Source organism: Nocardioides lentus (assembly GCF_039529515.1).
GTDB lineage: Bacteria > Actinomycetota > Actinomycetes > Propionibacteriales > Nocardioidaceae > Nocardioides > Nocardioides lentus.
The window spans coordinates 103,961-149,262 of record NZ_BAAAMY010000006.1; the positions used below are offsets into that span (position 1 = coordinate 103,961).

Annotated in this window: 47 protein-coding genes and 2 tRNA genes (1 of these 49 cut by a window edge); 30 read left to right on the forward strand and 19 right to left on the reverse strand. The window is 75.3% G+C overall.

What is annotated here, in order from left to right:
* Positions 1-865 carry the 3' portion of an iron uptake system protein EfeO gene (gene efeO / locus ABD158_RS13820; protein ID WP_344008108.1) on the forward strand. 344 nt of this gene lie to the left of the window's left edge, so 865 of the gene's 1,209 nt are visible here — the last part of the coding sequence; its start codon lies beyond the left edge, outside the window; its stop codon occupies positions 863-865.
* Positions 866-884: 19 nt separating this feature from the next.
* A complete protein-coding gene (gene efeB, locus ABD158_RS13825; RefSeq protein ID WP_344008109.1) occupies positions 885-2,180 on the forward strand; it encodes an iron uptake transporter deferrochelatase/peroxidase subunit in 1,296 nt (431 codons plus the stop codon).
* A gap of 143 nt (positions 2,181-2,323) precedes the next feature.
* Here efeB and ABD158_RS13830 read toward each other — a convergent pair whose 3' ends face one another.
* Positions 2,324-2,893: an O-methyltransferase gene (locus tag ABD158_RS13830; protein ID WP_344008110.1), complete on the reverse strand. Its 570-nt coding sequence runs from the start codon at positions 2,891-2,893 to the stop codon at positions 2,324-2,326.
* A 427-nt stretch (positions 2,894-3,320) separates the two neighbouring features.
* On the opposite strand from ABD158_RS13830, the gene ABD158_RS13835 reads away from it, so the two are divergent.
* From ABD158_RS13835 to cimA, 8 genes are all read left to right on the forward strand, one after another.
* Complete coding sequence (locus ABD158_RS13835; protein ID WP_344008111.1) at positions 3,321-3,446, forward strand: hypothetical protein; 126 nt, start codon at positions 3,321-3,323, stop codon at positions 3,444-3,446.
* A 22-nt stretch (positions 3,447-3,468) separates the two neighbouring features.
* The gene (locus tag ABD158_RS13840; protein ID WP_344008112.1) at positions 3,469-4,554 is read left to right on the forward strand and encodes a 3-isopropylmalate dehydrogenase; all 1,086 of its coding nucleotides are present in this window, start codon (positions 3,469-3,471) and stop codon (positions 4,552-4,554) included.
* 56 nt (positions 4,555-4,610) lie between these two features.
* The gene (locus ABD158_RS13845; RefSeq protein WP_344008113.1) at positions 4,611-5,687 is read left to right on the forward strand and encodes a branched-chain amino acid aminotransferase; all 1,077 of its coding nucleotides are present in this window, start codon (positions 4,611-4,613) and stop codon (positions 5,685-5,687) included.
* Between the two features lie 60 nt (positions 5,688-5,747).
* Positions 5,748-6,395 (forward strand): DUF1684 domain-containing protein, encoded by a 648-nt coding sequence (locus tag ABD158_RS13850; protein ID WP_344008114.1) that lies wholly within the window; start codon positions 5,748-5,750, stop codon positions 6,393-6,395.
* Positions 6,395-7,423 carry a hypothetical protein gene (locus ABD158_RS13855; RefSeq protein ID WP_344008115.1) on the forward strand — a complete coding sequence of 343 codons (1,029 nt, stop codon included), beginning with the start codon at positions 6,395-6,397 and terminating at the stop codon, positions 7,421-7,423. Before ABD158_RS13850 ends, ABD158_RS13855 begins: the two co-directional genes overlap by 1 nt.
* Before the next feature lie 61 nt (positions 7,424-7,484).
* Positions 7,485-7,883 carry an MmcQ/YjbR family DNA-binding protein gene (locus tag ABD158_RS13860; RefSeq protein WP_344008116.1) on the forward strand — a complete coding sequence of 133 codons (399 nt, stop codon included), beginning with the start codon at positions 7,485-7,487 and terminating at the stop codon, positions 7,881-7,883.
* Between the two features lie 107 nt (positions 7,884-7,990).
* Positions 7,991-9,853 carry a serine/threonine-protein kinase gene (locus tag ABD158_RS13865; protein ID WP_344008117.1) on the forward strand — a complete coding sequence of 621 codons (1,863 nt, stop codon included), beginning with the start codon at positions 7,991-7,993 and terminating at the stop codon, positions 9,851-9,853.
* A 195-nt stretch (positions 9,854-10,048) separates the two neighbouring features.
* Positions 10,049-11,671 (forward strand): citramalate synthase, encoded by a 1,623-nt coding sequence (gene cimA, locus ABD158_RS13870; RefSeq protein WP_344008118.1) that lies wholly within the window; start codon positions 10,049-10,051, stop codon positions 11,669-11,671.
* Positions 11,672-11,677: 6 nt separating this feature from the next.
* Here cimA and ABD158_RS13875 read toward each other — a convergent pair whose 3' ends face one another.
* Positions 11,678-12,268 carry a TetR/AcrR family transcriptional regulator gene (locus tag ABD158_RS13875; RefSeq protein WP_344008119.1) on the reverse strand — a complete coding sequence of 197 codons (591 nt, stop codon included), beginning with the start codon at positions 12,266-12,268 and terminating at the stop codon, positions 11,678-11,680.
* A 110-nt stretch (positions 12,269-12,378) separates the two neighbouring features.
* On the opposite strand from ABD158_RS13875, the gene ABD158_RS13880 reads away from it, so the two are divergent.
* The 3 genes from ABD158_RS13880 (at position 12,379) to ABD158_RS13890 (ending at position 14,142) form a co-directional block, all read left to right on the forward strand.
* Positions 12,379-12,969, forward strand: a complete 591-nt coding sequence (locus ABD158_RS13880; RefSeq protein ID WP_344008120.1) for an NAD(P)H-dependent oxidoreductase — start codon at positions 12,379-12,381, stop codon at positions 12,967-12,969.
* Between the two features lie 63 nt (positions 12,970-13,032).
* Positions 13,033-13,581: an NUDIX hydrolase family protein gene (locus ABD158_RS13885; RefSeq protein WP_344008121.1), complete on the forward strand. Its 549-nt coding sequence runs from the start codon at positions 13,033-13,035 to the stop codon at positions 13,579-13,581.
* Positions 13,582-13,584: 3 nt separating this feature from the next.
* On the forward strand, positions 13,585-14,142 hold the full coding sequence (locus ABD158_RS13890; protein ID WP_344008122.1) for a GNAT family N-acetyltransferase: 558 nt from the start codon (positions 13,585-13,587) through the stop codon (positions 14,140-14,142).
* Between the two features lie 27 nt (positions 14,143-14,169).
* Here ABD158_RS13890 and ABD158_RS13895 read toward each other — a convergent pair whose 3' ends face one another.
* The 5 genes from ABD158_RS13895 to ABD158_RS13915 are packed head-to-tail and all read right to left on the reverse strand — an operon-like array spanning position 14,170 to position 17,669.
* Positions 14,170-15,147: a hypothetical protein gene (locus ABD158_RS13895; RefSeq protein ID WP_344008123.1), complete on the reverse strand. Its 978-nt coding sequence runs from the start codon at positions 15,145-15,147 to the stop codon at positions 14,170-14,172.
* Positions 15,144-15,698, reverse strand: coding sequence for an RNA polymerase sigma factor (locus ABD158_RS13900; RefSeq protein ID WP_344008124.1), 555 nt, complete (start codon positions 15,696-15,698; stop codon positions 15,144-15,146). The genes ABD158_RS13895 and ABD158_RS13900 overlap by 4 nt, the downstream gene beginning before the upstream one ends.
* Positions 15,699-15,728: 30 nt before the next feature.
* Entirely contained in the window at positions 15,729-16,349 is a 621-nt protein-coding gene (locus tag ABD158_RS13905; RefSeq protein WP_344008125.1) for an energy-coupling factor transporter transmembrane component T, read from the reverse strand.
* 7 nt (positions 16,350-16,356) lie between these two features.
* Positions 16,357-17,046, reverse strand: coding sequence for an energy-coupling factor ABC transporter ATP-binding protein (locus tag ABD158_RS13910; RefSeq protein ID WP_344008126.1), 690 nt, complete (start codon positions 17,044-17,046; stop codon positions 16,357-16,359).
* Entirely contained in the window at positions 17,043-17,669 is a 627-nt protein-coding gene (locus tag ABD158_RS13915) for a biotin transporter BioY (RefSeq protein ID WP_344008127.1), read from the reverse strand. Before ABD158_RS13915 ends, ABD158_RS13910 begins: the two co-directional genes overlap by 4 nt.
* Before the next feature lie 90 nt (positions 17,670-17,759).
* Here ABD158_RS13915 and ABD158_RS13920 point away from each other — a divergent pair, with 90 nt between their 5' ends.
* The gene (locus ABD158_RS13920; RefSeq protein WP_344008128.1) at positions 17,760-18,344 is read left to right on the forward strand and encodes a TetR/AcrR family transcriptional regulator C-terminal domain-containing protein; all 585 of its coding nucleotides are present in this window, start codon (positions 17,760-17,762) and stop codon (positions 18,342-18,344) included.
* A gap of 476 nt (positions 18,345-18,820) precedes the next feature.
* Here the strand turns inward: ABD158_RS13920 and ABD158_RS13925 are convergent, their stop codons facing one another.
* The 5 genes from ABD158_RS13925 to ABD158_RS13945 form a co-directional block, all read right to left on the reverse strand.
* Positions 18,821-20,584 (reverse strand): IucA/IucC family protein, encoded by a 1,764-nt coding sequence (locus tag ABD158_RS13925; protein ID WP_344008129.1) that lies wholly within the window; start codon positions 20,582-20,584, stop codon positions 18,821-18,823.
* Complete coding sequence (locus ABD158_RS13930) at positions 20,581-21,150, reverse strand: GNAT family N-acetyltransferase (protein ID WP_344008130.1); 570 nt, start codon at positions 21,148-21,150, stop codon at positions 20,581-20,583. Before ABD158_RS13930 ends, ABD158_RS13925 begins: the two co-directional genes overlap by 4 nt.
* A complete protein-coding gene (locus tag ABD158_RS13935; RefSeq protein ID WP_344008131.1) occupies positions 21,147-22,490 on the reverse strand; it encodes a lysine N(6)-hydroxylase/L-ornithine N(5)-oxygenase family protein in 1,344 nt (447 codons plus the stop codon). The genes ABD158_RS13930 and ABD158_RS13935 overlap by 4 nt, the downstream gene beginning before the upstream one ends.
* Positions 22,487-23,944, reverse strand: coding sequence for a pyridoxal phosphate-dependent decarboxylase family protein (locus ABD158_RS13940; RefSeq protein WP_344008132.1), 1,458 nt, complete (start codon positions 23,942-23,944; stop codon positions 22,487-22,489). The genes ABD158_RS13935 and ABD158_RS13940 overlap by 4 nt, the downstream gene beginning before the upstream one ends.
* Before the next feature lie 109 nt (positions 23,945-24,053).
* Positions 24,054-24,962, reverse strand: coding sequence for a 3-methyladenine DNA glycosylase (locus ABD158_RS13945; protein WP_344008133.1), 909 nt, complete (start codon positions 24,960-24,962; stop codon positions 24,054-24,056).
* A 73-nt stretch (positions 24,963-25,035) separates the two neighbouring features.
* On the opposite strand from ABD158_RS13945, the gene ABD158_RS13950 reads away from it, so the two are divergent.
* From ABD158_RS13950 to ABD158_RS13980, 7 genes are all read left to right on the forward strand, one after another.
* On the forward strand, positions 25,036-25,848 hold the full coding sequence (locus ABD158_RS13950) for a fumarylacetoacetate hydrolase family protein (RefSeq protein ID WP_344008134.1): 813 nt from the start codon (positions 25,036-25,038) through the stop codon (positions 25,846-25,848).
* Between the two features lie 29 nt (positions 25,849-25,877).
* Positions 25,878-27,347, forward strand: a complete 1,470-nt coding sequence (gltX, locus tag ABD158_RS13955) for a glutamate--tRNA ligase (protein ID WP_344008135.1) — start codon at positions 25,878-25,880, stop codon at positions 27,345-27,347.
* Positions 27,348-27,360: 13 nt separating this feature from the next.
* The gene (locus ABD158_RS13960) at positions 27,361-28,446 is read left to right on the forward strand and encodes a CPBP family intramembrane glutamic endopeptidase (RefSeq protein WP_344008136.1); all 1,086 of its coding nucleotides are present in this window, start codon (positions 27,361-27,363) and stop codon (positions 28,444-28,446) included.
* 44 nt (positions 28,447-28,490) lie between these two features.
* Positions 28,491-28,562, forward strand: a tRNA-Gln gene (locus ABD158_RS13965).
* A gap of 80 nt (positions 28,563-28,642) precedes the next feature.
* Positions 28,643-28,715 (forward strand) — tRNA-Glu (locus ABD158_RS13970).
* A gap of 131 nt (positions 28,716-28,846) precedes the next feature.
* Positions 28,847-30,457, forward strand: a complete 1,611-nt coding sequence (locus tag ABD158_RS13975; RefSeq protein ID WP_344008137.1) for a DNA-3-methyladenine glycosylase 2 family protein — start codon at positions 28,847-28,849, stop codon at positions 30,455-30,457.
* The gene (locus ABD158_RS13980; RefSeq protein ID WP_344008138.1) at positions 30,445-30,936 is read left to right on the forward strand and encodes a methylated-DNA--[protein]-cysteine S-methyltransferase; all 492 of its coding nucleotides are present in this window, start codon (positions 30,445-30,447) and stop codon (positions 30,934-30,936) included. Before ABD158_RS13975 ends, ABD158_RS13980 begins: the two co-directional genes overlap by 13 nt.
* A gap of 198 nt (positions 30,937-31,134) precedes the next feature.
* On the opposite strand, the gene ABD158_RS13985 is transcribed toward ABD158_RS13980, so the two are convergent.
* Positions 31,135-31,854 (reverse strand): IclR family transcriptional regulator, encoded by a 720-nt coding sequence (locus ABD158_RS13985; protein ID WP_344008139.1) that lies wholly within the window; start codon positions 31,852-31,854, stop codon positions 31,135-31,137.
* A 110-nt stretch (positions 31,855-31,964) separates the two neighbouring features.
* Between ABD158_RS13985 and leuC the strand changes: the two genes are divergently transcribed.
* From leuC to ABD158_RS14000, 3 genes are all read left to right on the forward strand, one after another.
* Positions 31,965-33,377, forward strand: coding sequence for a 3-isopropylmalate dehydratase large subunit (gene leuC / locus ABD158_RS13990; protein WP_344008141.1), 1,413 nt, complete (start codon positions 31,965-31,967; stop codon positions 33,375-33,377).
* Positions 33,378-33,389: 12 nt separating this feature from the next.
* A complete protein-coding gene (gene leuD, locus ABD158_RS13995; protein ID WP_344008142.1) occupies positions 33,390-33,989 on the forward strand; it encodes a 3-isopropylmalate dehydratase small subunit in 600 nt (199 codons plus the stop codon).
* A 115-nt stretch (positions 33,990-34,104) separates the two neighbouring features.
* A complete protein-coding gene (locus tag ABD158_RS14000; protein ID WP_344008143.1) occupies positions 34,105-34,923 on the forward strand; it encodes an alpha/beta fold hydrolase in 819 nt (272 codons plus the stop codon).
* Between the two features lie 32 nt (positions 34,924-34,955).
* Here ABD158_RS14000 and cofC read toward each other — a convergent pair whose 3' ends face one another.
* Complete coding sequence (cofC, locus tag ABD158_RS14005) at positions 34,956-35,603, reverse strand: 2-phospho-L-lactate guanylyltransferase (RefSeq protein WP_344008144.1); 648 nt, start codon at positions 35,601-35,603, stop codon at positions 34,956-34,958.
* A 76-nt stretch (positions 35,604-35,679) separates the two neighbouring features.
* Between cofC and ABD158_RS14010 the strand changes: the two genes are divergently transcribed.
* On the forward strand, positions 35,680-36,567 hold the full coding sequence (locus ABD158_RS14010) for a lysophospholipid acyltransferase family protein (RefSeq protein WP_344008145.1): 888 nt from the start codon (positions 35,680-35,682) through the stop codon (positions 36,565-36,567).
* On the forward strand, positions 36,564-37,565 hold the full coding sequence (locus ABD158_RS14015; RefSeq protein ID WP_344008146.1) for an NAD(P)H-dependent glycerol-3-phosphate dehydrogenase: 1,002 nt from the start codon (positions 36,564-36,566) through the stop codon (positions 37,563-37,565). Before ABD158_RS14010 ends, ABD158_RS14015 begins: the two co-directional genes overlap by 4 nt.
* Before the next feature lie 31 nt (positions 37,566-37,596).
* On the opposite strand, the gene ABD158_RS14020 is transcribed toward ABD158_RS14015, so the two are convergent.
* Positions 37,597-38,661 (reverse strand): trans-sulfuration enzyme family protein, encoded by a 1,065-nt coding sequence (locus tag ABD158_RS14020; RefSeq protein ID WP_344008148.1) that lies wholly within the window; start codon positions 38,659-38,661, stop codon positions 37,597-37,599.
* A 38-nt stretch (positions 38,662-38,699) separates the two neighbouring features.
* Between ABD158_RS14020 and ABD158_RS14025 the strand changes: the two genes are divergently transcribed.
* On the forward strand, positions 38,700-39,827 hold the full coding sequence (locus ABD158_RS14025) for a D-alanine--D-alanine ligase family protein (protein WP_344008149.1): 1,128 nt from the start codon (positions 38,700-38,702) through the stop codon (positions 39,825-39,827).
* 21 nt (positions 39,828-39,848) lie between these two features.
* Here ABD158_RS14025 and ABD158_RS14030 read toward each other — a convergent pair whose 3' ends face one another.
* Both ABD158_RS14030 and ABD158_RS14035 read right to left on the reverse strand, forming a co-directional pair.
* Entirely contained in the window at positions 39,849-40,364 is a 516-nt protein-coding gene (locus ABD158_RS14030; RefSeq protein ID WP_344008150.1) for a DUF3515 family protein, read from the reverse strand.
* A 14-nt stretch (positions 40,365-40,378) separates the two neighbouring features.
* The gene (locus tag ABD158_RS14035) at positions 40,379-40,615 is read right to left on the reverse strand and encodes an Lrp/AsnC family transcriptional regulator (RefSeq protein ID WP_344008151.1); all 237 of its coding nucleotides are present in this window, start codon (positions 40,613-40,615) and stop codon (positions 40,379-40,381) included.
* 120 nt (positions 40,616-40,735) lie between these two features.
* Here ABD158_RS14035 and ABD158_RS14040 point away from each other — a divergent pair, with 120 nt between their 5' ends.
* Entirely contained in the window at positions 40,736-41,719 is a 984-nt protein-coding gene (locus tag ABD158_RS14040; RefSeq protein ID WP_344008152.1) for a thiamine-phosphate kinase, read from the forward strand.
* 77 nt (positions 41,720-41,796) lie between these two features.
* On the opposite strand, the gene ABD158_RS14045 is transcribed toward ABD158_RS14040, so the two are convergent.
* On the reverse strand, positions 41,797-42,762 hold the full coding sequence (locus ABD158_RS14045) for an EamA family transporter (protein WP_344008153.1): 966 nt from the start codon (positions 42,760-42,762) through the stop codon (positions 41,797-41,799).
* A 72-nt stretch (positions 42,763-42,834) separates the two neighbouring features.
* Between ABD158_RS14045 and ABD158_RS14050 the strand changes: the two genes are divergently transcribed.
* Positions 42,835-43,803 carry a LysR family transcriptional regulator gene (locus ABD158_RS14050; protein WP_344008154.1) on the forward strand — a complete coding sequence of 323 codons (969 nt, stop codon included), beginning with the start codon at positions 42,835-42,837 and terminating at the stop codon, positions 43,801-43,803.
* A gap of 65 nt (positions 43,804-43,868) precedes the next feature.
* Here the strand turns inward: ABD158_RS14050 and rpmB are convergent, their stop codons facing one another.
* Complete coding sequence (gene rpmB, locus ABD158_RS14055) at positions 43,869-44,054, reverse strand: 50S ribosomal protein L28 (RefSeq protein ID WP_344008155.1); 186 nt, start codon at positions 44,052-44,054, stop codon at positions 43,869-43,871.
* Positions 44,055-44,204: 150 nt separating this feature from the next.
* On the opposite strand from rpmB, the gene ABD158_RS14060 reads away from it, so the two are divergent.
* Complete coding sequence (locus ABD158_RS14060) at positions 44,205-45,278, forward strand: DAK2 domain-containing protein (RefSeq protein WP_344008156.1); 1,074 nt, start codon at positions 44,205-44,207, stop codon at positions 45,276-45,278.
* Positions 45,279-45,302 lie beyond the last annotated feature (24 nt).

Sequence of the window (45,302 nt, forward strand, 5' to 3'; positions counted from 1 at the left end):
GCCCGCGGGGGAGTACGTCACCGCCTGCAAGCCCGGCATGGTCGGCGAGGGCATCCGGTCGTCGTTCACCGTCACGCCCTCCGACGAGGAGGTGGAGGTGCCGGCCGACGAGCAGGAGCTGGTCGATCGCGCCGAGGCCGGCTACCAGACCTACGTGCAGGACCAGTCCGACCAGCTGCTGGTGAAGACCCGGCAGTTCGCCGAGGCCTACACCACCGGGGACGACGACGCCGCCCGCGAGCTCTACCCCCGCGCCCGCACCCACTGGGAGCGCATCGAGACCGTCGCGGAGTCGTTCGGCGACCTCGACCCGCGCATGGACGCCCGCGAGGCCGACCTGGAGCCCGGCCAGCGCTGGACCGGCTGGCACCGCATGGAGAAGGACCTCTGGCCCGAGCGCGCCGGCGACTACACCCCGCTGAGCGACGCCCGACGCCAGACGTTCGCCGACGCCCTCGTCGCCGACACCGAGGAGCTCGACGGGCGCATCGGCGACCTGGAGTTCAGCGTCGACCAGATCGCCAACGGCTCTCGCGGCCTGCTCGAGGAGGTCGCCACGGGCAAGGTCACCGGCGAGGAGGAGTACTGGTCGCGCACCGACCTGTGGGACTTCCAGGCCAACGTCGACGGCGCCAGGGTCGGCTACGACGGCGTCGCGCCGATCGTGACCTCCAAGGACGCCGAGCTCGCCTCCCAGCTCGAGCTGCGCTTCGCCGACCTGCAGGAGCTGCTCGACGCCCAGCGCGTCGGCGACGGGTTCACGTCGTACGACGACCTGACCCGGCGCGAGGTCCGCGACCTCGCCGACGCGGTCAACGCCCTGTCCGAGCCGCTCTCGCGCCTCACCGCGACGGTGCTCGCGTGAGCGCCGACGCGGACCGGTCGTGACCGCCCGGCTGAGCCGCCGCGGACTGCTCGGCGGCGGGGTCGCCGCCGCCGGGCTCGCCGGCGCCGGCGTGGCGGGCGCCTACGCCGCCGGGGGGCTCTCCGGCGTCACCGGCGGACCTGACGGACCGACGGGCAGCGGTGCGGTCGCGGAGCGCTACCCCTTCCGCGGGGCCCACCAGTCGGGGATCGTGACCCCCGCCCAGGACCGGCTGCACTTCGCGGCGTTCGACGTCACCACCGACGACCGGGACGCACTCGTCGCGCTGCTGACCACGTGGACCGCCGCCGCCGAGCGGATGACCGCCGGCGGACCGGCCGGGCCGGTCGGGCCCGTCGAGGGCGCCGCCGACCTCCCGCCCGACGACACCGGCGAGGCCATCGGCCTCCCCGCCGGCGGGCTGACGCTGACGTTCGGCTTCGGGCCCTCGTTGTTCCGCGACGCCGACGGCCGGGACCGGTTCGGTCTCGCCGAGCGTCGGCCGGCGTCCCTGCGCGACCTGCCCCCCTTCCCGGGCGACGAGCTCGTCGCCGCCCGCAGCGGCGGAGACCTCTGCGTGCAGGCCTGCGCCCAGGACCCGCAGGTCGCGGTCCACGCGATCCGCAACCTGGCCCGCGCCGGCTTCGGCACGGTCGCCGTGCGCTGGTCCCAGCTCGGCTTCGGGCGGACCTCCAGCACCACCGCCGGCCAGGACACGCCCCGCAACCTGTTCGGCTTCAAGGACGGCACCGCCAACGTGCTCGCCGAGGAGACCCGGGCGGTCGACGACCACGTGTGGGTCGGCGCCGACGACGACCCGGCGGCGGGCTGGCTGGCCGGCGGGTCCTACCTCGTCGCCCGCCGGATCGCGATGAACATCGAGACCTGGGACCGCCAGACCCTTGCCGAGCAGGAGGCCGTCGTCGGGCGCAGCAAGGGCACCGGCGCCCCGCTCTCCGGCGGCGACGAGCACACGCCGATCGACTTCGCGATGCCCGGCAGCGACGATCAGCCGATCGTCGCCAGGGACGCCCACGTGCGCGTCGTCCACCCCGACCACCACGGGGGCGCCCGGATGCTGCGACGCGGCTACAACTTCGTCGACGGCACGACCGACCTCGGCGCGCTGGACGCGGGCCTGTTCTTCCTCGCCTTCGTGCGCGACCCGCTCACCGACTTCGTGCCCGTGCAGCGGGCGATGTCGCGCAGCGACGCGATGATGGAGTACCTCCAGGTCACGGGCTCCGCGCTCTTCGCGGTGCCGCCCGGCGTCGCCGAGGGCGAGCAGCACGTGGGTCAGGCCCTCTTCGCCTGACCGCCGGCCCGACCCGCCGAGTCGTCACGAGATCCCCGTCGGTGGCGGGATGTCGCGCCGGCTCGGCCGTCGTACGGCGGGATGTCGCGCCGGCGCGGCCGTCGTACGGCGGGACGTCGCGCCGGCTCGGCGTGGGGCGGGGCTCAGCGCCGGGTGGCGATGACCGCGGAGGCGTCGGGGGCGACCATCACCTCGGCGGCGGTGAACCGGTCGTCGGTGAGCCACTGCTCGCGCAGGGTGTCGACGCGGCCGTTGGCGATGGGCGGCCAGAACTCGCACGGGGTGAAGTCGTCGAGCACGACCACGCCGGCGGGGCCGACGAGGTCCGCGATGTCGTCGACGCCCACGCCCTCGGGGTCGCCCGCGTCGACGAAGAGCAGCGAGAACGGCGCGCGGTCGCGCAGGGTCGACCAGTCCGCGGCGATCACCTCGACCTGGTCGTCGTCGACGAAGATCTCGGCGGCCGCGTCGGCCAGCCGCGGGTCGAGCTCGGCGCTGACGAGGCGGACGTCGTCGCTGCGCACGCCCGAGCGCAGCCAGGCCGCGCCGACCCCGGTGCCGGTGCCGAACTCGGCCATCGTCCCGGTGCGGGTCGCGGCCAGCGTGGCCAGCAGCCGGCCGGTCTCGTTGCGGCAGAAGGAGGCGTAGCCGGCGCGGCGGGCGACGCCGAACGCGCGCTGCACGATCTCGGGCAGGTCCGGCGGCGCACTCATCGACCTCAGTCTGGGGGCACCCCCTCGGGCGAGACTCCTGTCTCGGATGCTGGGACCGTCGGCGTCGGACCGCTGACAGCGTCGCGGGGGCGGCGTAACGTGCCGAGCATCATGCGGAGCGTGCTCGTACTCATCGACTGCCGCGGCGAGGCCTGACAGAGGCCACCTCGCCGCGGCGTTCGGCGTTGCGCAGGCCTCTTCCAGCCCCACCAGCCTGATCGGCTCGTCCCTCCTCAGCAGGGCGGCCGTGGCTCCGCGCCGGGTCCCGTACCCGCACACCTCCTGGTCCGGCCAGGACGGCCTCGCCCACCACAGCGACCCCCGTCCCGGCCTCCCCGGCGCGGAGCCGACACCCCGCGAGGCCCACGCCCCGGGGACCACACCGACAGGACCGCCCGAGGGGGCGGTCCGGACCAGGAGAACCGCGATGTACGACATGTACCCCGACTGGGGCCCCGCCCGCCACGACCCGACCCACCCCTCCAGCTCCAACGCGCTGCAGGAGGCGATGGACCGTCGCGACGAGGGTGGACCGCGCCCCGACGACAACTGAGGACTCGCTAGCGTCTGCCGGCATGACCGACAACGCGACCGCGCCCGTCAGCCCGCCCTCCGGCACCGTCCCGCTCGCGGTGGTGCCCGGTGACGGGATCGGGCCGGAGGTCACCACCGAGGCGCTCAAGGTGCTGCAGGCGGTGACCCCGGCCGGGGTCCGCTTCGAGCCGACGCACTACGACCTCGGCGCGGACCGCTACCTGGCCACCGGCGAGGTCCTGCCCGACACGGTGCTCGCCGAGATCCGCGAGCACGACGCGATCCTCCTCGGGGCGGTCGGCGGGAAGCCGGGGGACACCCGGCTCCCCGCCGGCATCCTCGAGCGCGGCCTGCTGCTGCGGCTGCGCTTCGAGCTCGACCACTACGTCAACCTGCGACCGACCCGCCTGTTCCCCGGCGTCACCTCCCCGCTGGCCGACCCCGGCGAGGTCGACTTCGTCGTCGTCCGCGAGGGCACCGAGGGCCCCTACACCGGCAACGGCGGCGCCCTGCGCGTCGGGACGCCCGCCGAGGTCGCCACCGAGGTCTCCGTCAACACCGCGTACGGCGTGGAGCGGGTCGTGCGCGACGCGTTCGCCCGGGCGCAGCGCCGGCCCCGCAAGAAGCTGACGCTGGTCCACAAGACCAACGTCCTGGTCCACGCGGGCGCCGTGTGGAGCCGGATCGTCGGCGAGGTGGCGGGCGAGTTCCCCGACGTCGGCGTGGACTACCTCCACGTCGACGCCACCATGATCTTCCTGGCGACCGACCCCGCCCGCTTCGACGTGATCGTCACCGACAACCTGTTCGGCGACATCGTCACCGACCTGGCCGCCGCCATCTCCGGCGGCATCGGTCTCGCGGCGTCGGGCAACGTCAACCCCGACCGCACGGCGCCGTCGATGTTCGAGCCCGTCCACGGCTCGGCCCCGGACATCGCCGGCGAGCAGAAGGCCGACCCGACGGCGGCGATCCTCTCCGTCGGCCTGATGCTCGACCACCTCGGCCTGCCCGAGCAGGCGCAGGCCGTCGAGCGGGCCGTCCTGGACGACCTCGCCGCGCGCACCCCCGGCGCGACCCGTCGTACGGCCGAGGTCGGCGACGCGATCGCCGGCCGCCTCGCCTGAGCGAGCCCCCACCCATCGAGAACGGCCCCCCTCCGAGAACGGATAGCGTGCGCGACATGCAGATCAGCACCACCCCGAACCCCGCCCCGGTCCCCGACGAGCGGCTCGCCGAGATCCTCGCGGCGCCGGGCTTCGGCACCCACTTCACCGACCACATGGTCACGGTGGAGTGGACCCCCGAGCAGGGGTGGCACGACGCCCGCGTCACGCCGTACGGGCCGCTGAGCATGGACCCGGCCACGGCCGTCCTGCACTACGCGCAGGAGATCTTCGAGGGGATGAAGGCCTACCGCCACGACGACGGCTCGGTGTGGACCTTCCGCCCCGAGGAGAACGCCGAGCGGATGGTCCGGTCCTCGCAGCGACTGGCGCTGCCGGTGCTGCCGACCGAGGACTTCGTCGCCGCCGTCGACGCGCTCGTGGCCGTCGACGAGCGCTGGGTGCCCGACGCGACGGGGGAGAAGAGCCTGTACCTGCGGCCGTTCATGTTCGCCTCCGAGGTCTTCCTCGGCGTGCGCCCGGCGCAGCACGTGACCTTCATGGTCATCGCCTCGCCGGCGGGCGCCTACTTCAAGGGCGGCGTGCAGCCGGTCTCGCTGTGGCTGACCGAGGAGTACACCCGCGCCGGCCGCGGCGGGATGGGGGCGGCCAAGACGGGCGGCAACTACGCCAGCTCGCTCGTGGCCCAGCAGGAGGCCATCGCCCACGGGTGCGACCAGGTGGTCTTCCTCGACGCGGAGCACGGGCGCTACGTCGAGGAGCTCGGCGGGATGAACCTGTACTTCGTGCACCGCGACGGCCACATCTCGACCCCGGCGACCGGGACGATCCTCGAGGGCATCACCCGAGCGTCGATCATCGAGCTGGCCCAGAAGGCGGGCCACCAGGTCGAGGAGCGGCGCTTCTCGATCGACGAGTGGCGCGACGGCGTGACCTCCGGCGAGATCACCGAGATCTTCGCGTGCGGCACCGCCGCGGTCGTCACCCCGGTCGGTGCGCTGCGGTGGGACGGCGGCGAGGTCCCGGCGACCACCGGCGGCTCGCCCGTCGCGCTGGCGGTGCGCCAGGCGCTCGTCGACCTGCAGTACGGGCGTGCCGACGACACGTTCGGGTGGATGCACCGCGTCGTCTGAGCCCTCGGTCGGAGCCGTCGGTCGGCCCTGTCGTCGGCCCCGGCGGGTAGCGTCGCGCGGGTGCCCACCGCCGTCCCCGCCCCGCCCGCCGGCCCGCTGACCCTGGTCGACTGGCGCGACCGCGTCGCCGCCCTCTACGCCGAGGTGCGGGCCGACCCGGACCCCGTCTCCGGCCACGCCACCTGGCGCGCCGGGCGGGCCGAGCTGTTCGCGACCCATCCCGACAGCCCGGTGCGGGACCAGCCGGAGCTGCGGGAGGCCGGCCTGTCGTACTGGGCCTACGACCCGGCCCTGCGCTTCGACGTGGCCCTCGAGCCGGTCACGGCCGGGGAGGAGCCCGACGAGCGTCCCGTCGACACCGGTGACGACGGGGGCACGACCCTGGTGCGCGTCGGCCGCGTCTCGCTCGACGGCCTCGGCACCCTCGACGTCTGGCGCCTGCACCAGTACGGCGGGGGTCTGTTCGTGCCGCTGCGGGACGGCACCTCGGGCCGTCCCGGCGAGGACGGCGCCTCGTCGTACGGCGGCGGGCGCTACCTGCTCGACACCGCGAAGGGCGCCCACCACGGCCTCGGCGACGGGCGCCTGGTGCTGGACCTCAACTTCGCCTACCACCCGTCGTGCCGCTACGACCCGCGCTGGCGCTGCCCCCTGGCCCCGCCCGGCAACACGCTCACGGCACGGGTCGAGGCGGGCGAGCGGTACTGATGGCCGCGGCCGACCTGGACTACGGCCCCCTGGCCCGACGGACAGGGCTGCACGCCGCACTCCGAGGGCTGGCCGCGAACCCCTTGCTGCTGATCGGCACGACGGTGGCGCTCCTGCTGAGCGTCCTGGCCGCTGCGCTCGGCGTCGGTCTGCTCGTCGGCGACGACGACCCGGACGTGGCCCTGGTGGCCGTGTCGCTGTTCTTCGCCGCGGCCGGGGCCTGCGCGGTGGCGGGCGGGGTCGGCCGGGCACGGGACGGCGCGTCGCTGGAGGCATTCGCCACCGCCAACGGGCTCACCTCACTGCACGGGTCACCCGCGGACGACTACGCCGGCCTGGCGTTCGCCGGGGGCGCCCTCGTCGTCCACGTCGGCGTGCGCACCCCCGGCGCGGCGTTCTGCGAGGTGGGCGACTGCCACGACGTGTCGCGGGTGCGCGGGGACGAGGACCACCGCGCCCCGACGCTCTACCTGCGGGTGCGCACCGTCGGGTTCCTGCGCCCCGACCAGGACGCCACGACCCTGCTCGGCGACGCGCTCCTCGAGCACCTCACCGCGGCGGCCGGGCCGACGACGGTCGAGCTCGCGCCCCGCGAGGTGACCGTGATCGGCAGCCGACCCCTGGGGCCGCCGACCCCCCGACGGGTCCGTGAGGTCCTCGGGCTGGCCGAGCGGGTGGCGGCACGGGCGGAGGCGGTGGCGCGGCCGGCGCGACGGCGTCGCGGGGGCCGCGGCGGTCCGGAGGGGGACACGCCGTCGGGGGTGCCGGTCCCCGCACCACCCAGCGCGTCCGTCCCGGGCCCGCGGTTGCGGCCGGTGACGATCGTGCTCGCCACGGTGGTCGTGGTGCTGGGGCTGCCCCTGGGTCTCGCCGTGCTGATGTCGGCCCTCGAGCCCCGGACGGTCGCCGACCCGTGGGTGGGCGCGGTCGTCGCCGTGGCGCTGATCGGTGGCATCTGTGTGGTCGTCACCGCCCTCGTCCGGCTCGCGGTGACGCACCGCGGCCGGCAGGGACGCGGCTCCCGCTGAGCGGCCACCCCCGCGTCGGCGGTCCGGGCCCGGTGTCCGCCACGGCTGCTTCAATCGGCCCATGGCCCACGAGCGGATGTACGACGAGGACGACCCGCTGCTGCTCCGGCTCCGAGAGCTGGCCCTCGCCCTGCCCGAGGCGACCGAGAAGGAGGCGTGGGGCCGCCCGACGTTCCGCTGCGGCAAGATCTTCGCCCTCTACGGGGGCGGGGTGAAGGTGCGGCCCGGCGAGCACGAGCCGCACGACCGGGCCGTGCTGTTCAAGGCCGAGCCGGGCGAGACCGCGGCCCTCGACGAGGACCCGCGGTTCTTCCTGCCCGCCTACTACGGCCCGTTCGGGTGGCGCGGGCTCGACCTCGACACCCCGGACGTCGACTGGGACGAGGTGCGCGAGCTCCTCGACGCGTCGTTCCGGCTCGTCGCGACCCGCCGCGCGGTCAAGGAGCTCGACGCCCGCTGAGCCCCGCCCCGTCCGCCCGCGACCGCCACGGGCCGCCGTCCCCGGTGGGTGCGCCGGGCGTGTCGCGTCGCCCCGGTGGGGCGCACGCGAGCCGCTAACCTCGATGCGTGACCGCCTCCCCCTACGCCCGACCCCCGGGCGAGATCGTCGTGGACGGCTACCTGCTGCTGTCCCGGATCGGCGAGGGCGGCATGGGGGTCGTCCACCTGGCGCAGCGGCCCGGCGGTCCGCGCGTGGCGCTGAAGGTCCTGAGACCGCACGTCGTCGGCGGCGACGAGGGTCGCTCCCGCCTGGCCCGCGAGGTCGCCTCGCTGAGCCGGGTCCGCAGCCGGCGCGTGGCCCACATCGTCGACGCCGACCCGTGGGGCGAGATCCCCTACGTCGCCACCCGCTACGTGCCCGGACCGTCCCTGCACGACTTCGTCGCCGACGAGGGCCCGATGGGCGGCGGCGACCTGCGACGGTTCGCGGCCGGGCTCGCCGAGGCGCTGCGGGCCGTGCACGCCGTCGGGGTGCTCCACCGCGACATCAAGCCCTCCAACGTGCTCATCGAGGGCCGCGACCCCGTCCTCATCGACTTCGGCCTCGCACGCCTCGCCGAGGACGACCGGCTCACCCAGACCGGCTGGCTCCTCGGCACCCCGGGCTACCTCGCGCCCGAGATCCTCCACGGCGACGACCCGACCACGGCCGCCGACGTCCACGCGTGGGCCAGCACGGTCGCCTTCGCCGGCCTCGGACGCTCGCCCTTCGGTCGCGGGCCCGCGATGGCGGTCATGGACCGCGTGCGCCGCGGCGAGCACGACCTCGCCGGGCTGCCCACCCCCGCGCGCCGCCTGCTGGAGCCGGCGCTCCACCCCGACCCGCTGGTGCGACCCACCCTGGACGAGCTCGCCGCCGAGCTCGACGCGCCGCGTCCGCCGGCCCCGGCCGCCGTGCCCGCCGTGGCGGTGGGGGACCCGGAGCCGACGCTGCCCTACGCCGCCGTCGCCCGCCACGACGCCGAGGCGCCCACCGAGATCGGGCCGACCCGTCACGAGACGGTCCACGGGACCCGCCCCGACCTGCTGCCCGTCGTCGGCGACGGTCAGGACGACGACCTGCTGGACGACGACGACCTCGAGGGCCACGGCGACGACCTCGACGGCTACGACGAGGACGACCCGCACGCGCTCCGCACCGCCGTCGGGCCCGAGCCCCAGCGGGCCCCCTACCGCACCCCGCCGCCGATCGACCCGCGCCTGCGACGCGACCCCCACGCCGAGCAGGACCCCGACCGCGACCCCTACGCCCGGCGGCACGACCCGTACGCCGACCCGTACGCGGACCCGTACGCCGACCCGTACGCCGACCCCCACGCCCCGGCCGACCCCCGCCCGCCCGCCGCGGTCCGCGGGCGCGCCGCCCTGCTGACCCTCGCGGGCGGCGCGGCCGTCGCCGCGGGCGTCGCGGCGTACCCCTGGCTCGCCCTCGCGACCGTGCTGCTCCTGACGTGGGTGGCCCGCGGCGTCTCCGCGGCCGACGACCGCGTGCAGCAGCGGCGCATGGTCCGCGGTCGACGCTGGTACGACGTGCCGCGCGCCTCGGTGGCGCTGCCCTGGCACCTCGTGGCCTCGGCGCCGGTGACCGGGCTTTTGTGGCTGTGGTCGCTGGGCTTCGCCGGGTGCGCGGCGGCCGCCGCCTGGATCGTCGGCGCGGCCCCGCCCACCGTGCTCGCCCTCGCCGGCGGGGTCCTCGCGCTGTGCCTGTGGACCGGTCCGGGCGGCGGTCGGGTCCGCGACTCCGTGCGCCGGGCGACCACCCCGGTGGCCCGCGACGCCGCCTCCTGGGGAGTGGCCCTCGTGCTCGTCGGAGGAGGGGCGCTGGTCCTGGCGCTCCTCGTCGGCAGCCAGGGACCGACCTGGACCCCGGCCGAGCAGGCGCCCTGGACCGGGTGGGCCGACACCCTGCCCGGGCCGTCACGGCCCTAGCGGCCCACGGGCGGCCGTCGACCACCGGCCGGACGGCGGTGGTCGGACGCGTCGAGCCGTGGCAGCATGGCGGTCGTGACCACGCGCGTCATCATCATCGCCTAGCGCATCGGGACTCCCCGATGCGCCGACCTCCTGCTCCCACAGGAGGTTTTTTGTTGCTCAGACCAGCCCCGAGAGAGACGGACCAGCCAGATGAACCCGCAGGGTGACTTCCACGTCTACGACACGACGCTGCGCGACGGCGCGCAGCAGGAGGGGCTCAACCTCTCCGTCGCCGACAAGCTGACGATCGCCCGGCGCATCGACGAGCTCGGGGTCGGCTACATCGAGGGCGGCTGGCCGGGTGCGAACCCGAAGGACACCGAGTTCTTCCGACGCGCGCAGACCGAGCTGGACCTCACCCACGCCCGGCTCGCGGCGTTCGGCTCGACCCGCCGCGCCGGTGCCAGGGCCGCCGACGACCCGCTGGTCGCGGCGCTGCGCGACTCGGGGGCGCAGACGGTCACGCTCGTCGCCAAGTCCCACGACCGTCACGTCGAGCTCGCCCTGCGGACCACGCTGGAGGAGAACCTCGCGATGGTCCGCGACACCGTCTCCCACCTGCGCGCCGAGGGACGGCAGGTCTTCGTCGACGCCGAGCACTTCTTCGACGGCTACCGCGACAACCGCGGCTACGCCCTCGACGTGCTGCGCGCCGCCTGGGAGTCCGGGGCCGAGGTGGTCGCGCTGTGCGACACCAACGGCGGCATGCTCCCGCCGTGGGTGACCGAGGTCGTCGAGGACGTCATGACGGTCGCCACCGAGACCGGCGGCCGGGTCGGCATGCACGCCCACAACGACACCGGCTGCGCGGTCGCCAACAGCCTCGCCGCCGTCGCCGCGGGCGCCACCCACGTCCAGGGCTGCCTGAACGGCTACGGCGAGAGGACCGGCAACGCCGACCTCGTCACCGTGGTCGCCAACCTCGAGCTGAAGACCGGCCGCCAGGCGCTGCCCGAGGGGCGGCTGCGCGACGCCACCCGCATCGCCCACGCGGTCGCCGAGAGCACCAACGTGCCGCCGTCCTCGCGCCAGCCGTACGTCGGGGCCTCGGCGTTCGCGCACAAGGCGGGCCTGCACGCCAGCGCGATCAAGGTCGACCCCGACCTGTACCAGCACATGGATCCCGCGGGCGTCGGCAACGACATGCGGCTGCTGGTCTCGGACATGGCCGGCCGTGCGTCGATCGAGCTCAAGGGGCGCGAGCTCGGGTTCGACCTGTCCCACGACAAGGAGCTGCTCACCGCCATCACCGACCGGGTCAAGGAGCTCGAGGCCGCCGGCATGAGCTTCGAGGCGGCCGACGCCTCCTTCGAGCTGCTGCTCGCCGACCTCGCCGGCGGCGGGCGCCCGACGTACTTCGAGGTGGAGTCGTGGCGCGTGATCACCGAGTCCGGTGGCGCCGCGGTCGGCGTCGGGCCGGGCGCGGGCACCCTGGAGGCGGTCTCCGAGGCGACCGTCAAGCTGCGCGCCGGCGGGGAGCGCCACGTGGTGACCGGCGAGGGCAACGGCCCGGTGAACGCCCTCGACCAGGCCCTCCGCGGCGCCATCGGGCGGGCCTACCCCGAGGTCGCGAAGTTCGACCTCATCGACTACAAGGTCCGGATCCTCGAGGCGGGGCACGGCACCGACGCCGTCACCCGCGTGCTGATCGAGACCGCGGACGGGGAGACCTCCTGGGTCACGGTCGGCGTGGGCCACAACGTCGTCGAGGCCTCCTGGGCCGCGCTGACCGACGCGATCACCTTCGGGCTGCGACGCCACCGGGTGGGGTGAGGGCGCTCAGCCCGCCGTGATCCGGCGGGCGAGGTCCAGCCAGGAGGCCAGCACCCGCTCGACGGGGTAGTCCTCGGCGCGCACCGCGGCGTCGAGCAGCGGCACCTCGAGCGGGGCCAGCAGGGCCGTCGCCAGCATCGGCAGGTCCCCGGTGACGCCCAGCTCGCGCAGCAGGTGGCGCAGGTGCAGCACGGTGAACGCGTGCGCGGGCTGGGAGCGCGACCCGAAGCCGCCCGCGGCCCGGATCAGGTCGGCGTGGGTCAACGTCGTGACCAGCCGGGAGCGGCCGAACGCGACGAGCCGCTCCCACGGCTCCGCGCCCGGACCCAGCGGCGGGGGACCGGAGATCACCGCCGCCTGCCACTCCCGCTCGTCGGCGTCCAGCACGGCGGCCATCAACCCCTCGCGCGTGCCGAAGCGGCGGAACACCGTGCCCTTGCCGACCCCGGCGCGCTCCGCCACGGCCTCCATCGTCACCGCCTCGGTGCCGCAGTGCGCCACCAGGTCGCGACCCGCGGCCAGGAGGGCGGCGCGGTTGCGGGCCGCGTCGCTGCGCTCGGACGGCTCGTCGCCGAGCAGGGGCAGGAGGTCGGGCATGGTGCGCCCAACCTAGTCCTCGCCGGCGGCCCCGGGAGGCCCGTGGAATAGAAACGGACCGCGGTCCGTTTGGCCCCCCGACGATGCACCCGACCTCCTGAGGAGCCCTCATGACCAGCACGCCCGCGACCTCCACCGACAGCACCTCCACCGACGGCACCTCCGTCGCCGTCCTCGTCGGCAGCCTGCGCGCCGACTCCGTCAACCGTCGCGTCGCCGAGCGCCTGCGGGACACCGCCCCGGACGGCGTCCGGCTCGAGATCGTCGAGGGCCTCGACCTCCTGCCCTTCTACAACGAGGACCTCGACGTGCCGGGCCGCACCCCGGAGGCCGCGGTCGCGCTGCGCGAGAGGGTCGGCGCCGCGGACCGCGTGCTGGCCGTGACGCCGGAGTACAACGGCACGATGCCCGCCGTGCTCAACAACGCGCTCGACTGGCTCTCCCGCCCTTACGGTGCGGGCGCCCTGGTCGGCACGCCGTTCGGCGTCGTCGGTGTCACCCCCACGCCGTACGGCGGCAAGTGGTCCCACGACGACGCGGCGCGCTCCGCGCGGGTCGCGGGCGCGGTCGTCGTGGAGGACGTCACCGTGTCCCAGTCCTCGATCGACGTCGACGTGCTCGAGGACATCGCCACCCAGGAGCGTCTGGCGGGCGCGCTGAGGACCCTGGTCGGGTTCGCCGGCGAGCCCACCGCTGCCTGACCGCTGCCTGACCGCTGCCTGACCGCTGCCCGGGCCCGGCCGGGGCTGGGGGAGGATGGGCGCATGGCCTCCGTGCGAACTCCCGACCCCAACCCCGGCTGGCTCTCGGAGCTGGCGCTGGAGGAGACCCGCTCCCGGGTGCCGATCCTGTACGTCGAGGCCGTCCCGGTCCGCCTGGACCCCAACGGCGTCGTCGAGAAGGTCGGCGTCCTGCTGCGGACCTCCTCGGCCACCGGGGAGATCATCCGCACCCTCGTCTCCGGGCGCGTCTACCACGGCGAGTCCGTGCGCAGCGCGCTGATGCGCAACCTGGAGAAGGACCTCGGGCCGATGGCGTTCCCGGCGCTGCCGCCGAGCCCCACGCCGTTCACGGTGGCCGAGTACCTCCCGATGCCCGGCGTCAGCGCCCTGCACGACCCGCGCCAGCACGCCGTCGCGCTGGTCTACGTGGTGCCCGTCACCGGGGACTGCGCGCCGCGCCAGGACGCGCTCGAGCTGACCTGGCTGACGCCGCGCGAGGCGCAGAGCGCGGACCTGCGCGGCGAGCTCGAGGGCGGTCGGGGCCTGCTGCTGACCCAGGCGATGGCGCACGTCGGCGCCAACCTGGCCTGAGCCGTGGCCGGCACGACCCTCAAGCAGCGCACCTGCGCCACGGCCGACCTCGGCCCCGTCCAGCTGGCCGGGGTCCGTGCGCTGCTGGTCGACGCCTTCGCGGGCGACCCGGACGGCGACTTCGACGACCACGACTGGGACCACGCCCTGGGAGGGCACCACGTGCTGGTCTGGGACGACGGGTACGTCGTGGGCCACGCGGCCGTCGTGCGCCGCCACCTGGTCCACGGGTCCCGCACGCTGCGGTGCGGCTACGTCGAGGCCGTCGTCGTCCGCGCCGACCGCCGGCGCCGCGGCATCGGCGAGCGCCTGATGGCCGAGGTGGAGCGGCTCCTGGGCGGCTACGACCTCGGCGCGCTCGGCGCCACCGACGAGGGCCGACTGCTCTACGAGCGCCGCGGCTGGCGGTCGTGGCGCGGCCGGCTCTCCGCGCTGACCCCCGACGGCGTCGTGGCGACCCCCGACGACCAGGGCAGCGTGATGGTGCGGCCCGGTCCGGGCGCCGAGCTCGACCTCGACGGCGAGCTCACCTGCGACTGGCGCTCGGGCGACCTCTGGTGACGCCACCCCGCCGGCGACGGCGGCTCCTCAGTCCGTGTAGCGGGCCCCCCGCCACGCGACGTACCCGATGACGGACGGGATCGGCACCTCCAGCCGACCGGGGTCCGTGGTCAGCATCTCCTCGTAACCGAGGACCCGTCCGTCGGCGGGGTCGACCACCAGCAGGTAGCGCGTGGGCAGGCCGCTGGCGGCCGACTCGACCGTGAAGCCGACCCCCGGGCGGCCCAGCCGGTCCGCGAGGCGACCCACCGAGGCGACACCCCGGGTGTCGGCCAGCCATCGCAGGATCGCCGCGCGGGCAGCGGGGCCGGCAGGGCGCTCGAGGAGCGTCTCGACGACCGCGTTCACCCGCCCGGCGGGGTCGGCGGGGTTGCGGGTCGAGAGCTCGGCCGCCATGCCGGCCTCCGAGGTGGGCAGCCGCTCGACCGGCCACCCGTCACTGTCGACACGGGTCTCACGGGTGCCGCCGTCGTCCTCGACGAGTCGGGTCGTCGTCGTCCCGGTGCCGTCGGGTCCGAGGCGCCTGCTCACCTCCTGGGGGACCACGCGCGAGGTGACGTCGACCCCGTCGACGCGGGTGAACAGGCTCCACGACACGTAGTCGACAGCCGCCGTCGCCCCCGCGCCGACGTCGTCGGGCAGACGGCCGGTGCGGCGGGCGATCGCCCGCAGCTCCTGGGCCGCGCCGGCCCGCACCGGCTCGGCCGACACCAGCGGTGGCGGGGTCGCGGCCACGGCCGTCCCCCCGTCGCCCGGCCAGCCTCCGAGGAGTCGCAGACCGGGCAGGGCCACGAGGGCGAGGACCGCGAGCGCGACCACCGTCGCGAGCACCCAGGACCGCGCGGGCGCCACGCGACGCGCCGGCAGCGGCTCCCGGCCGGCGACGATGCGGGCCAGCAGCGCCTCTGACGAAGGGGTCCGGGTGCTCCGGTCGGGCTGGGTCACGGGGTCGGCCGCGCGCAGCAGCGCGACCGCGCGGTCCTCGGCCACGTCGTTCCGGGTCATCGGGTGGCCTCCTTCTCGTTCGGGTCGGGTGTCGGCACGGTGGTGGTCCGTGGGACGCGTTCGTCGAGCGCGTCCCGGAGGCGTCGGCGTGCCCGGTGCAGACGGACCGCGGCGGTGCCGGTGGTGCAGCCCAGCGCGGCGGCCAGTCCGGCTGTGTCGAGGTCCTCCCAGTAGGCGAGCATCAGCACCTCCCGGTCGCGCTCACGCAGCGAGGCGAGCGCGGCGCGGACGGGCGGGCCGGTGTCCTGCTCCTCCACGGAGCCGGACGCGGTCGGTCGCTGCCCCGCAACACGGGCGGCCGTACGTCGCTGGCGGCGCTCGGCTCGCAGCGCGTTGGCCAGGGAGTGCCGTGCGGTGCGGAACAGCCACGGGCGGCCCCCGGCCAGCGCCCGGTCGAGACGTCGCCACGCGACGGTGAAGGTCTCGGCCACGACCTCGGAGGCGGTCTCGGTGTCCGGAGACCGTCGCGTCGCGTAGGCCTGCACCGCCCCGTGGTGGGCGCGGTAGAACACGGAGAACCGCTGCTCGGCGTCCTGCGGGTGCTCCTGCATGGCCCTACATGTCCGGTTCGGAGGCTCTCATTACGGTTCGCCCTGATCGTCCCCCACGCCACGGGCGTGGAGGGCGTGCCCGGTCGCGCGGGAGCGTGCGACGGAGCGGAGCACCAGCGGCACCAGCCGGGCGCGCGGTGAGCTCTCCAGCCCCCGCGCCCGGGCGGCGTCACGGGTCTCGCGGGCCAGCTCGAGGGTGGCGGGTACCGCGCGCAGCATCAGCGAGAACGCCAGCGCCACCGCCTCGGGGGAGACCCCCAGGCGCCGCAGCGGGGCGAGCCCCCGCGTGATCGCGTCGAGCATCTCGTCGATCGGCGTCGTCACGGTGAGGACCGTCGCCAGCACCACGAGGGTCACCACGTCGGAGGCCCGCTCGACCGCGCGCTCCCACCCCTGGGACCAGGCGAGCCAGGCCGCGAGCAGGCCCACCACCAGCAGCACCCCGCGCAGGGCGCGCCACAGCGGTCCGAACCCGCCCGAGACCCACGTCAGCACGGCGCCGGCCGCGACGACCAGGGGGAGGGCGGTCCAGGCGTTGCTCGCGAGCACCACCAGCACCCCGGCGACGAGGAGGCCGAGCAGCTTGGTGCCGGCGCCGGCGCGGTGGAGGGGCGTCGTGCCGGGCCGGTGCAGCCCGAGGAGGTCGCTCACCGGGAGCTCACGCGGTGGCCCGGTAGTGCGCGACGACCTCGCCCGCCGCGCCGTCGGCGACGACCCGCCCACCGTCGACCAGCAGGGCGCGGTCGCACCGGGCGGCCAGGTCGAGGTCGTGGGTCACGAGCACCAGCTGCTGGCGCAGGCCGAGCAGCAGGTCGCCGACCCGGCGCGCGTTGGCCAGGTCCAGCAGCGTCGTCGGCTCGTCCGCGACGAGGACGTCGGGGTCCGTGGCCAGGACGCCCGCGAGCGCGAGCAGCTGCCGTTGGCCCCCCGACAGCGCGTGGACGCTGCGGTCGCCGAGCCCGGCGAGGCCGTGGGCCGCGAGCACGTCCTCGGCGACGCGGCGCCGTACGGCCTTGTCGCGGTGGGTACGCCGCAGCGACAGCGCGACGTCCTCCGCCGCGGTGGGCATCACGAGCTGGGCGGCCGGGTCGGTGAAGACGAACCCGACCCGGCGGCGGACCTCACGGCCGTGACGGGCGACGTCGAGGTCGTCGAGCAGGACCCGCCCGGTCGTGGCCTCGACCAGCCCGTTGAGCAGGCGGGCGATCGTCGACTTGCCGGACCCGTTGGGGCCGACCAGGGCCACGCGGTCCTCGACGAGGTCGAGCGTGGTGGGCGCCAGCACCTCGAGCGGCCCGTCGGTGGTCTCGACGACCACGCCGGCGGACTCGAGGCGAAGGCGGCTCACGCGGGCGCGGGCTGCCTCGTGGCGGCGCGGCGGGCGCGCGAGGGCAGCAGGTCGGGGAAGGCCCGGTGCACCGCCGTCGCGACGACGCCCATCGCGACGTTCTTGAGCACGTCGCCGATCCAGAAGATCTTGTCGGTGTCGAAGGCCTGGGCCCAGGTCATGTCCGCCAGCAGGACCAGGCCGGCCATGCCGGAGGTGTGGATGAACACCGCGCTGCCGACGAGCCCGGCGAGCGCGATGAGCGGGACGCTGGTGGCGAGCTTGGCGCGGGGGAGACGCTCCACGAGGAAGCCGCAGAGCGCCGCCGCGAAGGGGAAGCCCAGCAGGTAGCCCGCCGAGGGGCCCGTCAGCACCGCGAGCCCGGCGGCCCCGCCGGAGAAGACCGGCAGCCCGGCCGCACCGACGACGACGTAGAGCAGCACGGCGAGGAACCCGCGCTTGGCCCCCAGCACCGCGCCGGCGAGGAGGACCGCGAACGTCTGCAAGGTGATCGGCACGGGCCCCGCGACCGGGATCGCCGGCAGCAGGGCGCAGACGGCGATGAGCGCGGCGAAACCGGCGATCAGCGCGATGCTCATGGGGTGGGCGGCTCCGGCGGGGCCGGGACGACGGGGCGAGCTCATGGCGACTCCTGGGCGAGGAGGTCGGCGACGCCGACCTGAACGGCGTTCAGGTTAGGGTGGCCGCTCCGGCCGGTCAACGTGGGGGTGCGCGTGCGCAACAGTCGCGACGACGTCGTCGCCCGCGCTCTCGCGGTGCTCGACGCCTACGGGCTCGGCGACCTCACGATGCGGCGCCTCGGGGCCGAGCTCGGCGTGCGGCCCAGCGCGCTCTACCACCACTTCCCCGACAAGCAGACCCTGCTGGGCGCCGTCGCCGACGAGGTGCTCGCCCGGGGCCTCGGTGGCGCACCCGCGACCCCGCCCGGTGACCTGCCGTGGGACGGGGTCGTGCTCGAGGCCTGCCGGCGCGTCCGGGACGCACTGCTGGCCTACCGCGACGGCGCCGAGCTGGTCGCGACGGTCCGCGCCTTCGGGCTCGGCGGTGCTGCCGCGCTCGAGGAGGTCGCGGCCGCGGTGGCGACCGGCGGCTTCGACGACGACCTGGTCGCGACCGCCTCGCGGGCCCTGCTCCACCTCGTGCTGGGCCACACGGGCGAGGAGCAGACCCACCTGCAGGCGCAGTCGGTCGGCGCCATCGGGGGCGAGCCCCGCCCCGACTCCGACTTCGACGCCGCGGTCGGCCTGCTCGTCGCCGGGCTCCGCGCCACCACCCCCGGTGCCCGCGCGGACGCGTGACGAGGTCGCGGTCGGCGCGCTCAGGTCCCTGGGTCCGAGACGCGGGCAGCCCAGTCGGTCGAGGTGCGGACGGCACCGGTGGTCGAGGTGCGGACGGCACCGGTGGTCGAGGTGCGAGTTCGCGAGGCACGAGCGGGTGAGCCACGAGACCCGGTGATGTTCACGTGCCTCGTGGTGCGGGGGCCTCGTGGCGTCGGTGGAAGGTGGCCTCGCCGGACGCGGTCCAGTGGGTGTCGTCGCGGGTGTCGTGGACGCGGCGGTGGTGGTGGGGCCGCGCTGGTGACCATGGACCCGGACTCAGACGCGGCCACCGACACCGGAACCCAGCGACGAGACCACCCTCCACACCCCCGAACCGGCCCGATCTCGGTGGTCTCGACGCCGCGCGCTCCCGTCGACAGGCTCAGGACACCGCGCCAGGGCTCGCGAGCTGCTCGACCACCTCACGGGGCGGCTCGGTCACCGGAGGGTGGGCCTCAGCCGGCGAGGGGGTTGGGCATGGTGCCGGCGAAGGCGAGCGAGGAGGCCTGGTCGGTGAGGTCGACCATCTGCAGGGTGTTGCGCAGCTGCAGTCGGTTCAGGCAGGAGTGGCGGAACTCGGGCCGGCGCAGGTCGTAGCGGGCCGCGGCGTCGGCGAGCTCGGGGTGGTCGGCCTCGTGGCGGGCGACGACGTCGGCGACCAGGGCCCAGAAGTCCCCGGCGTCGAGGAGCCCGTCCGCGTGGAGGACTCCGGCGAGGTGGCGCAGGTAGCCGTCCATGACGTCGGTGTGCAGCGCCAGCGACCGGACGTCCTGGGGCACGTCGGCCCGCGCGCGCTCCACCTCCGCGGGCAGCGGCTGGTCGTCCATGACGGCGACCTCCTCGCCGATGTCCTTCATCACCACGCGCGTCACGACGTGGTCGCGCAGCACCAGGACCAGGTTCTCGCCGTGCGGCATGAAGGCCAGCTCGTGCGCCAGCAGGCAGTGGACCAGCGGGCGGACGTACGCCTCCAGGTACGACGCCACCCACTCCCGGGCGCCCAGGCCCGACGCCGCGACCAGCCCGCCCACGAGCGAGTCGCCCGCCGCGTCGCGGTGCAGCAGGGAGGTCATGCTCGCGAGCCGCTCGCCGTCGCCCACCTGCGGCCGCGCCGACTCCCGCCACAGCGCCGCGAGCATCTTCTTCTGCGCCGAGGGGCCCTCGACGCGGTGGTAGACGTCGCCGGTCCACCCGATGGCCGCGCGCTCGCGCAGCACGGTGAACCCCGTCGCCTTCAGCTCCGGGTCGCCGGCGACCAGGTCCGCGACCCAGTCGTTGATCGCCGGCGTCGCCTCCATGTACGCCGGGGACAGCCCCCGCACGAAGCCCATGTTCTGCACCGACAGCGCCGTCTTCACGAACGACCGGTCGGGGCGCGAGGTGTTGGCGAAGGTGCGGATCGACTGCTGCGGCCGGTGGACGTCGGGGCCCTCGCCGAGCAGCACGAGGTCCTCGCGCGCCAGGTCCGGTCCGAAGGTGACGCCGACCCGCTGCCACTGCCACGGGTGCAGGGGCAGGCACAGGAAGTCGCGCGGATCGAGGCCGCGGCCGCGCAGGACCTCGGCGAACGCCGCCCGGGTCGCCTGGTCGAGCTCCGCGTCGTAGAGCGCGTCCTCGGTGAGGCCGCGCCCCAGCGAGAGCCGCGCCCCGCTGCGGCGGGCGGCCAGCCAGAGCAGGTGGACGTCGGGCCCGGCCTCGGGGGCGTAGGCCGCGTGGTCCGCGGGGGAGAAGCCGATCCGGCCGTTGTTGGCGACGAAGCCGGGGTGGCCCTCGGTCATGGCCGACTCGACCGTCTGGTGGTCGGCGACGGCGAGCTCGGCGGCGGTCTCGGTGCGGTGGGCGAGCTTCCAGCACGCGGCGCCCAGCGTGGCGGCGACCTCCTCGAGGTAGAGCGGCTGCATCCGCGGCGGCACGCCGAGCGCCTCGGCGTGCTCCAGCACGAGGGCCTGGGCGTCGAGCGGCGCCGGACGGCCGTCGACGGTCCGGGCCAGGCTGCCCTCGTCGACGAGCCAGTGCTCGAGCGGCAGGACCTCGGCGGTGAAGGTGTGGACCGAGCGCCCGTCGGGGGAGGCGAGCCGCCACCCGTCGGCGGTCGGCTCCGGGGCCAGCAGCCGCTCGTGGCTGTACTCCGCGATCGCCTTCGCCACGAGGTGACGCTGGGCGCGCGCGAGCAGCTCCGGGTCGAGGTGGTGGGGGTGCGTGGCGGTGGGGGACGTCATGCGGGCTCCTGACGGGAGAGCGGGGAGGCCAGCCAGGCCTCGCGGGTGGCCGTGGACAGGGCGGCGACCTTCGTGGCCAGCGGCACGAGGCCGACCACGGTGAAGCCGGCCTCGGCGTTGAGCCGGGCGATCGCGGCGTTGCGGGCGTCCGGCTCCACGACGACCCGTCGTACGGCGGGGTCGGCGAAGCAGTGGCGCATGGTCGCGGCGAAGCAGCGGCGGGTGAACCCGGGCACCGGGTCGGCGCCGTCCGCGGGCGGCGCCACGAGGACGTGCATGCCGAGGTCGCCGTCGGCGAGCTCAGGCCGCCCGCGGACCTCCGAGGCCGCCGACCGTGCGGGGTCGTAGGTCTCGACGAGGAACGCGGGCACGCCGTCGAGGTGACCCAGCCAGCAGTGGTGGTGCGGGTCGGCGGCGAGGTCGTCGTACGCCGCGACGACCTCGTCGCGGGTGAGGCCCTGCATCTGCCAGTAGACGGCTCTCGGGTGGGTCACCCAGGCGTGCAGCTCCTCCGCGTGGTCGCGGTGGTGGAGGGGGAGGAGTGCGACGGTCGCGTCGGGGCTCACGGGCGGTCCCCGCGCAGGTGCTCGGGCACCCCGAAGCTCTGCACGGCGACGCGCTTCTCCACGGCGTAGACCTCGCGCCCCGTCATCGTGTTGACGAGCACCGAGCTGCGGTGGGCGCCCATCCCGAGGTCGGGAGCGACGAACCCGTGGGTGTGCTCCTCGGCGTTCTGCACGAAGACCTCGCGCTGCGCGTGGTCCACGGCGTACGTCGGGCCGGCCAGGAACCGTCCGTGCTCGTCGAGGCGCAGCCGGTCCCGGACGCCGTCGAGGAACGCGGGCGCCGGGCCCGCGGCGTAGCCGGTGGCGAGCACGAGGCCCTGCGTGCGCACGGCGAAGTCCTCGCCGGACTCGGTGTGGTGCAGGCCGAGGTCGTACGCCGTGCCGTCCCAGCGTGCGTCGACCAGCTCGGTGGCGGCCACCAGCGTGGCCGGCACGCCCTGGCCCGTGGCGCGCAGACGGTAGTGCAGGGCGGCGACCGCGTCGACGGTGTGCGTGCTGATCCCCTTGTAGAGCACCGGCTGCTCGGCGAGGAGCCGTGCGCGGGTCGGGGCGTCGAGGCCCTGGAAGTAGGCGGTGTACTCGGGCGACGTCATCTCGAGGGTGAGCCGCGAGTCGTCCATCGCCCAGAACCGGGGGCTCCGGGTCAGCCAGGTGAGCTCCGGGCCGCGGCGCCCCGCGGCGGTCGCGTCCGTCGTCGCGGTGAGCAGGTCGAGGTAGACCTCGGCCGCGGACTGCCCGCTGCCGACCACGGTGACCGAGTCGAGCGCCAGCAGCTCCTCGCGGCGCGCCAGGTAGTCCGCCGTGTGGAGCGCGGGCCCGCCGGCGTCGGTGACGCAGGCCGGCAGGCGGGGCGTGGTCCCCACGCCGAGCACCAGTCGGCGGCCGTGGACGACGTCGCCGGCGGCGGTCGTCACCACGTAGGCGCCGCCGTCGTGGGTCACCGCGGTGACCCGCTGGCCGAGGCGCACCGACGCGAGGCCGTCGGCGGCCCAGCGCAGGTAGTCGCTGTACTCGCGGCGCAGGGGGTGGAAGTCCTCGCGGATGTAGAAGGGGTAGAGCCCGCCGGTCTGCTTGAGCCAGTTCAGGTAGGACCAGCGGTTGGTCGGGTCGGCCATCGAGACCAGGTCGCCCAGGAACGGGACCTGGAGCGTGGAGTCGGGCAGGAGCATGCCCGGGTGCCAGGTGACCTCGTCGCGGGCCTCCAGGACGACGCCGTCGAGGTCGGCGACCGGCTCGGCCAGCGCGGCCAGCCCGAGGTTGAACGGGCCGGCGCCGACGGCGACGAAGTCGTGCACGTGGCTCCGGGTCGGGGTCGCGGTCGTGGTGGTGGTGGTGCTCACGCGGACCACCGCCCCTCGCCGGCGAGGAGCTCGTGGCCGACGGCGCCGACCAGGTCGAGGACGCCCTGCACGTCGGCGTCGGTCGCGGCGGGGTTGAGCAGGGTGAGCTTGAGGTGCTCGCGGCCGTCGACCTTGGTGGCCGCCACGAGCGCCTGGCCGCGGTCGTAGAGCGTCTGCCGGATCCGGGGGACGAGCGCGTCGGCGGCGTCCTCGGTGAGGCCGGGCGGGCGGAAGCGGAAGACCAGCGTGCTCAGGTGGGGGGCGAGCGCGGCCTCCAGGTCGGGGTGGGCCACCACGTGCGCGTGGCTGCGGGTGGCGAGCCCGACGACGGTGTCGACGTGCTCGCCGATCAGGTCGGGCCCGAGGGTGCGCAGCGTCAGCCACAGCTTGAGCGCGTCGAACCGCCGCGTGGTCTGCAGGCTCTTCTCGACCTGGTGCGGCCGCTCGTCGGCCTCAGGGTTGAGGTAGTCGGCGTGCCAGGCGGTGTGCACCAGCAGCCGCCGGTCGCGCACGAGCAGCGCGCTGGAGGAGACCGGCTGGAACCAGGTCTTGTGGTAGTCGACCGTCACCGAGTCGGCGCGCTCGATCCCCGCGAGGCGGTGGCGGTGGCGGGCCGAGACGAGCAGGCCACCGCCGTACGCCGCGTCGACGTGGAGCCACGTGCCGCGCTCGGCGCAGGCCCCCGCGACGGCGTCCAGGGGGTCGATCGCGCCGAAGTCGGTCGTGCCGGCCGTGGCCACGACGGCCATGGCCACCAGGCCGACCTCGTCGAGCCCGGCGAGCAGTCGGTGGAGGGCGGCGACGTCCATGCGCCGGTCGGCGTCGATCGGCACCGGCAGCACGGCGTCGGCGCCGAGGCCGAGCAGGCGGGCGGACTTCTGCACGCTGAAGTGGGCGTCGGCGCTGGCCAGCACGCGCAGCCGCGGGAGCTGTCCGTCGGCGGCGCCGGCCAGCGCGGCGTCGCGGGCGAGGTGGAGCGCCTGGAGGTTGGACTGGGACCCGCCCGAGGTGAAGACGCCGTCGCTGCCCGGACCGAAGCCGATCCGGGCGCAGGTCCAGTCGACGAGGTGACGCTCGACGAAGGTGCCGCCGACGGACTGGTCGAAGGTGTCGAGGGAGGAGTTCACGGCCGAGACGAACACCTCGGCGGCCAGCGCCGGCAGCACGACCGGCGGGTTCAGGTGGGCGGCGTACGCCGGCTCGTGGAACCACACCGCGTCGTCGAGGTAGACCCGGCTCATCTCGTCGAGGGCCGCGGCGAGGTCGCCGACCGGCCGGTCGAGGTCGACGTCGGTCACGAGCTTGGCGACCTGCTCGGGGGAGGCGCCGGTGGCCGGGCCGTCGACGCCGCGGACCGTGGCCGCGAGGTGGTCGACGCTGGCACGCATGGCCTCGACGTAGCCGTCGAGGTTGTCGGGGGAGAACAGGTGGTCCGAACGGGGGGCGAGCGACACCGAGCGCTCCTCGGGGTGGGGGATAGGTAAGGCTTACCTTACTGGCACGGCGTCACCGCGCCGCAAGGTGACCCCCACCACCCAGGGGCACCGATCGGGTGGCCGCGGATCAGGTGGCCGCGGCGACCGCGTCGGCCTCCAGGAGCCGCTCGCACCACGCCGCGAGGCGGCGGCGCAGCGGGGCGGCGCGGGCGGCGAAGGCGGCCTGCGCCGCGGCGTACTCGCGCTTGCCGTCGGCGGTCTCGATCCGGACGGGCGCGGGATCGACGCCGGGCACGCCGGTCAGGTCGTACGGCGAGGCGCGCATGTCGAGCACGCGGATGTCGGCGGCGAGCGCGAAGCAGTCCAGCACGAGGTCGGAGTCGACGAGCGGGCTGAGGCGGTAGGCGTGCTTGTAGAGGTCCATGCCGGCGTGCAGGCAGCCGGGCTGCTCGAAGTCCGCGCGGTCCTCCGAGGCCGGTCGCAGGGTGTTGAGACCGCGCGCGGAGTCGGTGAAGAACCGGAACGCGTCGAAGTGGGAGCACGCGATGCGGTGGCCCTCGACGACGCGGTCGGTGCCGGCCGACCCCAGCCGCAGCGGCAGCGCGTGGCGCACGTCGCCGTCGGCCTGCCCGTGGACCATCGCCCACTCGTGCAGCCCGAAGCAGCCGGTGTGGGCCGGCCGGCGCTCGGTGGCGCGCAGCAGCCGGTGCAGCGTGGTCACGAGGACCCGTCGCTCGGCCAGGAAGGTGTCCGGGACCACGACGCGACCGGTGGCCGGGTCGGTCGCGTAGCCGCGCCACGCGGCGTGCGGCGCTCCCGCCGGGAGGGACACGCCGTGCCCCGGGTGCCAGCGCCGCAGCCGCCCGGGCCGCTCGGCGTAGTAGGTGAACAGGAAGTCGTGCACCGGGTGCCTCTCGCCGCGCGACCGACGCTTGGCGTACGGGCCCACGAGCCGTTCCCACCGCGCCTCGTGGGCGAGCGTCCGCCCGGCGAGGTCCGCGTCGTCGAGGACGACGGTCGGGACGGCGGCGAGCACGGGGCGAGGATACGAGCACCCGGCGGCTCGCCGCGGCCACCGACCGCCCGACCGTCCTCGGTAGGGTCGCGGGGTGCGTATCGCGAGGTTCACGACAGGGGACGAGCCGGCCTTCGGCGTGGTGACGGGGGAGGTCGACGAGTTCGGCCAACCGGCCGAGGACACGGTCGTCGTGCCGCTCTCCGGCGACCCGCTCTACGTCGGGATCAAGCAGACCGGCGAGGAGGTCCCGCTCTCGCAGGTCCGACTCCTGGCGCCCGTGCTCCCGCGCAGCAAGGTCGTCGGCATCGGGCGCAACTACGCCGCCCACGCCGCGGAGCTCGGCCACGAGCTGCCCAGCGAGCCGCTGATGTTCCTCAAGCCCAACACCTCGGTCATCGGACCCGGGGACCCGATCTTCTACCCCCGGCAGACCGGCAACCTCCACTTCGAGGGCGAGCTGGTGGTGGTCATCGGCCGCATCTGCCGCGACGTGCCCGCGGCCCAGGCCACCGACGTGATCTTCGGCTACACCGTCGGCAACGACGTCACCGCGCGCGACCTGCAGCGCTCCGACGTCCAGTTCACCCGGGCCAAGGGCTTCGACTCGTTCTGCCCGCTCGGGCCGTGGATCGAGACCGACCTCGACCCCCACGACTTCGCCACCGGCCGCCGGGTGCAGACCCACCTCAACGGCGACCTGCAGCAGGACGGCACCACCAGCGACCTGATCTTCGACGTCCCCACCCTCGTCGAGCACGTGTCGTCGGTGATGACGCTCCTGCCGGGCGACGTGATCATGACCGGCACCCCCGAGGGCGTCGGCCCGATGGAGGTCGGCGACGAGGTCGAGGTCTCCATCGCCGGCATCGGCAGCCTGACCAACCCCGTCGCCCTGCGCGACTGACCCACCACCGATCCAGGAGCACCCCCCAGATGAGCGACGTCCGCGTCCGCATGGCCCCCAGCCCGACCGGCAGCCCCCACGTGGGTCTGGTCCGCACGGCGCTCTACAACTGGGCCTTCGCCCGCCACCACGGCGGCACCTTCGTCTTCCGGATCGAGGACACCGACACCGCGCGCAGCACCACCGAGTCCTACGACGCGCTGCTGGACCTGTTCCGCTGGCTCGGCCTGGACTGGGACGAGGGGCCGGAGGTGGGCGGCGACGTCGGGCCCTACCGGCAGTCCGAGCGCTCCGAGATCTACCGTGACGTGCTCGGGCGCCTCGCGGACTCGGCGTACACCTACGACTGCTTCTGCACCACCGCCGAGGTCGACGCCCGGCGGGCGGAGTCCGGCTCCAAGATCCAGGGGTACGACGGGTTCTGTCGCGAGCTGACGGCCGAGCAGCGCGCCGCCTTCGAGGCCGACGGCCGCCTGCCGGTCGTCCGCTTCCGGATGCCGGACGGCACGATCGGCTGGGACGACCTGGTGCGCGGCGAGGTGTCCTTCGAGACCCGCTTCGTGCCCGACTACGCGCTGTGCCGCGCCAACGGCGACCCGCTGTACACCCTCGTGAACCCCGTGGACGACGCGCTGATGCGGATCACCCACGTGCTGCGCGGCGAGGACCTGCTGTCCTCCACGCCGCGCCAGCTGGCGCTGTTCGACGCCCTCGTGGCGCTCGGCGTCGCGCAGGAGGTCCCGGCGTACGGGCACCTGCCCTACGTCATGGGCCAGGGCAACAAGAAGCTCTCCAAGCGCGACCCCGAGGCCAACGCGCTCGGCTACCGCGACGAGGGCTACCTGCCGGAGGGGCTGCTGAACTACGTGGCGCTGCTCGGCTGGTCGATCGCGCCGGACCGCGACGTGTTCACCCTGCCCGAGATGGTCGAGGCCTTCGACGTCCGCGACGTGAACCCCAACCCGGCGCGCTTCGACCTCAAGAAGTGCGACGCCATCAACGCCTCCCACATGCGGCTGCTGGGCCTCGACGACATCACCCACCGCGCGCTGCCGTTCCTCCAGCGCGAGGGCGTCGTCTCCGACCCCGTCTCCGACGCCGACGCGCGGCTGCTCGAGCTGGCCATGCCGCTGGTGGCCGAGCGCATCAACAAGCTCGCCGAGGCGCCCGCGATGCTGGGCTTCCTGTTCGTCGACGAGGCCGACTTCGCCCTCGACCCCGCCGACGCCGAGAAGCTGCTGGACGCCGAGGGACGCCGCGTCGTCGACGCCGCCCACGACGCGCTGGCGCCGCTCGGGGAGTGGTCCACCGCCGCCATCCAGGACGCGCTGCAGGCGGCGCTCGTGGACGGTCTGGGGCTCAAGCCCCGCCTCGCCTTCGGCCCGGTGCGCGTGGCGATCACGGGCAAGCGGGTCAGCCCGCCGCTGTTCGAGTCGCTCGAGCTGCTGGGCCGCGAGCGGGGGCTGGCGCGACTGGCCGCGGCCCGCACACCCGCCTGACAGACTCGGCGGGGTGAGCGAGCAGGTCCGACCCGTCCCCGCCGACCCCTTCGGGCCCCCGGCGCCCGCAGCCCCGCCGGCAGCCCCTCCGGCAGCCCCGCACGGCGACCCGCTGGCGCTGAGCGACGAGCAGTTCGCCGCGGCGTACGGCGACCGCTACCCGCCGTTGCCCTACCACCAGCTGCTGCGGGCCGGTCCCCGCTTCGGCTTCTGGTGGGCGCTGCTCGGCACGGTGCTGCTGGCCGTCACGATGGTGCTCCTGGCGCCGCTGGTGTGGCTGCTGCCGTTCGTGGTGGGCGTCGCGCTGAGCGGCGGCGACGTCGGCGCGTGGCTGCTCGGGGTGAGCTCGCTGAGCGACCCGACCCCGTCGATGCTCGCCTACCTGATGCTCACGCTCGCCTCGCTGATCCCGGCGTGCTGGTTCGTGGTGCGCGTCGTGCACGGCGTCCGGCCGCGCTGGCTGACCTCCGTGGCGCCGCGGATGCGCTGGCGCTGGTTCGCGACCTGCCTCGGGCTCGCCGTCGTCGCGCTCGTCGCCACGGTCGTGGTGTCCGCGGTGCTGCCCGCCGGCACCGGCGGCGCCGAGACCGACGGCAGCCTGAACGCCTTCACCGCGACCACGCTGTGGTTCCTGCTCGTCGTCGTCCTGATCGTGCCGTTCCAGGCGGCGGGGGAGGAGTACCTCTTCCGCGGCTACCTCACCCAGGCGCTCGGTGGGGTGTTCGGCTCGCGGTGGGTCGCGGTCCTGCTCCCCGCGCTGCTGTTCGCCCTGGCCCACGGGCTCGGTCAGAGCGTCCCGGTGTTCTTCGACCGGTTCGCCTTCGGCGTCGTCGCCGGGGTGCTCGTGATCGCCACGGGCGGGCTCGAGGCGGCGATCGCGATGCACGTGCTCAACAACTTCCTCGCCTTCGGCCTCGCCCTCGCGGTGGGGGACCTGGGCAGCTCCCTGAACCCCACGGGGGGCAGCTGGTGGATGATCCCGTCGACCCTCACCCAGTCGCTCGTCTTCCTCGGTCTGACGGTCCTGGTGGCCCGTCGTACCGGGCTCGCGACCCACGCGACGGGACGCGCTTTGGTGGCGTCGCAGCGACGCGTGTAAGGTCATCTCTCGGTTCCTGGAGGCGACTCCAGGGGCTGCAGCAGTGGGATATGGTGTAATTGGCAGCACGACTGATTCTGGTTCAGTTAGTCTTGGTTCGAGTCCAGGTATCCCAGCGAATCGCGCGCCCGAGCGTCATCCGGGAGGCGCGATTTGGTGCGTCAGGGCCGGTGTGGCTAGGGTTCCTGATCGTCAAGCCCCCGTTGTGTAGCGGCCTAGCACGCCGCCCTCTCAAGGCGGTAGCGCCGGTTCGAATCCGGTCGGGGGTACATCCGCAGCAGGCCCGGTCCCCAGGACCGGGCCTGCTGTCGTTCCCGGGCCCGGACGCGCTCCCGGGGTCACCCACGGCCGTGTCCGAAACCCGCCGGACCGCCTCGGGGGCGACGGGCAGGATGGAGCCATGACGACGTCGGGCCCGGCCCTGGACCCCCAGGCCTGCTACCGCGCCGCCGCCAGCCGCGACCGCCGCTTCGACGGGGTGTTCTGGGTCGGCGTGACGAGCACGGGCATCTACTGCCGTCCGTCGTGCCCGGCCCGGACGCCGAGCCCGCGCAACGTGACCTTCCACCGCAGCGCGGCGGCGGCGCAGACGGCCGGCTTCCGCGCCTGCAAGCGGTGCCTGCCCGACGCCGTTCCCGGGGACCCGGAGTGGGACCTCGCCGCCGACGTCGCCGGGCGGGCCATGCGGCTGATCGCCGACGGCGTCGTCGACCGCGAGGGCGTCGACGGGCTGGCCGCCCGGCTGGGCTTCACCCCCCGCCACCTCGGCCGTCTGCTCGGGGACCGGCTCGGGGCCGGCCCCCTGGCGCTGGCCCGCGCCCGCCGGGCCCAGACCGCCCGCACCCTGCTCGAGACCACGGACCTGTCGATGGCCGACGTGGCCTTCGCCGCCGGCTTCTCCAGCGTGCGGCAGTTCAACGACACCGTGCGCGCGGTGTACGACGCGACGCCGGGCGACCTGCGCCGTCGCCGGGCCGCAGCCGACCGGGACGGCCGGGGCGGCCGGGACGGCCGGGGTGGCCGGGCTGACCGGGGGGACGACGCCGTCGCCGGGGGCACGCCCGACGTGCTGCGGGTGCGCGTGCCCGTGCGCACGCCGTACGCCGGACGGGCGCTGCTCGGCTTCCTCGCCGCGCACCTCGTGCCGGGGGTGGAGGCCGCGGACACGGGGTCCTACTCGCGCACCCTGCGCCTGCCCCACGGCCCCGCCACGCTGCGCGTGGAGCTCGCGGACCTGCCCGGTCCGGGGACCGGCCAGGTCGCCGCCGTCCTGCGGCTGGGCGACCTGCGCGACCTCGGGGCGGCCACCGCCCGCCTGCGACGGCTGCTGGACGCCGACGCCGACCCGGTGGCCGTCGACGCCGCGCTGGGCGACGACGCGCTCCTCGCGCCGCTCGTCGCCCGCCACCCGGGTCTGCGCGTGCCCGGTCAGGTCGACGGCGCCGAGACCGCGCTGCGCACGGTCGTCGGCCAGCAGGTGAGCCTGGCCGGCGCCCGGACCGTGCTCGGTCGCCTCGTCGCGGCCCACGGGGAGCCGGTGGCGACCGGCGTACCGGGGCTGACGCACCTGTTCCCGACCCCCGCCGCGCTCGCCGGCCTCGACGCCGAGGACCTGCCGATGCCCCGGGCGCGGGGTCGGGCGCTGGTGGGACTGGCCGGGGCGCTGGGCCGGGGCGACCTCGACCTGGACGGCGGCGCCGACCGGGGGAGCACCCGCTCCGCCCTGCTCGCCCTCACAGGCATCGGTCCGTGGACCGCCGACTACGTGGCGATCCGCGCCCTCGGCGACCCCGACGTCTTCCTGCCCGGGGACCTGGCCGTCCGCCACGCCCTGCGCGACCTCGGCCACCCCGTCGACGCGCGGGAGGCCGAGCGGCTCGCCCGCCGCTGGTCGCCGTGGCGCAGCACCGCGCTGATGCACCTGTGGCACACCGTCGTCGACCCGCTCGAGGAACGCCGCCTGGCCGTCCTCGCCCCCGACCGGCCCGAGGAGGACCCGTGTGGACCGTGATCGACACCCCCATCGACCCCCTGCGCATCGTCGCCGACGACGACGCGGTGCGCGCGATCGAGTTCAGCCCGTTCGGCGACCCGCCCGGGGGCCTCGAGCTCGGTGAGCGCGCCGACGGCCACCCCGTCCTGGCCGAGGCGGCCCGCCAGCTGGCGGCCTACTTCGCGGGGGACCTGACGGACTTCGACCTGCCGCTCGACCCGGTCGGCACCGACTTCCAGCGCCGCGTGTGGGGGGAGCTGCGCCGCATCGGCTACGGCGAGACCGCGTCGTACGGCGAGGTCGCGAGGCGGCTCGGCCTGGTCCCGGGCGCCTCCCGCGCCGTCGGCGCCGCCAACGGCCGCAACCCGATCCCCGTCGTCGTGCCCTGCCACCGCGTCATCGGCGCCGACGGGACGCTGACCGGCTTCGCCGGCGGCGTCGAGCGCAAGCGCACGCTCCTCGACCTCGAGGCGGGCGGAGGCTCGGCGCTGTTCTGAGCCGAGTCGGCAGGTGTGTGCGCCGGAGGGGCGCCGAGTCGGCAGGTGTGTGCGCCGGAGGGGTGCCGAGTCGGCAGGTGTGTGCGTCGGAGGGGTGCCGAGTCGCCGGGTGTGCGCGTACGACGGCGTCGGCAGGTGCGCGCGGTGCACGTCCGCGCCGACTCGGCGCGGCTGGGGTGCACGTCCGCGCCGACTCGGCTACTCCGCCTGGCGCCGCAGGGACTCGCTGAGGCGCTCCGCGGCGGCCAGGACCGCCGGGGCGTGCATGCGTCCGGGCTGGCGGGAGAGCCGCTCGAGCGGACCGGAGACGGACACGGCGGCGATGGTCTTGCCGCCGGGGGAGCGGACCGGCGCCGAGACCGAGGCGACACCCTGCTCGCGCTCGCCGACCGACTGCGCCCAGCCACGCCGGCGGATGCCCGACAGCGCCGTGGCCGAGTACGCCGCGTTCTGCAGACCGCGGTGCATCCGCTCGGGGTCCTCCCAGGCGAGGAGCACCTGGGCGGCCGACCCGGCGCGCATCGTGAGCTGCGAGCCGACGGGGATGGTGTCGCGCAGCCCGGAGGGCCGCTCGGCGGCGGCGACGCAGACGCGGTGCTCGCCCTGGCGCCGCCACAGCTGGGCCGACTCCCCGGTGATGTCGCGCAACCGCGCGAGCACGGGCCCGGCCGCCGCCAGCAGCCGGTCCTCACCGGCCGCGGCGGAGAGCTCCGAGAGCCGGGGACCCAGCACGAACCGTCCCTGCATGTCGCGGGCCACCAGCCGGTGGTGCTCCAGCGCGACCGCCAGCCGGTGCGCCGTCGGCCGGGCCAGGCCCGTCCCGGCCACGAGACCCGCCAGGGTCGCCGGTCCGCTCTCCAGGGCCGCCAGCACCAGCGCTGCCTTGTCGAGGACCCCCACGCCACTTCCGCTGTCCATATGGCAATACTGCAGTCTCAGATCCTGGGACGCAAGAGTACTGTCCTGGGGGACCCTGGGACGTGGACCACGTCGAGCACCGGGTCCGTCGGCGACACATCGGAGGAGACATGGGCAGGACACTGGCCGAGAAGGTCTGGGACGAGCACGTCGTGCGCACCGCGCCGGGGGAGCCCGACCTCCTCTACATCGATCTGCACCTCGTGCACGAGGTGACCTCGCCGCAGGCCTTCGAGGGACTGCGCCTGTCCGGCCGCACCGTGCGCCGTCCCGAGCTGACGCTCGCGACCGAGGACCACAACGTCCCCACCGTCGACTGGGACCAGCCGATCAAGGACCCGGTCTCGCGCACCCAGGTCGAGACGCTGCGCCGCAACGCCGAGGAGTTCGGCGTGCAGCTGCACGCCCTGGGCGACAAGGACCAGGGCATCGTGCACATCATCGGCCCGCAGCTGGGCCTCACCCAGCCCGGGATGACGATCGTGTGCGGCGACTCCCACACCTCGACGCACGGGGCCTTCGGCGCGCTCGCGTTCGGCATCGGCACCTCCGAGGTCGAGCACGTGCTCGCCACGCAGACCCTCACGCAGACCCGGCCCAAGACGATGGCGGTCACCGTCAACGGCTCGCTGCCCGAGGGCGTGACGGCCAAGGACCTGGTTCTGACCCTGATCACCCACACCGGCACCGGCGGCGGCCAGGGCTACATCGTCGAGTACCGCGGCCCGGCCATCGAGGAGCTCTCGATGGAGGGTCGGATGACGATCTGCAACATGTCGATCGAGTGGGGCGCGAAGGCCGGGATGATCGCACCCGACCAGACCACCTTCGACTACATCGAGGGCAAGCCCCAGGCGCCCACCGGCGCCGACTGGGACGCCGCCGTCGAGCACTGGCGCAGCCTGCGCACCGACGCCGACGCGTCGTACGACGAGGAGATCGTCCTCGACGCCTCGACCATGACCCCCTTCGTCACCTGGGGCACCAACCCCGGCCAGGGCGTCCCCCTCGGCGAGGCCGTGCCCGACCCGGAGTCCTTCGACGAGCCCGGCGACCGCACCGCGGCGGAGAAGGCGCTGGAGTACATGGCCCTCACCGCGGGGACCCCGATGCGGGAGATCTCGGTCGACACCGTCTTCATCGGCTCCTGCACCAACGGCCGCATCGAGGACCTCCGGCTGGCCGCCGAGGTGATCAAGGGCCGCACGGTCGACGCCGACACCCGCCTGCTGGTCGTGCCGGGCTCGGCGCGGGTGCGCCTGCAGGCCGAGGACGAGGGGCTCGACGTCGTCTTCAAGGAGGCCGGTGCCGAGTGGCGCGGGGCCGGGTGCTCGATGTGCCTGGGCATGAACCCCGACCAGCTCGCCCCCGGCGAGCGCAGCGCCTCGACGTCGAACCGCAACTTCGAGGGCCGCCAGGGCAAGGGCGGCCGCACCCACCTGGTCTCGGTGCCGGTGGCCGCCGCCACCGCCGTGCGCGGCACGCTCTCCAGCCCCTCCGACCTGCCGGCGCTGGACGCCTGAGAGGACGACGACATGGACACGTTCACCACCCACACCGGCGTCGGGGTGCCCCTGCGGCGCAGCAACGTCGACACCGACCAGATCATCCCAGCGCACTACCTCAAGCGCGTCACCCGCACGGGCTTCGAGGACGGGCTGTTCGCCGCCTGGCGCGACAACCCCGACTTCGTGCTCAACCGCGACGAGTACGCCGCGGGGTCGGTGCTCGTCGCCGGCTCCGACTTCGGCACCGGCTCCTCGCGCGAGCACGCGGTGTGGGCGCTGCAGAACTACGGCTTCCGCGCCGTGATCTCGCCCCGCTTCGGTGACATCTTCCGCGGCAACGCCGGCAAGGCCGGCCTCGTGGCCGCGCAGGTCGACGACAAGGTCGTCTCGCGGCTCTGGGACTTCCTCGAGGACAACCCGGGCGGCGTCGTGACCGTCGACCTCGAGTCCCGCACGGTGCGCGCCGGGGAGGGCGTCGACGCGATCGAGGACTCCTTCGACATCGACGACTACACCCGCTGGCGCCTGCTGGAGGGCCTCGACGACATCGGGATCACGCTCGGGCACGCCGACGACATCGCCGAGTACGAGACGCGCCGCCCGTCCTGGAAGCCCGTCTCGGCCTGACCGCGGCGCGAGAACGCGGTCTCGGTATCCGAGACGGCGGGAAGGGCGCGGAGGGAACGACGGTTCGGGTAGACGTCTTGCACACAAGACAACGTCGACCCGAAAGGCGGATCCCATGCCCCAGATCGAGAGCAACGGCCTCACCCTCAGCTACGAGGACACCGGCGGCGAGGGCCGTCCCGTCGTCCTGATCCACGGATGGCCGCTGAGCGGCGCCTCCTGGTCGGAGCAGATCCCCGCCCTGACCTCGGCCGGCTACCGCGTCATCAGCTACGACCGCCGCGGCTTCGGTGCCTCCGACAAGCCCGAGACCGGCTACGACTACGACACGTTCGCCGCCGACCTCGACGGGCTCCTGACCGGCCTGGACGTCGACGACGCGACGCTCGTCGGCTTCTCGATGGGTGGCGGCGAGGTCGTGCGGTACCTCTCGACCTACGGCGAGGGTCGGGTCCGCTCGGCCGTGCTGGCCGGGGCGGTCCCGCCGTACCTGCTGAAGAACGACGAGAACCCCGACGGCGCGCTGCCCGAGGAGGGCATCCGTGACTTCGAGCAGTCCATCACGACCGACCGCGAGGGCTTCCTCGACGGCTTCGTGACCAACTTCTTCACCGCGGGCGACGAGCTGAAGGTGACCGAGGAGCAGCGTCAGGAGGCCCTGGAGCTGGCGAAGCCGGCCCGCGACGAGGCCGTGCTGCTGTGCGTCAACGCCTTCGGACGCACCGACTTCCGCGGCGACCTGCCGAAGATCACCGTCCCGGTGCTCGTGCTCCACGGCGACTCCGACGCCGTCGTGCCCTTCGAGGCCTCCGGCGAGCGGTCCGTCGCCGCGCTGGCCAACGCCTCGGTGCACGTCGTCAAGGACGGCCCGCACGGCTTCAACGTCAGCCACAAGGACGAGTTCAACTCCGCGCTCGTCGACTTCCTGGGCTGACGCACCCCGGACCGCTCGCCGCGGCGGTCCTCTCAGTCGAGCAGTCGCGCGACGGCCGCGGCGCTGTGGGCCCCGAGCCCCAGCGCCGCGGCCGTCCGCACGTCCGGCCCGGTGTCGACGTCACGTCGCAGGCTCGGGAGGTCGCCCGGCACCGCGACGGCGCCCGCCGCCCGGTGCGCGGCCGCCGACCCCGCGCCGAACCGCGGCGCGAAGTCCTCGTGGGACGCGGCGTACAGCGTGGTCCCGGTGCCCTCCGCGTCCGCGACGTACGACGGGCCGGGCCGCGCCGCCGCCTCCTCGAGCGCGGCGTCGAGGTCGGCCGGGCGCAGCGCCGGCAGGTCGGCGCACAGCACGACCGGACGCAGGTCCGGCCATCGGCGCCGGCCCTCGGCCGCGGCCTGGCGCAGCGTGCCGTTGAGGTCGCCCCCGACCCCGTCCGGCAGGACCTCGCAGCCCAGCCGGGACAGCTCGGTGGCGAACGCCGCGTCGTCGGTGACCGCCAGCACGACCGCGACCCTCCCGGCCAGCCGGGCGGCGGTGGCGGTGTCGATCGCGAAGGCCGCGGCGAGCTCCCGCCGCAGGTCGTCGGCCAGGTCGAGCCGGCTCTTGCCGCGCGCCGGGGGCTTGACCGGCAGGATCGCCAGCCACCGCGCCGCGAGTCCTCCGTGTGCCCCGCTCACCGGCCCCATCCTGCCAGCCGGGACCAGTAGTCTTCTCGCGACGTCGGCGCGGACCAGCTGCGCCCGGGCGGTCTCGATGGGAGCGACGTTGGCGGTGCGGCCGAAGACCCAGCCGAAGGGCTGGGCGCTGACCGTCGGCGGGGTGGTCATCAAGCCTGCCCTGCTCGCCCTCACGACGCGGACCTGGATCGACGGCGAGAAGATCCCCGCCACGGGTGGCTGCGTGATCGTGCTGAACCACCTCAGCCACGTCGACCCGCTCGTCTCGGCCCACCTGGTCTGGGACCACGGCCGCCTGCCGCGCTACCTCGCGAAGGACGGGTTGTTCCGCCACCGCGTGCTCGGCGCGATGATGCGCGACGCCGGACAGATCCCCGTGCACCGCGGGTCCGGGGCGATGGACGCCTTCGACTCCGCCGTCGCCGCCGTCGAGGCGGGGGAGTGCGTGGTGGTCTACCCCGAGGGCACGCTGACCCGCCAGCCCGACCTGTGGCCGATGATGGGCCGCTCCGGCGCGGCCCGGATCGCGCTGCGCACCGGCTGCCCGGTGGTCCCGATCGGCCAGTGGGGCGCCCAGCGACTGCTGCCGCCGTACGCGCGGAAGCCGCGGCTGCTGCCCCGCACCCACGTCACGCTCAAGGTGGGGGACCCCGTCGACCTCTCCGCCCACGCGGGCGGTCAGGTGACGGCGGCGCGGCTGTCGGCGGCCACGGAGACCATCATGGACGCCATCACCGACCTCGTCGCCGAGATCCGCGGCGAGAGCCCGCCCGCCGAGCGGTTCGACCCCCGGCGCGAGGGCCTCAGCGAGTACGGGAGGCCCCGCCCCACCGGCGGGCGCCCCGGCCGGGGCGCCGGCGCTCGGACGGGCGGAGGCCACGACGGGCACGCCGACGGACGCACCGACGGACGCACCGACGACGACACCGACGGCGAGAGCCGGGACCAGGGAGGCACGGCGTGACGAAGGTGGCGGTGTTCGGGGCCGGGTCGTGGGGCACGGCGTTCTCCGTCGTGCTCGCCGACGCGGGCAACGACGTGACGATCTGGGCGCGGCGCGAGGAGGTCTGCGACGAGATCAACGCGCGCCGCGAGAACGCCGAGTACATGCCCGGCGTCCAGCTGCCGGCGGCCGTCGAGGCCACCCACGACCCCGAGAAGGCCGCGGCGGGGGCGGACGTCGTCGTCCTCGCCGTGCCCTCGCAGCGGCTGCGCGAGAACCTCGCCGACTGGGCGGGCGTGCTGCCCCCGCAGGCCGTGCTGGTGTCGCTGATGAAGGGCGTCGAGCGAGGCTCCCTGCTGCGGATGAGCGAGGTGCTCGCCGAGCTGGTCGGCGCCGGACCGGAGCGGATCGCGGTGGTCAGCGGCCCCAACCTGGCCCGCCCGATCGCCTCCCGGGAGCCCGCCGCCTCCGTCGTGGCGTGCGCCGACGAGGACGTGGCGCGCCGGCTCCAGGGGATCGTGCACACCCGGGCGTTCCGCCCCTACACCTCCACCGACGTGGTCGGCTGCGAGGTCGGCGGCGCCTACAAGAACGTCGTGGCCCTCAGCGTCGGCATGGCCGTCGGCCTCGGGTTCGGCGACAACACCACCGCCTCGGTCATCACCCGCGGTCTCGCCGAGACCGCCCGCCTCGCCGCCGCCCTCGGCGCGAGCCCGATGACGCTGATGGGCCTCGCCGGGCTCGGTGACCTCGTCGCGACCTGCTCCTCGCCGCTCTCGCGGAACCGCACCTTCGGCGAGAGGCTGGGCCAGGGGATGAGCGTCGAGGAGATCGTGGCCTCCACCCGGCAGGTCGCCGAGGGCGCCAAGTCCTGCACCTCGCTGCTCGCGCTGGGCCGCCGGCACGGCATCGACGCGCCGATCGCCGAGGCCGTCGACGCCGTCCTGTCCGCCGACCTGACGCCCAGCGAGATGGTCAACGCCTTCATCGCCCGCGACACGAAGGCCGAGACCGACTGACCGGGGCGCCGCCGCGGCGGCGCCCCGTCCGTCACCCCCGTGACGCGTCGAGGGCCTGGGCGAGGTCGGCCCAGAGGTCGTCGACGTCCTCGATGCCGACGGACAGGCGCAGCAGGCCGTCGGGGATGGTGTCGGGCTCGGACTTCCAGCGCCGCCGCCGCTCGAGGCTCGACTCGAGCCCGCCGAGGGAGGTCGCGTAGACCCACAGGCGCGTCGAGTGCTGCACGAGGTCGGCGCGGCCGCCGGAGTCGAGCACGAGGGCGAGCATGCCGCCGAAGCCGGGGTAGCGGACCTCGACCACGTCGTCGCGCTCGCCGAGCCGGCGGGCCAGCTCGGCGGCGTTGGCCTGCGCGCGCTCGACGCGCAGCGGCAGGGTGCGCAGGCCGCGCAGCGCCAGCCAGGCCTCGAACGCGCCCGGGATCGCGCCGTAGGAGTCGCGGCGCTGCTTCAGCACGTCGTACAGGGCCGGGTCCGCGACCACGATCGCGCCCATCAGCAGGTCGGAGTGGCCGGCGACGTACTTGGTGACCGAGTGCACGACGATGTCGGCCCCCCACTCCAGCGGACGCTGCAGGACGGGCGTGGCGAAGGTGTTGTCGACGACCACCCGCGCACCGGCCGCGTGGGCGGCCGCGATGATCGCGGGGGCGTCCGCGACCTCCATCGCGGGGTTGGTGGGCGTCTCCAGCCAGACCAGCGCGGCGTCCTCGCAGGCGGCTGCGAAGGCGGCGGTGTCGGTGACGTCGACGAGCTCCGCGACCAGTCGGCCGCGGGCCTCCAGGTCGCCGAGCTGCGCGAGCGAGCCGAGGTAGGTGTGGCGGGGTGCGACGACCTTCTCACCGGGTCCGACGAGGTCGAGCAGGGTCGCGACCGCGGCGAGGCCGCTGGCGTAGGCCAGGCAGCTGCCGCCCTCGAGGCCGCCCAGGGCCTCCTCGAAGGCGGTCCAGGTCGGGTTGCGGTAGCGGCCGTACTCGAGGTCGCCCCCGGCCACGTAGGTCGCCGCCATCGTGATCGGCTCGTTCAGGGGGCGGTCCGGCTCGTGGGGAGGGCGTCCCAGGTGCACGGCGCGGGTGGACAGCGCGGCGTCAGGCTCCATGCGATCAGCCTCCCACGAGGGCCGCTAGGGTCGTCGCGATGGACGCCGAGACGCCGCACGAGTCGACCTCCCCGCCCCGGCGACCGCGCGTCGCCGTCGTCTTCGGCGGCCGCTCGGGCGAGCACTCCATCTCCTGCCTGTCCGCCGGCAGCGTCATCGCCGCCCTCGACCCCGCGGCGTACGACGTGGTCCCGGTCGGGATCGGCCGCGACGGCCGCTGGGTCCTCGAGGACGGTGACCCCGCGCGCCTGGCGCTCGGCCCCGGCGGCGAGCTGCCGGAGGTCCGGGGGTCCGTGGAGGTGGCGCTGACGCCCGGGCGGGGCCTCGTCGTCAGCGAGCCCCGGGAGGTCCCCCCGGTCCTGGGCGAGGTCGACGTCGTCATCCCGGTGATGCACGGGCCGTGGGGGCAGGACGGCACCCTCCAGGGCCTGCTCGAGATGGCGGGCGTCCGCTACGTGGGCGCCGGGGTGCTGGCCAGCGCGGTCGGCACCGACAAGCACTTCATGAAGCAGCTGTTCGTCGCCGCCGGGCTGCCCGTCCTGCCGTGGGTCACGGTCCGCGGCGACCGGTGGGACCGCGACCCCGAGCTGTGCCGCGCCCAGGTCGCGGCCCTCGGCCTCCCGGTCTTCGTCAAGCCCGCCCGGGCCGGCTCGAGCATGGGCATCACCCGCGTCGACACCCCGGATCAGCTCGACGCCGCGATCGCCGAGGCTCGGCGCCACGACCCCAAGATCGTCGTCGAGGCGGCGGCCGAGGGCGCCCGGGAGATCGAGATCGGGGTGCTCGGCGGCCTCGACGGCTCGCCGCCCGAGGTCAGCGTGCCGGCCGAGATCCTGGTCGGCGACGAGCACGCGTTCTACGACTTCGAGGCCAAGTACCTCGAGGAGAGCTTCGCCGTGCCCGCCGACGTGGACGACGACCTGCGCGCCGAGGTCGGGGTGCTCGCGGTCCGCGCCTTCGAGGCGCTCGACGTCGAGGGCCTCGCCCGGGTGGACTTCTTCGTGATGCCGGACGGGCGGGTGCTGGTCAACGAGGTCGAGACGATGCCCGGCTTCACGGCCCTGTCGATGTTCCCGCGCATGTGGGCCGCGACCGGCCTCGACTACTCCGCCCTGCTCGACCGCCTCGTCCGCCTCGCCCTCACCCGCGACACCGGCCTGCGCTGAGCGCCGGCCGAGCCTCGGGCGTCAGGGCGCGAGCTCGTCGCGCGGGTCGGCGACGACGCAGGGGTTCGGGTTGCGCAGGGTGGCGCGGATCGCGGGGGCGAGCTCGACGAGCACCTCGACCGGGGGCCGGTAGGCGGCGGGGATCCGCAGCTCCACGGCCGGCTCGAAGCCGATCGTGGTCGCCACCGCCTCGCGCGACTGGTCCTCCATCTGCTCCTCCGGCACGAACCAGTCGACGCCGGCGACGTCCTGGCAGGCTGACGCGACCCGCGAGAAGCCCGCGGGGGTGCCGACGCCGCAGGTCAGCACCAGGGGCGGGTCACCCCACGCGGCGACGGTGGCGTCGGTGCCGCTGAGGACCTCGAGGTCCCGCCTCCGCGCCTGCACCACCTCGTCGGGCACCGCGTCGACCAGACGCGCGCACAGCTCGGCGTCGGTGCCGCCCACGTCCTGGGCGTCGACCTGGAGCGTGGGCGTGCAGCCCGCGAGGGGGAGCACGACGAGGAGGGCGCCGGCCACGGCCGACGCGCGGCGCACCGCGATCGGGACGCTCAGATGTGGACGACGGGGCAGGTCAGCGTGCGGGTGATGCCGTCGAGGGTCTGCACCTTCGCGACGACCAGCTTGCCGAGCTCGTCGACGTTGCGGGCCTCGGCGCGCACGATCACGTCGTAGGGCCCGGTGACGTCCTCCGCCATGGTGACGCCCTTGACCTTGGCGATCTCGGCGGCGACCTCGGCGGCCTTGCCGACGTCGGTCTGGATCAGGACGTAGGCCTGCACGACCATGTGAGCTCCTCGTTGAACGCACCGGGGGCCACGGCGGGAGCCGGGTGACCGCTGTCACGGCTCAACCTACCGTGCGCGCCGCTCGGGACCGCAACGGCCCGCTCTGCTGTGATGGGGCCCATGCCCCCCGGTGAGACCCCCGCCGACCCGTCCCGCTCCTGGCCCGCGGACGCGACCCTCGCCGACGTCGGCGAGTTCGAGGTGATCGAGGCGCTCACCGCCCTCTTCGCCCAAGGCGAGCACGTCGAGGTGGGGCCCGGGGACGACGCGGCGGTGCTGTGGTCCGACGACGACCAGATCCTGGTCTCGACCGACCTGATGGTGCAGGACCGGCACTTCCGCCGCGACTGGTGCTCCGCCGAGGACGTGGGCCACCGCGCCGCCGCCCAGAACCTCTCCGACCTCAACGCGATGGGGGGCCGCGCGCACTCGCTGACGCTCGGGATCGCCGCGCCGGCCCACCTGCCGCTGGCGTGGCTGCTCGAGCTGGGTCGGGGGTTCGCCGAGGAGTGCGCGCTCGCCGGGGCCTCGGTGGTCGGCGGTGACCTCACGCGCGCCGAGGAGCTGGTCGTCGCGGTCACCGTGCTCGGCACCTGCCGCATCGACCCGGTGCTCCGCTCGGGCGCCGAGCCCGGCGACGTGCTCGCGCTCGCCGGGCGCCAGGGCTGGGCCGCGGCGGGCCTGGCCGTGCTCAGCCGTGGGTTCCGCTCGCCGCGCGCGATGGTCGAGGCCTACCGCCGCCCCGAGCCGCCGTACGCCGCGGGACCCCGGGCCGCCGACGCCGGCGCGACCTCGCTGGTCGACGTCTCCGACGGCCTGCTCGCGGACCTGGGCCACGTGGCCGCGGCCTCCGGCGTCGCGATCGACGTCCGACGGGAAGCGCTGGCGGTCCCCGAGGGCCTGCGCGCGGTGGCCGCGGCGATGGGCGGCGACCCGCTCGACTTCGTCCTCACCGGCGGCGACGACCACAGCCTCGCCGCGACCTTCCCGGCGCACGTGGACCTGCCGGAGGGCTGGACCGCGATCGGCACGGTGGGCGCCGGCAGCGGCGTGACGGTCGACGGCACCCCCCACGAGGGCGCCGCCGGCTGGACCCACTTCTGATCCGGCACGCCCGAGCCGGCCAGGGCGTGGACCGGGTCACGTCGGGCGAGCGACGCGCCTGAGCCCGCGAAGGGGCGTCAGCGCGTCGAGACCTCGGTGACGGGCTCGCCGGCCCCACCACCGCCGGAGCCCAGACGCCCGGGGCGGAGCCCGGGGCGACGCCCGGCCCGACGCCCCACGCCCGACCCCCACAGCACGCCGGCGACGACGAGGACGCCGCCCAGGACCTCGACGAGCGCGGGGACCTCGCCGAGGACGAGCCAGGCGGCGGTGAGGCCGGTGACGGGCACGAGCATGCTGAAGGGCGCGACGGTGCTCGACGGATGGCGCCGCAGCAGGGCGGTCCACACGCCGCTCCCGACGACGGTGCCGACCACCACGGTGTAGAGCAGGCCGAGGGCGGCGCCGAGCGCGTCGGCGTCGAGGGCCGTCGCGAGGCTCCCGCCGATCGCGCTCGGGCCCTCGACGAGCAGCGACAGCGCCAGCATGGGCACGGGCGGCACGACGGTCATCCACATCATCAGCGCGAAGGGCGAGTCCGGCTGCGCGCGCCGGGAGGCGAGGTTGCCGAAGGCCCACCCGAGCGCCCCGAGGAGCACCAGGACGACCGGCAGCAGCGAGACGGTCAGCCCGCGCCAGGCGGCGATGACCGCGAGGCCGGCCACCGCGACGGCGACCCCGACCAGCTGGCGGCGCGAGGTGCGCTCGCCGAGCAGGACGGCGGCGAGGAGCACCGTGAACGGCGCCGAGGCCTGCAGCACGAGCGAGGCGAGCCCGACCGGCATCCCCGCCTCGAGGCCGGCGTAGAGGAACACGAACTGCGCCACGCCGAAGCCCGCGCCGTACCCCAGCAGCCAGCGCAGCGGCACGTCCGGTCGCGGCACGAGCAGCAGCGCGGGCACGGCCAGCAGCGCGAAGCGCAGCGCCACGAGGAACATCGGCGGGTAGTGGTCGAGGGAGGCGTCGATGGCGATGAAGTTCAGGCCCCAGCAGACCGCCACCCCGGCCGCCAGGCCCACGTCGCGGGCGGGCATCGGTGTCATGCCCCGATCCTCGTGGCCCGCGACCATGAAGATCCATCGCGTATCGGTCGACCCACCCTCTAGGTTTGCTTCATGGTCGAGCTGGATCCGCGGCGCCTCTCGCTGCTGTGCGAGCTGGACCGTCGCGGCAGCGTCACCGCGGTCGCCCGGGCGGTCCACCTGACGCCCACGGCGGTCTCGCAGCAGCTCAAGGTCCTGGAGGGCGAGGCCGGCGCCGCGCTGCTGACCCGCGTCGGTCGGGGCGTCGCGCTCACCGAGGCCGGCGAGGCCCTCGTCCGCGCCGCCCACGAGCTCGACGTCGCCCGCGCCCGGGTCGAGGCGGCGTGGGACACCTACCGGCACCGCGTGGCGGGCACGGTCAGCCTCAGCGTCTACCCGACCGGTGGCCAGGCCCTGCTGGCCGGCGTCCTGCGGCGCCTGGCCGCCCACCCGGACCTGCGCCTGGAGGTCAGCGAGGCCGACCGCCAGACCGACGAGTACGCCGGGCGCACCGACGTCGTGGACGTGGTGCTGGCCCACCGCGCGTCCGTCGACGCCTCCTGGACCGCGATGGCGCGCTCCGCGGCCCGGTCGGGGCGGCGTCTCGAGGTCGTCGAGCTCGCCACCGAGCCGCTCGACGTCGCGGCCCCGGCCGACCACCGGGTCGCGGCCCTGCCGGAGGTCGAGGTCGCCGACGTCGCGGACGACCCCTGGATCGGCGTCCCGGTGGGGTGGCCGTTCGACCGGGCGCTGTCGGCCTGGTTCGCGGACGCCGGGCTCGAGCCGCGGGTGGTCCACCGCTTCACCGACCTCCGCCTGCAGGAGGCGCTGGTCCGCGGCGGGCACGGCCTGGCGCTGCTGCCCCGGCGGGCCGCGGACCCGGCCGCCGGCCACCTCGTCGTACGGCGGGTGCGCGGGGTGGGCCCGGTCAGGCGGATCGCGGCGCTGGCCCGGGCCGACCGGGCGGCCCGGGTCGCCGTCAGGGTCGTGCTCGACGCGCTCGTGGCCGAGGCCGCCGAGGTCCCGGGGTGGGAGCCGCCGGACCAGCGCGCGCCCGCGTGAGCGGGTCCCGGGACGCCACGAGGCCCCGGAGCGGTGCTCCGGGGCCTCGTGGCCAGGTCAGCGCGTCAGCGCGTGACCTTGCCCGCCTTGATGCAGCGGGTGCAGACGTTCATGCGCTTCGGGGTGCCGTTGACCTTGGCACGGACCCGCTGGATGTTCGGGTCGAAGCGACGCTTGGTGATCTTGCGGGACCACGGCCGGTTGTGACCGAAGCCCGGCGACTTGGCGCAGATGTCACAGACGGCAGCCACTGCACAGCTCCTGGGATCGAAGTTCGAGGTCCTGCCCGGCCGAGGGCCCCGGGGAACCGGGAGTCGTCGGGCAACCGCAGAAGAGTAGCCGAGGCACGCCCCCCTGATCCAATCGTCCCCCGCCGACGGGCCGCCCACTAGCCTGCGGGCGTGCAGCAGCTCGCCGACGGTCCCGACGAGGCGGACGCGCTGGTCCGCTTCCTCGACGTCGCCGTGGCGGGCCTCGCCCGCGCCCGCGAGGAGATCGACGCCCTCAACGTCTACCCGGTGCCCGACGGCGACACCGGCACGAACCTCTACCTCACGGTGTCCGCCGCCCGCGACGCCGTCGGTGCGAGCGAGACCCCGGCCGGCTCCCCGGCCGACGGGCGGCACGCCGACGGGGCCTGGGCGGCGATGGCCCGCGGGGCGCTGCTGGGCGCCCGGGGCAACTCCGGGGTCATCCTCAGCCAGATGCTCGGCGCGGTCGCCGCGACCACCACCGCCGCCCCCGACGACCGGCCCCCGGCCGCCGTGCTCGCCGACGCCCTCGACGAGGCGACCCGCGCCAGCTACGAGGCCGTCGCCGCCCCGGTCGAGGGCACGATCCTCAGCGTCGCCGCCGCCGCGTCGCGGGCGGCCCGACAGGCCCTGGAGCCGATCACCGCCGGCCCCCCGGACCCCGCGGCCGACGTGCGCCGGGTGATCACGGCCGCGGCGGCCGCGGCCCGGGCGGCGCTGCAGCGGACCCCCGAGCAGCTCCCGGTGCTGGCCGCCGCCGGGGTCGTCGACGCCGGCGGTCGGGGCCTCGTCGTCGTGCTCGAGGCCGCCGAGCGCGTCCTGACCGGCCGCCGGCCGGTCTCGCAGCCGGAGCCGCTGCCGCACCACCGGATCCCGGTGCCCGGCCGACCGCGCCCGACTCCCGCGCCCGACCCCCGCGCCCCCGACGCCGCCGACCCCGCCGTCGGACCCGCCGTCGGACCCGCCGCCGGACCCGCCGCCGGACCCGCCGGCCCGGCGTACGAGGTGGTCTACCTGCTGCGGGCCGACGACGCCGCCGTCGCCGAGCTGCGGGCGCGACTCGCGGGCCTCGGCGACTCGCTGGTGGTCGTGGGCGGGCAGGGGCTGTGGAAGGTCCACGTCCACGTCGACGACGCCGGCGCCGCCGTGGAGGCCGCGCTCGCCGCGGGCACCCCGGAGGACATCCGGATCACCCACCTCGCGTCCCAGGCGCCGGCGGCGTAGCCCGACGCGGCCCCGGGCGACGGG

What these genes read in the sequence shown, in the direction of transcription:
- ABD158_RS14045 (WP_344008153.1), bottom strand. Translation starts at nt 42,762, where the DNA reads ATGACACCGATGCCCGCCCGCGACGTGGGCCTGGCGGCCGGGGTGGCG.
- ABD158_RS13915 (WP_344008127.1), bottom strand. Translation starts at nt 17,669, where the DNA reads ATGAGCTCGCCCCGTCGTCCCGGCCCCGCCGGAGCCGCCCACCCCATG.
- ABD158_RS13985 (WP_344008139.1), bottom strand. Translation starts at nt 31,854, where the DNA reads ATGGACAGCGGAAGTGGCGTGGGGGTCCTCGACAAGGCAGCGCTGGTG.
- ABD158_RS13880 (WP_344008120.1), top strand. Translation starts at nt 12,379, where the DNA reads ATGACCAGCACGCCCGCGACCTCCACCGACAGCACCTCCACCGACGGC.
- leuC (WP_344008141.1), top strand. Translation starts at nt 31,965, where the DNA reads ATGGGCAGGACACTGGCCGAGAAGGTCTGGGACGAGCACGTCGTGCGC.
- ABD158_RS13900 (WP_344008124.1), bottom strand. Translation starts at nt 15,698, where the DNA reads ATGCAGGAGCACCCGCAGGACGCCGAGCAGCGGTTCTCCGTGTTCTAC.
- ABD158_RS14010 (WP_344008145.1), top strand. Translation starts at nt 35,680, where the DNA reads ATGGGAGCGACGTTGGCGGTGCGGCCGAAGACCCAGCCGAAGGGCTGG.
- ABD158_RS13845 (WP_344008113.1), top strand. Translation starts at nt 4,611, where the DNA reads ATGCAGATCAGCACCACCCCGAACCCCGCCCCGGTCCCCGACGAGCGG.
- cimA (WP_344008118.1), top strand. Translation starts at nt 10,049, where the DNA reads ATGAACCCGCAGGGTGACTTCCACGTCTACGACACGACGCTGCGCGAC.
- ABD158_RS13835 (WP_344008111.1), top strand. Translation starts at nt 3,321, where the DNA reads ATGTACGACATGTACCCCGACTGGGGCCCCGCCCGCCACGACCCGACC.
- ABD158_RS13925 (WP_344008129.1), bottom strand. Translation starts at nt 20,584, where the DNA reads ATGACGTCCCCCACCGCCACGCACCCCCACCACCTCGACCCGGAGCTG.
- gltX (WP_344008135.1), top strand. Translation starts at nt 25,878, where the DNA reads ATGAGCGACGTCCGCGTCCGCATGGCCCCCAGCCCGACCGGCAGCCCC.
- ABD158_RS14000 (WP_344008143.1), top strand. Translation starts at nt 34,105, where the DNA reads ATGCCCCAGATCGAGAGCAACGGCCTCACCCTCAGCTACGAGGACACC.
- ABD158_RS14025 (WP_344008149.1), top strand. Translation starts at nt 38,700, where the DNA reads ATGGACGCCGAGACGCCGCACGAGTCGACCTCCCCGCCCCGGCGACCG.
- ABD158_RS13875 (WP_344008119.1), bottom strand. Translation starts at nt 12,268, where the DNA reads ATGCCCGACCTCCTGCCCCTGCTCGGCGACGAGCCGTCCGAGCGCAGC.
- ABD158_RS14040 (WP_344008152.1), top strand. Translation starts at nt 40,736, where the DNA reads ATGCCCCCCGGTGAGACCCCCGCCGACCCGTCCCGCTCCTGGCCCGCG.
- ABD158_RS14050 (WP_344008154.1), top strand. Translation starts at nt 42,835, where the DNA reads ATGGTCGAGCTGGATCCGCGGCGCCTCTCGCTGCTGTGCGAGCTGGAC.
- ABD158_RS13830 (WP_344008110.1), bottom strand. Translation starts at nt 2,893, where the DNA reads ATGAGTGCGCCGCCGGACCTGCCCGAGATCGTGCAGCGCGCGTTCGGC.
- ABD158_RS13840 (WP_344008112.1), top strand. Translation starts at nt 3,469, where the DNA reads ATGACCGACAACGCGACCGCGCCCGTCAGCCCGCCCTCCGGCACCGTC.
- ABD158_RS14020 (WP_344008148.1), bottom strand. Translation starts at nt 38,661, where the DNA reads ATGGAGCCTGACGCCGCGCTGTCCACCCGCGCCGTGCACCTGGGACGC.
- ABD158_RS14035 (WP_344008151.1), bottom strand. Translation starts at nt 40,615, where the DNA reads ATGGTCGTGCAGGCCTACGTCCTGATCCAGACCGACGTCGGCAAGGCC.
- ABD158_RS13885 (WP_344008121.1), top strand. Translation starts at nt 13,033, where the DNA reads ATGGCCTCCGTGCGAACTCCCGACCCCAACCCCGGCTGGCTCTCGGAG.
- ABD158_RS13860 (WP_344008116.1), top strand. Translation starts at nt 7,485, where the DNA reads ATGGCCCACGAGCGGATGTACGACGAGGACGACCCGCTGCTGCTCCGG.
- ABD158_RS13855 (WP_344008115.1), top strand. Translation starts at nt 6,395, where the DNA reads ATGGCCGCGGCCGACCTGGACTACGGCCCCCTGGCCCGACGGACAGGG.
- ABD158_RS13975 (WP_344008137.1), top strand. Translation starts at nt 28,847, where the DNA reads ATGACGACGTCGGGCCCGGCCCTGGACCCCCAGGCCTGCTACCGCGCC.
- leuD (WP_344008142.1), top strand. Translation starts at nt 33,390, where the DNA reads ATGGACACGTTCACCACCCACACCGGCGTCGGGGTGCCCCTGCGGCGC.
- ABD158_RS13895 (WP_344008123.1), bottom strand. Translation starts at nt 15,147, where the DNA reads ATGACCCGGAACGACGTGGCCGAGGACCGCGCGGTCGCGCTGCTGCGC.